Source organism: Streptomyces sp. NPDC003036 (assembly GCF_040611175.1).
Classification (GTDB): Bacteria; Actinomycetota; Actinomycetes; order Streptomycetales; family Streptomycetaceae; genus Streptomyces.
Genome location: NZ_JBEXNO010000024.1, coordinates 1 through 54,943 on the forward strand (window position 1 = coordinate 1; position 54,943 = coordinate 54,943).

At 71.9% G+C, this 54,943-nt stretch carries 65 protein-coding genes (1 of these 65 cut by a window edge); 48 read left to right on the forward strand and 17 right to left on the reverse strand.

Going from position 1 to position 54,943, the window contains the following annotated elements; genetic code table 11:
• Both ABZX67_RS18980 and ABZX67_RS18985 read right to left on the reverse strand, forming a co-directional pair.
• A partial coding sequence (locus tag ABZX67_RS18980) for a hypothetical protein (RefSeq protein ID WP_355361540.1) occupies window positions 1-188 on the reverse strand: 188 nt, incomplete at its 3' end.
• 167 nt (window positions 189-355) lie between these two features.
• Complete coding sequence (locus ABZX67_RS18985; protein ID WP_355361542.1) at window positions 356-931, reverse strand: WHG domain-containing protein; 576 nt, start codon at window positions 929-931, stop codon at window positions 356-358.
• Window positions 932-1,023: 92 nt separating this feature from the next.
• Between ABZX67_RS18985 and ABZX67_RS18990 the strand changes: the two genes are divergently transcribed.
• Window positions 1,024-2,712, forward strand: coding sequence for a bifunctional 3'-5' exonuclease/DNA polymerase (locus tag ABZX67_RS18990; protein ID WP_355361544.1), 1,689 nt, complete (start codon window positions 1,024-1,026; stop codon window positions 2,710-2,712).
• 83 nt (window positions 2,713-2,795) lie between these two features.
• Here ABZX67_RS18990 and ABZX67_RS18995 read toward each other — a convergent pair whose 3' ends face one another.
• The gene (locus ABZX67_RS18995) at window positions 2,796-3,182 is read right to left on the reverse strand and encodes a rodlin (protein ID WP_355361546.1); all 387 of its coding nucleotides are present in this window, start codon (window positions 3,180-3,182) and stop codon (window positions 2,796-2,798) included.
• Window positions 3,183-3,343: 161 nt separating this feature from the next.
• Entirely contained in the window at window positions 3,344-3,730 is a 387-nt protein-coding gene (locus ABZX67_RS19000) for a rodlin (protein WP_355361548.1), read from the reverse strand.
• A 188-nt stretch (window positions 3,731-3,918) separates the two neighbouring features.
• Here ABZX67_RS19000 and ABZX67_RS19005 point away from each other — a divergent pair, with 188 nt between their 5' ends.
• From ABZX67_RS19005 to ABZX67_RS19020, 4 genes are all read left to right on the forward strand, one after another.
• Window positions 3,919-4,287: a DUF6479 family protein gene (locus tag ABZX67_RS19005; protein WP_355361550.1), complete on the forward strand. Its 369-nt coding sequence runs from the start codon at window positions 3,919-3,921 to the stop codon at window positions 4,285-4,287.
• Window positions 4,288-4,371: 84 nt separating this feature from the next.
• Entirely contained in the window at window positions 4,372-5,763 is a 1,392-nt protein-coding gene (locus ABZX67_RS19010; protein WP_355361552.1) for a cytochrome P450, read from the forward strand.
• Between the two features lie 417 nt (window positions 5,764-6,180).
• Window positions 6,181-6,441 (forward strand): chaplin, encoded by a 261-nt coding sequence (locus tag ABZX67_RS19015; RefSeq protein WP_355361554.1) that lies wholly within the window; start codon window positions 6,181-6,183, stop codon window positions 6,439-6,441.
• 239 nt (window positions 6,442-6,680) lie between these two features.
• Window positions 6,681-7,925 carry a glycosyl hydrolase gene (locus ABZX67_RS19020; RefSeq protein ID WP_355361556.1) on the forward strand — a complete coding sequence of 415 codons (1,245 nt, stop codon included), beginning with the start codon at window positions 6,681-6,683 and terminating at the stop codon, window positions 7,923-7,925.
• 6 nt (window positions 7,926-7,931) lie between these two features.
• Here ABZX67_RS19020 and ABZX67_RS19025 read toward each other — a convergent pair whose 3' ends face one another.
• From ABZX67_RS19025 to ABZX67_RS19060, 8 genes are all read right to left on the reverse strand, one after another.
• Window positions 7,932-9,014 carry a GNAT family N-acetyltransferase gene (locus ABZX67_RS19025; protein ID WP_355361557.1) on the reverse strand — a complete coding sequence of 361 codons (1,083 nt, stop codon included), beginning with the start codon at window positions 9,012-9,014 and terminating at the stop codon, window positions 7,932-7,934.
• Window positions 9,011-9,712, reverse strand: a complete 702-nt coding sequence (locus ABZX67_RS19030; RefSeq protein WP_355361558.1) for a lipopolysaccharide biosynthesis protein — start codon at window positions 9,710-9,712, stop codon at window positions 9,011-9,013. The genes ABZX67_RS19025 and ABZX67_RS19030 overlap by 4 nt, the downstream gene beginning before the upstream one ends.
• A gap of 7 nt (window positions 9,713-9,719) precedes the next feature.
• Window positions 9,720-10,841, reverse strand: a complete 1,122-nt coding sequence (locus ABZX67_RS19035; RefSeq protein WP_355361560.1) for a glycosyltransferase — start codon at window positions 10,839-10,841, stop codon at window positions 9,720-9,722.
• Window positions 10,838-11,620, reverse strand: coding sequence for a polysaccharide deacetylase family protein (locus ABZX67_RS19040; RefSeq protein WP_355361562.1), 783 nt, complete (start codon window positions 11,618-11,620; stop codon window positions 10,838-10,840). Before ABZX67_RS19040 ends, ABZX67_RS19035 begins: the two co-directional genes overlap by 4 nt.
• A complete protein-coding gene (locus ABZX67_RS19045; protein WP_355361748.1) occupies window positions 11,529-13,253 on the reverse strand; it encodes a lipid II flippase MurJ in 1,725 nt (574 codons plus the stop codon). Before ABZX67_RS19045 ends, ABZX67_RS19040 begins: the two co-directional genes overlap by 92 nt.
• A 73-nt stretch (window positions 13,254-13,326) precedes the next feature.
• Entirely contained in the window at window positions 13,327-14,616 is a 1,290-nt protein-coding gene (locus tag ABZX67_RS19050; RefSeq protein WP_355361564.1) for an O-antigen ligase family protein, read from the reverse strand.
• Window positions 14,616-16,094, reverse strand: a complete 1,479-nt coding sequence (locus ABZX67_RS19055) for an exopolysaccharide biosynthesis polyprenyl glycosylphosphotransferase (protein WP_355361566.1) — start codon at window positions 16,092-16,094, stop codon at window positions 14,616-14,618. The genes ABZX67_RS19050 and ABZX67_RS19055 overlap by 1 nt, the downstream gene beginning before the upstream one ends.
• The gene (locus tag ABZX67_RS19060) at window positions 16,091-17,308 is read right to left on the reverse strand and encodes a glycosyltransferase (RefSeq protein WP_355361568.1); all 1,218 of its coding nucleotides are present in this window, start codon (window positions 17,306-17,308) and stop codon (window positions 16,091-16,093) included. The genes ABZX67_RS19055 and ABZX67_RS19060 overlap by 4 nt, the downstream gene beginning before the upstream one ends.
• Before the next feature lie 375 nt (window positions 17,309-17,683).
• On the opposite strand from ABZX67_RS19060, the gene ABZX67_RS19065 reads away from it, so the two are divergent.
• From ABZX67_RS19065 to ABZX67_RS19085, 5 genes are all read left to right on the forward strand, one after another.
• On the forward strand, window positions 17,684-17,923 hold the full coding sequence (locus tag ABZX67_RS19065) for a chaplin (protein WP_355361570.1): 240 nt from the start codon (window positions 17,684-17,686) through the stop codon (window positions 17,921-17,923).
• 371 nt (window positions 17,924-18,294) lie between these two features.
• Window positions 18,295-19,020 carry a hypothetical protein gene (locus ABZX67_RS19070; RefSeq protein ID WP_355361572.1) on the forward strand — a complete coding sequence of 242 codons (726 nt, stop codon included), beginning with the start codon at window positions 18,295-18,297 and terminating at the stop codon, window positions 19,018-19,020.
• Between the two features lie 266 nt (window positions 19,021-19,286).
• Window positions 19,287-19,559: a hypothetical protein gene (locus ABZX67_RS19075; RefSeq protein WP_355361574.1), complete on the forward strand. Its 273-nt coding sequence runs from the start codon at window positions 19,287-19,289 to the stop codon at window positions 19,557-19,559.
• Between the two features lie 207 nt (window positions 19,560-19,766).
• The gene (locus ABZX67_RS19080) at window positions 19,767-20,303 is read left to right on the forward strand and encodes a hypothetical protein (RefSeq protein ID WP_355361576.1); all 537 of its coding nucleotides are present in this window, start codon (window positions 19,767-19,769) and stop codon (window positions 20,301-20,303) included.
• Between the two features lie 153 nt (window positions 20,304-20,456).
• Entirely contained in the window at window positions 20,457-20,798 is a 342-nt protein-coding gene (locus ABZX67_RS19085) for a chaplin (RefSeq protein ID WP_355361578.1), read from the forward strand.
• A 133-nt stretch (window positions 20,799-20,931) separates the two neighbouring features.
• Here the strand turns inward: ABZX67_RS19085 and ABZX67_RS19090 are convergent, their stop codons facing one another.
• Together ABZX67_RS19090 and ABZX67_RS19095 are read right to left on the reverse strand one after the other, a co-directional pair.
• The gene (locus ABZX67_RS19090; RefSeq protein ID WP_355361580.1) at window positions 20,932-21,798 is read right to left on the reverse strand and encodes a tyrosinase family protein; all 867 of its coding nucleotides are present in this window, start codon (window positions 21,796-21,798) and stop codon (window positions 20,932-20,934) included.
• Window positions 21,782-22,114, reverse strand: a complete 333-nt coding sequence (locus ABZX67_RS19095) for a tyrosinase family oxidase copper chaperone (protein ID WP_355361582.1) — start codon at window positions 22,112-22,114, stop codon at window positions 21,782-21,784. The genes ABZX67_RS19090 and ABZX67_RS19095 overlap by 17 nt, the downstream gene beginning before the upstream one ends.
• A 148-nt stretch (window positions 22,115-22,262) precedes the next feature.
• On the opposite strand from ABZX67_RS19095, the gene ABZX67_RS19100 reads away from it, so the two are divergent.
• Both ABZX67_RS19100 and ABZX67_RS19105 read left to right on the forward strand, forming a co-directional pair.
• Window positions 22,263-22,769 carry a DUF5949 family protein gene (locus tag ABZX67_RS19100; protein WP_355361584.1) on the forward strand — a complete coding sequence of 169 codons (507 nt, stop codon included), beginning with the start codon at window positions 22,263-22,265 and terminating at the stop codon, window positions 22,767-22,769.
• A gap of 68 nt (window positions 22,770-22,837) precedes the next feature.
• A complete protein-coding gene (locus ABZX67_RS19105) occupies window positions 22,838-23,416 on the forward strand; it encodes a vitamin K epoxide reductase family protein (RefSeq protein ID WP_355361750.1) in 579 nt (192 codons plus the stop codon).
• Between the two features lie 678 nt (window positions 23,417-24,094).
• Here the strand turns inward: ABZX67_RS19105 and ABZX67_RS19110 are convergent.
• Window positions 24,095-24,574 carry a hypothetical protein gene (locus ABZX67_RS19110; RefSeq protein ID WP_355361586.1) on the reverse strand — a complete coding sequence of 160 codons (480 nt, stop codon included), beginning with the start codon at window positions 24,572-24,574 and terminating at the stop codon, window positions 24,095-24,097.
• Window positions 24,575-24,736: 162 nt separating this feature from the next.
• Here ABZX67_RS19110 and ABZX67_RS19115 point away from each other — a divergent pair, with 162 nt between their 5' ends.
• The 8 genes from ABZX67_RS19115 to ABZX67_RS19150 all read left to right on the forward strand — a co-directional run bounded on the left by ABZX67_RS19115 (window position 24,737) and on the right by ABZX67_RS19150 (window position 29,590).
• Entirely contained in the window at window positions 24,737-25,006 is a 270-nt protein-coding gene (locus ABZX67_RS19115; protein WP_355361588.1) for a hypothetical protein, read from the forward strand.
• 53 nt (window positions 25,007-25,059) lie between these two features.
• Window positions 25,060-26,217 carry a DNA cytosine methyltransferase gene (locus ABZX67_RS19120; protein ID WP_355361590.1) on the forward strand — a complete coding sequence of 386 codons (1,158 nt, stop codon included), beginning with the start codon at window positions 25,060-25,062 and terminating at the stop codon, window positions 26,215-26,217.
• 156 nt (window positions 26,218-26,373) lie between these two features.
• Window positions 26,374-27,189, forward strand: coding sequence for a hypothetical protein (locus tag ABZX67_RS19125; RefSeq protein WP_355361592.1), 816 nt, complete (start codon window positions 26,374-26,376; stop codon window positions 27,187-27,189).
• Window positions 27,186-28,007, forward strand: coding sequence for a hypothetical protein (locus ABZX67_RS19130; RefSeq protein WP_355361594.1), 822 nt, complete (start codon window positions 27,186-27,188; stop codon window positions 28,005-28,007). The genes ABZX67_RS19125 and ABZX67_RS19130 overlap by 4 nt, the downstream gene beginning before the upstream one ends.
• On the forward strand, window positions 28,004-28,294 hold the full coding sequence (locus ABZX67_RS19135) for a hypothetical protein (protein ID WP_355361596.1): 291 nt from the start codon (window positions 28,004-28,006) through the stop codon (window positions 28,292-28,294). The genes ABZX67_RS19130 and ABZX67_RS19135 overlap by 4 nt, the downstream gene beginning before the upstream one ends.
• Window positions 28,291-28,476, forward strand: coding sequence for a hypothetical protein (locus tag ABZX67_RS19140; RefSeq protein ID WP_355361598.1), 186 nt, complete (start codon window positions 28,291-28,293; stop codon window positions 28,474-28,476). Before ABZX67_RS19135 ends, ABZX67_RS19140 begins: the two co-directional genes overlap by 4 nt.
• On the forward strand, window positions 28,473-28,814 hold the full coding sequence (locus ABZX67_RS19145; protein WP_355361600.1) for a hypothetical protein: 342 nt from the start codon (window positions 28,473-28,475) through the stop codon (window positions 28,812-28,814). Before ABZX67_RS19140 ends, ABZX67_RS19145 begins: the two co-directional genes overlap by 4 nt.
• 14 nt (window positions 28,815-28,828) lie before the next feature.
• On the forward strand, window positions 28,829-29,590 hold the full coding sequence (locus ABZX67_RS19150; RefSeq protein ID WP_355361602.1) for a hypothetical protein: 762 nt from the start codon (window positions 28,829-28,831) through the stop codon (window positions 29,588-29,590).
• Between the two features lie 9 nt (window positions 29,591-29,599).
• On the opposite strand, the gene ABZX67_RS19155 is transcribed toward ABZX67_RS19150, so the two are convergent.
• Window positions 29,600-29,800 carry a hypothetical protein gene (locus ABZX67_RS19155; RefSeq protein WP_355361604.1) on the reverse strand — a complete coding sequence of 67 codons (201 nt, stop codon included), beginning with the start codon at window positions 29,798-29,800 and terminating at the stop codon, window positions 29,600-29,602.
• 121 nt (window positions 29,801-29,921) lie between these two features.
• On the opposite strand from ABZX67_RS19155, the gene ABZX67_RS19160 reads away from it, so the two are divergent.
• The 6 genes from ABZX67_RS19160 (at window position 29,922) to ABZX67_RS19185 (ending at window position 37,036) form a co-directional block, all read left to right on the forward strand.
• The gene (locus ABZX67_RS19160; protein ID WP_355361606.1) at window positions 29,922-30,623 is read left to right on the forward strand and encodes a hypothetical protein; all 702 of its coding nucleotides are present in this window, start codon (window positions 29,922-29,924) and stop codon (window positions 30,621-30,623) included.
• 138 nt (window positions 30,624-30,761) lie between these two features.
• Window positions 30,762-31,208 (forward strand): helix-turn-helix domain-containing protein, encoded by a 447-nt coding sequence (locus tag ABZX67_RS19165; protein WP_355361608.1) that lies wholly within the window; start codon window positions 30,762-30,764, stop codon window positions 31,206-31,208.
• Window positions 31,205-32,440, forward strand: coding sequence for a PBSX family phage terminase large subunit (locus ABZX67_RS19170; protein WP_355361610.1), 1,236 nt, complete (start codon window positions 31,205-31,207; stop codon window positions 32,438-32,440). Before ABZX67_RS19165 ends, ABZX67_RS19170 begins: the two co-directional genes overlap by 4 nt.
• Window positions 32,441-32,510: 70 nt before the next feature.
• The gene (locus tag ABZX67_RS19175; RefSeq protein WP_355361612.1) at window positions 32,511-32,948 is read left to right on the forward strand and encodes an HNH endonuclease signature motif containing protein; all 438 of its coding nucleotides are present in this window, start codon (window positions 32,511-32,513) and stop codon (window positions 32,946-32,948) included.
• Window positions 32,836-34,413 carry a phage portal protein gene (locus tag ABZX67_RS19180; protein WP_355361752.1) on the forward strand — a complete coding sequence of 526 codons (1,578 nt, stop codon included), beginning with the start codon at window positions 32,836-32,838 and terminating at the stop codon, window positions 34,411-34,413. The genes ABZX67_RS19175 and ABZX67_RS19180 overlap by 113 nt, the downstream gene beginning before the upstream one ends.
• Before the next feature lie 385 nt (window positions 34,414-34,798).
• The gene (locus ABZX67_RS19185; RefSeq protein ID WP_355361614.1) at window positions 34,799-37,036 is read left to right on the forward strand and encodes a phage minor capsid protein; all 2,238 of its coding nucleotides are present in this window, start codon (window positions 34,799-34,801) and stop codon (window positions 37,034-37,036) included.
• 99 nt (window positions 37,037-37,135) lie between these two features.
• On the opposite strand, the gene ABZX67_RS19190 is transcribed toward ABZX67_RS19185, so the two are convergent.
• Complete coding sequence (locus tag ABZX67_RS19190; protein ID WP_355361616.1) at window positions 37,136-37,633, reverse strand: restriction endonuclease; 498 nt, start codon at window positions 37,631-37,633, stop codon at window positions 37,136-37,138.
• A 44-nt stretch (window positions 37,634-37,677) separates the two neighbouring features.
• Between ABZX67_RS19190 and ABZX67_RS19195 the strand changes: the two genes are divergently transcribed.
• The 22 genes from ABZX67_RS19195 to tgmA all read left to right on the forward strand — a co-directional run.
• A complete protein-coding gene (locus ABZX67_RS19195) occupies window positions 37,678-38,364 on the forward strand; it encodes a hypothetical protein (protein WP_355361618.1) in 687 nt (228 codons plus the stop codon).
• Between the two features lie 19 nt (window positions 38,365-38,383).
• Window positions 38,384-39,394: a major capsid protein gene (locus tag ABZX67_RS19200; RefSeq protein WP_355361620.1), complete on the forward strand. Its 1,011-nt coding sequence runs from the start codon at window positions 38,384-38,386 to the stop codon at window positions 39,392-39,394.
• A complete protein-coding gene (locus tag ABZX67_RS19205; protein ID WP_355361622.1) occupies window positions 39,394-39,642 on the forward strand; it encodes a hypothetical protein in 249 nt (82 codons plus the stop codon). Before ABZX67_RS19200 ends, ABZX67_RS19205 begins: the two co-directional genes overlap by 1 nt.
• Window positions 39,643-39,644: 2 nt before the next feature.
• Window positions 39,645-40,043, forward strand: a complete 399-nt coding sequence (locus ABZX67_RS19210) for a hypothetical protein (protein WP_355361624.1) — start codon at window positions 39,645-39,647, stop codon at window positions 40,041-40,043.
• Window positions 40,040-40,357 carry a hypothetical protein gene (locus ABZX67_RS19215; RefSeq protein WP_355361626.1) on the forward strand — a complete coding sequence of 106 codons (318 nt, stop codon included), beginning with the start codon at window positions 40,040-40,042 and terminating at the stop codon, window positions 40,355-40,357. Before ABZX67_RS19210 ends, ABZX67_RS19215 begins: the two co-directional genes overlap by 4 nt.
• The gene (locus tag ABZX67_RS19220; protein WP_355361628.1) at window positions 40,354-40,713 is read left to right on the forward strand and encodes a hypothetical protein; all 360 of its coding nucleotides are present in this window, start codon (window positions 40,354-40,356) and stop codon (window positions 40,711-40,713) included. The genes ABZX67_RS19215 and ABZX67_RS19220 overlap by 4 nt, the downstream gene beginning before the upstream one ends.
• Complete coding sequence (locus tag ABZX67_RS19225; RefSeq protein WP_355361630.1) at window positions 40,703-41,128, forward strand: minor capsid protein; 426 nt, start codon at window positions 40,703-40,705, stop codon at window positions 41,126-41,128. Before ABZX67_RS19220 ends, ABZX67_RS19225 begins: the two co-directional genes overlap by 11 nt.
• A 13-nt stretch (window positions 41,129-41,141) precedes the next feature.
• Window positions 41,142-41,609, forward strand: a complete 468-nt coding sequence (locus ABZX67_RS19230; protein WP_355361632.1) for a hypothetical protein — start codon at window positions 41,142-41,144, stop codon at window positions 41,607-41,609.
• The gene (locus tag ABZX67_RS19235) at window positions 41,606-42,067 is read left to right on the forward strand and encodes a hypothetical protein (RefSeq protein ID WP_355361634.1); all 462 of its coding nucleotides are present in this window, start codon (window positions 41,606-41,608) and stop codon (window positions 42,065-42,067) included. The genes ABZX67_RS19230 and ABZX67_RS19235 overlap by 4 nt, the downstream gene beginning before the upstream one ends.
• A gap of 245 nt (window positions 42,068-42,312) precedes the next feature.
• Window positions 42,313-44,481, forward strand: coding sequence for a hypothetical protein (locus ABZX67_RS19240; RefSeq protein ID WP_355361636.1), 2,169 nt, complete (start codon window positions 42,313-42,315; stop codon window positions 44,479-44,481).
• A gap of 3 nt (window positions 44,482-44,484) precedes the next feature.
• Window positions 44,485-45,390: a hypothetical protein gene (locus ABZX67_RS19245; protein ID WP_355361638.1), complete on the forward strand. Its 906-nt coding sequence runs from the start codon at window positions 44,485-44,487 to the stop codon at window positions 45,388-45,390.
• 88 nt (window positions 45,391-45,478) lie between these two features.
• Complete coding sequence (locus ABZX67_RS19250; RefSeq protein ID WP_355361640.1) at window positions 45,479-46,387, forward strand: hypothetical protein; 909 nt, start codon at window positions 45,479-45,481, stop codon at window positions 46,385-46,387.
• Between the two features lie 15 nt (window positions 46,388-46,402).
• Complete coding sequence (locus ABZX67_RS19255; protein WP_355361641.1) at window positions 46,403-47,500, forward strand: hypothetical protein; 1,098 nt, start codon at window positions 46,403-46,405, stop codon at window positions 47,498-47,500.
• Entirely contained in the window at window positions 47,500-48,363 is an 864-nt protein-coding gene (locus ABZX67_RS19260; protein WP_355361643.1) for a hypothetical protein, read from the forward strand. The genes ABZX67_RS19255 and ABZX67_RS19260 overlap by 1 nt, the downstream gene beginning before the upstream one ends.
• Window positions 48,364-48,399: 36 nt before the next feature.
• A complete protein-coding gene (locus ABZX67_RS19265) occupies window positions 48,400-50,178 on the forward strand; it encodes a hypothetical protein (protein ID WP_355361645.1) in 1,779 nt (592 codons plus the stop codon).
• Window positions 50,179-50,245: 67 nt separating this feature from the next.
• The gene (locus tag ABZX67_RS19270) at window positions 50,246-51,043 is read left to right on the forward strand and encodes a peptidoglycan-binding protein (protein ID WP_355361647.1); all 798 of its coding nucleotides are present in this window, start codon (window positions 50,246-50,248) and stop codon (window positions 51,041-51,043) included.
• Between the two features lie 66 nt (window positions 51,044-51,109).
• A complete protein-coding gene (locus ABZX67_RS19275) occupies window positions 51,110-51,373 on the forward strand; it encodes a hypothetical protein (protein WP_355361649.1) in 264 nt (87 codons plus the stop codon).
• Window positions 51,370-51,624, forward strand: coding sequence for a hypothetical protein (locus tag ABZX67_RS19280; protein ID WP_355361651.1), 255 nt, complete (start codon window positions 51,370-51,372; stop codon window positions 51,622-51,624). Before ABZX67_RS19275 ends, ABZX67_RS19280 begins: the two co-directional genes overlap by 4 nt.
• Window positions 51,625-51,821: 197 nt before the next feature.
• Window positions 51,822-53,051 (forward strand): helix-turn-helix transcriptional regulator, encoded by a 1,230-nt coding sequence (locus ABZX67_RS19285; RefSeq protein WP_355361653.1) that lies wholly within the window; start codon window positions 51,822-51,824, stop codon window positions 53,049-53,051.
• Window positions 53,052-53,106: 55 nt separating this feature from the next.
• Complete coding sequence (locus tag ABZX67_RS19290) at window positions 53,107-53,544, forward strand: hypothetical protein (RefSeq protein WP_355361655.1); 438 nt, start codon at window positions 53,107-53,109, stop codon at window positions 53,542-53,544.
• Between the two features lie 604 nt (window positions 53,545-54,148).
• Window positions 54,149-54,634, forward strand: coding sequence for a hypothetical protein (locus ABZX67_RS19295; protein ID WP_355361657.1), 486 nt, complete (start codon window positions 54,149-54,151; stop codon window positions 54,632-54,634).
• A 109-nt stretch (window positions 54,635-54,743) separates the two neighbouring features.
• Window positions 54,744-54,943, forward strand: the 5' portion of a protein-coding gene (gene tgmA, locus ABZX67_RS19300; protein ID WP_355361659.1) for a putative ATP-grasp-modified RiPP. The gene runs 94 nt beyond the window's last position; the window shows 200 of its 294 coding nt (coding positions 1-200); its start codon is at window positions 54,744-54,746; its stop codon lies beyond the right edge, outside the window.

Genomic DNA, 54,943 nt, shown 5'->3' on the forward strand with positions numbered 1-54,943 from the left:
GTCACGCCGCGGCCGTCGGCCTTCGGGTACTTCTTGACGAAGTCCACCGCGCCGGTCTCGAAGGACGGGTTGTACGGCTCCGCGTCCGCGGCCGGGTCGGCGGCGAGCAGGGACGCGCCGGTGTCGAGCGCCGCGTCGTCCTCGGCGTACAGCGCGGCGGCCAGCGCCTTGTCGACCGCGGTACTCATCGCGGCCGCTCACCGAGCGCCCGGCGCGCCCGGCCGCCCGGCGCCCCGGTCCATCCGCCCCTACGCGACCCCACCGCCATCACCGTGCCTCCTCACCACCGCTTCCCCACCCAGCACCATGGTCGCAGCCGCCACTGACAACCGGCCTCCGGCGGTGTCAGGCCCGGTCAGGCCACCGCCGGCGGCCAGTGGGACAGCACCGCGTCCAGCGCGTCGACCGCACGCCTCCACGACGCGTCGACGTCGCGCGGGTGGGCGAAGCCCGACGCCGCCTCGATGCCGGCCCAGCCGTGGAACGTGCTGCGCAGCAGCCGGACCGCGTCCGTCAGGTCCGGCTCGGTCAGGCCGTAGCCGCTCAGCACGGCGGTCGTGGTCTCGATGGAGCGCAGGTGGCCGGGCGACTCGGCGATCACGGCCGGATCCAGCCGCAGCTGGTACGCCGCGTACCGCCCGGGGTGCTCCAGGGCGAAGGCCCGGTACGCGTCGGCGAAGGCGCGCAGCGCGTCACCGCCGGCGCGGCCCGCGACGGCGGACGTGAGGCGGTCGGCGAACTCGCGGGCGGCGAGGACCGCGACCCGGGTGCGCAGGTCGGCGAGGCTCTTGACGTGCGAGTACAGGCTCGCGTCCTTGACTCCGAAGCTCCGCGCCACGGCCGACACGGTGACCTTCTCCAGGCCCACCTCGTCCGCCAGATCCGCCGCCGCCCGCGTCAGCCGGTCGGCCGTCAGCCCGGCACGCGCCATGAGTCACCCTTCGTCCGTCCCGGAATTCCGCGCCACCTTACCGGCACCCGGGATGGCCGGGATTGTCAGTGCCGGGTGCCAGACTCGCCCGTGTGAACGAACGCTGGCTCGTGGACGGCACCGAGGGCGGCGGGGCGCGGCTCGCCCCCCTCGGGCCCGACGGGCTGCCCGCCGGGCCCGTGCTGACCGAGCCGGACCTCGTCGAGGCGGTGCGCTCCCGCCCGCACGTCGGCCGGTGGGTGTGGCGCTCCACGGCCGCGCTCCACCCCCGGCTGCTGGCCGCCGGCGTCCGGGTGGAGCGGTGTTACGACATCGAGGCCGCCGAGCAGCTGCTGCTCGGGCACGAGGGCCGCCTCGGCGAGCCGCGCTCGGCCGCCGCGGCCTGGGCGCGGCTGCACGGCCTCCCCGTACCGCCCGATCCGCCGCCGAGGGCTGCCGAGCCCGGCTCGCAGACCCCGTTGTTCGAGCCGCGGCCGTCGGCGGTCCCCTTCGAGGCGCTGCTGGAGGTGTACGCGGACCAGGGGCGACGACACGAGGCCGCCGAGCACCCGGGCCGGATGCGGCTGCTGACCGCGGCCGAGTCGGCGGGGATGCTGGTGGCCGCCGAGATGACCCGGGCGGGGCTGCCGTGGCGGGCGGACGTCCACCGGGCGGTGCTGCGTGAGCTCCTGGGCGAGCGGTACGCGGGCGGGGGCGAGCCGCGCCGGCTGGCGGAGCTGGCGGACGAGGTGTCGGCGGCGTTCGGCCGCCGGGTGCGCCCGGACCTGCCCGCCGATGTGGTCAAGGCGTTCGCGGAGGCGGGGATCAAGGTGCGCTCGACGCGCCGCTGGGAGCTCGCCGAGCTCGACCACGCGGCGGTCGTGCCGCTCCTCGCCTACAAGAAGCTGTACCGGATCTGGACGGCCCACGGCTGGGGCTGGCTCCAGGACTGGGTGCACGACGGCCGCTTCCGCCCGGAGTACGTGCCGGGCGGCACGGTCAGCGGCCGCTGGACGACCAATGGCGGCGGGGCGCTCCAGATCCCACGGGTGATCCGCCGCGCGGTCGTGGCCGACGAGGGCTGGCGGCTGGTGGTGGCGGACGCGGACCAGATGGAGCCCCGCGTGCTGGCGGCCATCTCGCGCGACCCGGGCCTGATGGAGGTGGCGGGACACGAGGACGATCTCTACACGCGCCTCTCCGACCGCGCCTTCTCCGGCGACCGGGCGCACGCCAAGCTGGCGCTGCTCGGCGCGATCTACGGGCAGACCAGCGGCGACGGCCTGAAGAACCTGGCGGCGCTGCGCCGCCGCTTCCCCCGGGCGGTGGCGTACGTGGACGACGCGGCGAAGGCGGGCGAGGAGGGCCGGCTGGTGCGGACCTGGCTGGGCCGGACGAGCCCCCGCGCGGCGGGCGCGGCCGAGGCGGACGAGGCGGGCATCCCCCAGGAGGGCGGCACGGAGGAGCCGCTCTCCGACGACGGCTTCACGCCGGGCTACGCGTCGGTGAACGCCCGTGCGCGCGGCCGGTTCACCCGGAACTTCGTGGGGCAGGGCTCCGCCGCCGACTGGGCGCTGCTGATGCTGGCCGCGCTGCGCCGGTCGCTGGCGGACATGCGGGCCGAGCTGGTGTTCTTCCAGCACGACGAGGTGATCGTGCACTGCCCGGCCGAGGAGGCCCCGGCGGTCGCCGAGGCGATCCGCGCGGCCGGGGACGCGGCCGGGCGGATCGCGTTCGGGGAGACACCGGTGCGGTTTCCGTTCACGACGGCGACGGTGGAGTGCTACGCCGACGCCAAGTGAGGCGCAGACGGGGACGGGCCCCGCATCCGTGGATTCGGATGCGGGGCCCGCCCCTGTGGTCACACCGACAGGCTGGGCGCGTCTTAGTCGACGGCGGCGCTGAAGTTCTCGGAGATGACGTTCTCGAGGATGTGCGACAGGGGGGCGTCACCCCTGACCGCCGTGGAGTTCTCCGTGCACTGCTGGTTCTGCTTGTCGCTGAGGATGTCCTGAACACCGATGTTGATCAGGGCCACGATGTTCTGGACGTTCTGGATGGGCACAGCGACGCAGGGCTTGTTGAGCGTCCCCTGAATGAGCCCGATCTGCGGGCTCATGTGGCCACCGGTGACGGTGTTGCCGTACACCTGCTTCGAGAAGTTGCCGTTCTGCGTGTCCACCCCGTGGTCACCCACCGCGGCGGCCATCGGCGCGGAGGCGCCCAGGACGACCGCGGCCATGCCGGCGGTAGCCAGAACCTTCTTGATCATGGTCCATCCTTCTCGTCGAGAGACCCGCTGCTCGGGTCGTCCTGCCGCGCCCACTCGGGGAGGGCGCCGTGCGGTTACTGAAGTCTTCGTGCGTGCGGCCGTGTGTGGCCGCGGAGGGGACCGGCCCGCGCGGACGTCTCGCGGACCGGTGGCCACACGTCTTAGTCGACGGAGGCGGCGCCGTTCTCCGAGAGGACGTTCTCGAGGATGTGCGACAGGGGGGCGTCACCCCTGACCGCCGTGGAGTTCTCCGTGCACTGCTGGTACTGCCTGTCGCTGAGGATGTCCTGAACACCGATGTTGATCAGGGCCACGATGTTCTGGACGTTCTGGATGGGCAGAGCGATGCAGGGCTTGTTGAACGAGCCCTGGATGAGCCCGATCTGCGGGCTCATGTAGCCGCCGGTGTAGGTGTTGCCGTACGACTGGGTGGCGAAGTTGCCGTTCTGCGTGTCCACCCCGTGGTCGCCCACCGCGGCGGCCATCGGCGCGGAGGCGCCCAGGACGGCCGCGGCGACGCCGGCGGTAGCCAGAACCTTCTTGATCATGGTCCATCCTTCTCGTCGAGAGACCCTGTGCTTGGGTCGTTCTGATCAACAGCCCAGAGCGGTTTCAGTTGCGCGTTGTCACTCGAAGAGCTCAATCAGGAAAAGACGGACTCACCGTTTTTACGACCATAGTTTTGTCTTTGTCTGACTCCGCCCCCAGCGGGTACACATGCGGTATGGACGCTCTCATGACGAACAGCATGGAGTTGGCCGAGAGGGACCATCTTGTGGGGATCGGCCCGCTCGTGGCCGGGATCATCCTCGTCGGGTTCCTGATCGGCGCGTTCTGGCTGGGCCGGCGCATCCGGTCGCGGGAGCCCGCCCCGCCGAGGGCCGAGGAACAGCCGCACCGGCCGGCGGACGCGGGCCTGCCGGGCGAGGCCGAGGGCTACCGCAGGCCGGCCGAGCTGTCCGAGCGTGAGGACCGGGTGATGCCGTACGAGCTGAAGCACGAGAACACGGAGCCGGACACGTCGCCGCGGACCGAGGACGACCAGAAGTGGCGCGGCGCGCCGAGCGGCGGCTTCGGCAGCGGCGGCCCCACCACGGGCGGCTGAACCCCGCGCCGACCCATCGCCCGCCCCCGGACCGCCGGGGGCGGGCGATCGTTTCGGGGTGGCCCGCACGGGCACCCGGGGGGCATGCCCAGCACGGACCCCGTCGGCGGCCTCGGTACGGACCTCAAGGCGCGCGCCGCGCACACGCCCGCACGGGTCGGCGGGCGCGACGCCGCACGGGTCGCCGCGCAGATGCTCGCGCCGGCCCTCGCCGCCGGCCTCCCCGCCGGGCGCCGGGCCACGATGGCCCTCGCCGAGCGGTCCGCGGCCGACCGGCGCGCGACCGGGCTCCTCACCGCGCTGCGCGACCGCTACGGCCCCGGCCCGCTGCGCCTCGACCTGGGCGGAAGGCACCTCGCGGTCGTGCTCCACGCCGAGGACGCCCGGCACGTCCTGGACGGCACGCCGGACCCGTACGCCCCGGCCACCCGCGCCGGGGGCGCCGCGACCGCACACTTCCGGCCGCACGGCGTACTCACCTCGCACGGGACGCGGCGCGACGAGCGGCGCCCGTTCAACGAAGGCGTGCTGGAGTACGGGCAGCAGCTGCACAGCCTGGCTCCGCACTTCGTGCGTGCGGTGCGGGAGGAGACCGGGCGGCTGCTCGGCGCGGCCACCGCGGGTGACGGCGAGATCGGCTGGAGCGCGTTCCGGGAGGCGTGGGACCGCACCGCGCGGCGCGTCGTGCTCGGCGACGCCGCCCGTGACGACACCGACCTCACCGCGGCGCTGGGGCGGCTGCGCTCGGCCCGGACGGCCACCGGGCCGGGGGACCGTTTCGCGCGCAGGGTGCGCGACCACCTGGACCACGCGGAGCCGGGCAGCCTCGCCGTGGAGATCGCGCGTGGGGCGGCGAGCGCGGCGGGAGGCGCCGGGGCGGTGGACCCGGTGGGGCAGGTGCCGCACTGGCTGCTCGCCTTCGAGGAGGCCGGCACCGCGGTGTTCCGCACCCTCGCCGTGCTCGCCACGCACGAGCCGCAGACCGGGCAGGTCCGAAACGAACTGGCCGTCACCGACCTCACCGAGCCGCACCTCCTGCCGTACACGCGTGCCTGCGTCCTGGAGTCCGTACGGCTGTGGCCGACCACGCCGTTCCTCGTGCGCGAGTCGGTGCGCGACACCGTCTGGGGCGAGGAAACCCTCCCGGGCGGGACGGAATTCCTGATCTACGCGCCGCTCTTCCACCGGGACGAGGCCCTGCCGTACGCGGACCGCTTCACGCCGGAGATCTGGATGGACGGGACCGCGCAGGACACCGAGGCGCTGATGCCGTTCGGCGCGGGCCCCGGCGAGTGCCCCGGCCAGGACCTGGTGCTGCTGGTCGCCTCGACGACGCTCGCCGCGCTGCTGGAGCGCCACACGTACCTGCCGTACCGCCCCGGCCTGCTGCGGCCCGACCGGCCGCTGCCCCGCACCCTCGACCACTTCGGCCTGCGCTTCGTGGCACTTCCGCACATTTCGCGCGGGTGGCTGTGACATGATGCGAGAGCCTCGCCACGGCTGTGAACGGAAAGGTCCGGCATGGCTTCTCGCTCCGGGAAATGGCAGCGCGTGCCCCTCATTCCACAGAGCAGGCAGGCGACGGGGACCGAACCGTCGCCCGTCTATTCCGCGCTGATGCGCGAATGGAGAGCGCAGGGGCGTGCGGTCCCCGGAGTTCCGGACCACGAATGGCAGGCTCTGGTATCCCGCCCCGTCTGGCCCAGCCGTTGAGCCATTCGCCGGGTGCGCCCTTCCGCGTTCGGGTGAATCAGTGCGGAAATCAGCCTCAATGATGTCTTTCTGCTTTCACTTTCGTTCTGATTTTCGCAGTGGAAGCCGAGCCCCACATCGCGGGCTCGATCGTCACGAAATCCGTGGCATGACTTCCTCCTGCGGAAAGGAAGCCGAACTATGAAGTGCAAGAAGGCTGTGGTGGCCATCGCCGGTCTGGTCATGGCGCTGGGCGCGGCCGCGCCCGCCGCCGCTGACGCCGAGGCCAACGGTGTCGCCGCCAACAGCCCGGGGATCCTCTCGGGCAACGTCGTCCAGGTGCCCATTCACGTGCCGATCAACATCTGCGGCAACACGATCAACATCGTCGGCCTGCTCAACCCGGCCTTCGGGAACGTCTGCATCAACTCCTCGAAGGACGGCTCCGACAAGGAGAAGTGAGCGCGGCGGGCGTGATGTAGCGCCTCTGCCCCGATCGGTCAGCCAGATCCGAAGCCGGTCCCGAACGCTTGATCCGGGGCCGGCTTCGTGCGTCCGCGGGGCTCCGCTGCCCCAAGCGGGCGATGAATTCCACCAACGGTCTACGGAAAGGCGGATCCGCATTCCCGATCGGCCTCTTGGTCATACTTTTGATCCATCCGACGGACGGCCCGGGTGCCGTGCCGCGCGAAGGAGCAGAGATGGCCGATCGGAAAAGACGGAGAACGCGTACGTGGCCGACGGCGCTCGCCGCCGGTCTCCTCGTCTCGGGAGCCTTCGTGACACCCCCGGCCCACGCCGCCGAACCGCCCGCGCCGACGGAACCGCCTCCGGTCACGGCGCCGGTCACGGCACCGGCGCTGGGCGCGTATCTGCACTACGGCCCGCCCGGGATCCGGCGGATGACGGAACTGCAGCAGTGGCTCGGCGGCACCGAACTGCGGGTGGGCCACACCTACCTGCCGGGCGACCTGTGGAGCAACATCGAGGGCCTCCCCGGCTTCCTGCGGCCCTGGGCGGAGTGGCGGCGCGCCCGCGAGGACCGGCTGTTCGTGCTCAACGTCCCCATGCTGCCGCGCAACGAGGACCGCCTTCCGGACCCGGTCGTGCGCCAGATGCTGCGGCTCGGCGCGGCGGGGGCGTTCGACCACCACTTCCGGACGCTCGCCGAGCGGCTCGTACGGCTGGAGGCGCCGGACACCGTCCTCGTCCTGGGGTGGGAGATGAACGGCATCACGTACACGCACCGGTGCGGGCCGGACCCGGAGGCGTGGAAGACGTACTGGCGGCGCATCGTCACCGCCATGCGGGCCGTGCCGGGGCAGCGGTTCCGGTTCGACTTCGCGCCGAGCCGCGGGACGGACGCCGTTCCGTGGACCGAGTGCTATCCCGGGGACGACGTCGTCGACATCGTCGGGATGGATTCCTACGACCAGCCGCCGGGCGAGACCTTCGACGAGATGGTGGAGCAGCCTTACGGGCTGCGCCATCACGTGGAATTCGCCGCGGCCCGCGGAAAGCCGATCTCGTACCCCGAGTGGGGCCTGTTCCGCAACGGCGACAATCCCGAGTACATGCGGCGGATGCTGAACTGGATCGCCGAGCACAAACCGCTCTACCACACCATCACGGACTACTGCCCGCACGGCGTCTGGCAGTGCGACGACAATCCGAAGTCGTCGGAGGTGTTCCGGACGATGCTGTCGCTGCCCCGGCCGCAGCCGAAGCCCGAGGAGACCGAGCCCGGGGGCGGAGGCGGGACCGGGCCCGTACCGGAGCCGGTGGAGCCCAAGCCGGTGCCCGTCGAACCGGGGCCCGTCGAACCGGGGCCCGCCGCGCCCCCGTCGGCCGCCTGCCGGGTCGTGGACCTCGGCCCGTGGGTCCGCAAGTGGATCGGGACCACGCTCTGCGTTCCCGTCGAGTGGTGGCAGCACAGCCGGGCCTGACCCGGCTCAGGCCTCCCCGCGCCGCTCGCGCGCCACGTCCGCGGCCCAGCCGCGGGCGCCCGCGTACGCCGCCCGCAGCAGCAGGGCCGGGGCCATCCGGCGGCGCGCCAGCAGCAGCCGCTGGTTGCGGACGGGCGCCGGGCGCCACTGGCGCTTGTACGGCTCGGTGCCGCGCAGCAGGCTGAGCGTGGCCCGGCCGTTCGCGCTGCACTCCGTCGCGCAGTTGCGCAGCAGCATCGCCGTCACGTCCACCTTGCCGGCGCGCAGGGCCGGATCGGCCCCGTACAGGTAGGCGCCGCACAGCCTCGGCGACATCAGAGTGAGGTCGGCGGCGACCACGTCACCGCCGATGCGGAACTCCGTCACCATGGCGTTGCCCGACTCGACCATGGGCCGCACGGCCCGTTCGAGGTGCTCGGCGAACCGGGCGCTGAGGTGCTCCGCCGTCACCCCGCGCCCCGCCCACTGCCGTTGGTGCAGGTGCAGGAGGCGCTTCAGCGCCTGCGGCACCTCGGCGGCCGGGACGACGCGCTGCTGGACGCCGAGCCTGTCGATCTTGCGCAGCTTGGAGCGGGACCGCTGCGCCCGCGCCGACGGGAGGCGCCCGACCAGTTCGTCGATGGTGAGGGCGGGCAGCTCCAGGCAGATGGAGTCGGGCAGCCTGCGGCGCGGGCCGCGCCAGCACGCGTAGACCCGCTCGGCGGCCGCCCCCGCGCGCACCTCCCGCAGGTCCAGTACGGCGGTACGGGTGAGGTCGCCGAGCGCCCGGGCCAGCTCGGGGACGGCCTGCGCGCACGCGTCGTCGACGAGTACGTCCGAGAAGTCGGTGATGCTTCCGCCCAGGTGGGTCAGCACCGGCACCGGGCCCGGCACCAGCCGCAGCGGCGCCGCCGCGACGAGCCGCCCGTGCCGGCGTACCAGGACGAGACGGAGACGGCCCGGGGTGCCGTACGACACCCACCAGGAGTGCAGCCAGGAGTGTGCCTGGAACGGGGTGGCGGCCTCGCACCGCCGGTACAGGTCCGCCCACTCGCCCGCGAGCCGCCCGAACTCCTCGCCATCCCGGCAGACGGTCGTCTCCCAGCTCATACCGCCTCCGGCCGCGCGCCCGACGGATGCGCCGCCGCGGACGCCGCCGCGGGCGACACCGGGCCGGGCAGGGCCGGACGCCGGTCCGGCGCCACGACGCCGTGGCGCGGCCGGGCCAGCAGCGCCAGCCCGCCCAGCAGGCCGCCCGCGCAGCCGCCGACGAGCGCGGCGAGCGGCGCGGACGGCGACACCGGGCTCGTCGGCCGGGCGGCCCGGGCGAACTGGAGGACCTTCACACCGGTGCTCTTCTCGGTGTGGCCGCCCTTCTGTACGAGGGCCCTCGCCACCGCGTCGGCCAGGGCGGCCGCGGTCGCCGGGTCCGCCGCCCGGCCGGTGAGGGAGATCATCGGGGCGTCGGGCGAGGTCGCCGCCTGCACGCTCGCGCGCAGGGTGCTCGCCGGAACGCCCGCCTCCACCTGCGCGTCGCCGGTGACCGCGACATCGGTGGCGACCCGCCCGTACGCCTGCGCGAGCCCCATCGCCGCGGCCGGGTCGGACCCCTCGGCCGCCACGACGACGACATGGCTGGTCGCCGCGTACTCCGGGGTCTTCAGCAGGCCGTACGCGCCGCCGCAGGCGACCCCGAGCAGCACGGCCACCGCGACGAACCACCGGCGGTGACGCGCCTTCAGGACGGTGCTCCTCAGTCTGGTCAGCCAGCCGATCACCCGGCGTACGACGAGGGAATGAGGGGTCATCGTTCACTCACTTCGCAGTAGTTCGTGACAGCTCGTGATAGAGGGACAGCAACTGCCGCGCGGTGTGCGCGATGTCGTAGCGGTGTACGGCGGCGGACACGGGCAGCCGCCCACCCGGCGGGGTGTCCAGCGCGGCGGCCACCCCGGCGGCCACCTCGGCGACCGACCCGCCGATCCGCCGCGCCCCCGGCGCCTCGCCGGGCGGCAGGCCGTCGAGCGCGGGGCACGCCACGTACCGCACGGGCAGCCCGGCGGCCAGCGCCTCGACGCACGCGAGCCCGAAGGCCTCGTCCGCCGACGCCGACACGAAGACGTCCATCGCCGACAGCAGCTCCGGCAGCCCGCGCGCCACCGCGCCCGCCCACACCACCCGCTCCGCGACCCCGCACGCGACGGCCAGCCGCTCCAGCGCCTCCCGCTGCTCGCCCTCGCCGACCAGCAGCAGCCGGGTGCCGGGCGGCAGGTGGGCCAGCGCGCGGATCAGCGTGTCGAACCGCTTGCCCGGCACCAGGCGGCCCACCCCGCCGACGACGTACGCGTCGGGCGCCAGGCCCAGCCGCCGCCGCGCCGCCCGCCGCGCGCGCGGGTCGAAGGCGAAGCGGGCGGCGTCGATGCCGTTCGGCACGGTCCGGACGCGCGCCGGGTGCACGCCCCACGCGGCCAGGCGCCGGGCGACCGCGTCGGAGACGGCGACAGTCGCCGTGCCGAGCCGCTCACCGGCCAGGTACAGGGCGCGGGCGCCGGCGCCGAGCGGGCGGCCCTCGATCTGGTCCTCGCCCAGCGAGTGCTCGGTGGCGACGACCGTGCGCACCCCGGCCAGCCGGGCGGCGATCCGCCCGTACAGGCACGCCCGGTACAGGTGCGTGTGGACGACGTCGTAACCGCCCTGCCGGACCAGCCGGGTCAGGCGGGGCAGGGCGGTCAGGTCGCGGTTGCCGCGCATGCCGAGGTGCGTGACCGGAAAGCCGTCGGCGCGCAGGGCGTCGGCGACCGGGCCCGGGTTGGTGAGCGTGACGACGCCGCTGGTGGTGGCGTGGCGCATGTGCGGGAGCAGCAGGCGCAGCTGCTGCTCGGCGCCGCCGATGCCGAGGCCCGTGATGACGTGCAGGACTCTGAGCCGTCCGGTCACGGCGCCGACACCGACACCGGAACCGGCGCCAGGTCCACGGCGGCGCGCCGCACCGCGTGCAGGCGGCGCTTGGCGCGCAGGCGCCAGCCGCCGTCCCGCTCGCCGATGTGCACCCGGGGCAGCGCGAGGAGGCCGGCCAGCTCCGCCGGGGGGTCGATGGCGCAGCCGTACGCGTACCCCGCCTCCCGTACGGCCGCCGCCACGCGCGCGTCGAGGTGGCCGTACGGGTAGCAGAAGCCTTCCGGGGCCCTGCCCGTGATCGTACGGAGCAGCTCCCTGCTGCCGGCGACCTCCTCGCGTACGACGGCGTCACGGGCGGACGTCAGCGAGACGTGCCGCAGTCCGTGCGAGGCGACTTCCATCCCGGCGGCGGCGCAGCGGCGGATGCCCGCCTCGGTGAGCAGCGGCTTGCGCGGGCCGCGCGGGTCCCAGTCGTTGTCGCCGCCGAGCCGCCCCGGGAGGACGAAGACGGTGGCCGTGCAGTCGTGGCGGCGCAGGATGGGGACGGCGTGCTCCAGGAAGTCGGCGTACCCGTCGTCGAAGGTCAGGCCGACCAGGCCGCGCGTGTCGCCGTGGCGGGCGGCGTACAGCAGCAGCTGCCGTACGCCGACGCCGCGCAGGCCGCGGTCGCGCAGCCAGCGCAGCTGGCGGTCGAGGCGGGCCGGGGAGACGGTGACCTGGTACGGGTCATCGGTGGTGTCGTCGATGGAGTGGTACATCGCGACCCACGGGCGTGGATTCCAAGGATTCCAGGGAGTCCGGGGTTTCCGAGGGGCCATGAGCGAGCCTCCGTACGGCGGTACGAGTCAGGGAACGGACCAGGGACGGGACCACCGGCGCCCGCAGCAGGCAGGCGGCGGCGAGGAAGACGGCGGTGACGGCGACGAGCGCCAGCGGGGTCGCCAGGAGCGGCGGGCCGGCCGCACACCACCACCCCGCCGCGGTGGCGACGGCGGCGGCGGCGGTGAGCCGGCCGAGGCCCCGTACGAGGAGGGCGGTGTCCAGGGGGATGCTCTGCCTGCGGACGCCGAGCAGGAGCAGGGCGGCGGAGAGCGTGATGCCGAGCGCGTTGCCGGCGGCGATGCCCGCCGCGCCCCAGGGCCCGACGAGCACGAGCCCGGCCGCGGCGGTCACGGCGACGCCGCCGGTCATGACGGCGGCCGGGTACCAGAGGGGCGTTGAGGCGGAGAAGTAGCAGCGGACCAGCGCGCTCACCAGCGTGTGGCCCAGCAGCCCGAGGGCGTACACGCGCATGACGGCGGCGGTCGCGGCGGTGTCCGCGTGGTCGAACGCGCCGCGCTGGAAGAGCAGCTCCACGATCTGCGGGGCGGCGGCGATCACGGTCGCGGCCCCGGCCAGGACGATGACGCCCGCGAGCAGCAGGTCGCGCTCGGCCCGGCGGCGGGCGGTGCCGGTGTCACCGGCCGCCATCGCGCGCGCCACGACGGGGAAGGTGACCGTGGACATCATCAGCGAGAGCACCATCGGCAACTGCGCGACCTTCTGCGCGTAGTTGAGGTGCGAGATCGCCCCGGCGGGCAGCGGCGCGGCGAGGAACCGCTCGACGAGGACCTGCGACTGGCGGGTCACCGCGAAGACGATCACCGGCGCGAGCAGCGCGACGACGAGCCCACCGGCACGCCCGCTTCCGGGGCCCTCCCTGCCGGGGCCCTCCCTCCCGGCACGCCCGCTCCCGGGGCCCTCCCTGCCGGGGCCCTCCCTCCCGGCACGCCCGCTTCCGGGGCGACCGCTCCCGGCACGCCCGCGGCCCGCGCGCTTGCCCCACAACTGCCGCCACAGCGACGGCGCCTGGACCAGCACCATCAGCAGCCCGCCCGCCGCGACACCGCACGCCGCCGCGCGGACCCCCCACCGGGCGCCGAGCAGCACGACCGCCGTGATGATGCCGGTGTTGTACGCGACGTTGATCGCGGCCGGCGGCAGGAACCGCCCGTGGGCGCGCAGGGCCGCGCTGCAGTACCCGGCCAGCGTGAAGGTGAGCACGCACGTGGCGGTGAGCCGCGTGCAGTCGACGGCGAGCCGCTGCTGCGGCAGCCCGGGAGCCAGGACGGGTACGAGCCAGGGCGCCGCCAGCACCGTGAGCCCGGCGGCCACGCCCATGCCGAGGACCGCCTTCGGCAGCGTGGCCCTGACCAGCGCCCGTACCGGATCGGTGTCCTGCCCGAGGGTGCGCCGGGCCAGGGCGCCGCTGAACGCCGGGACCAGGATGAGGGCCATCGCGTCCTCGATGAGCAGCGTGGCGGCGAACTCCGGCACGGTCCACGCGACGAGGAACGCGTCCGTGTCCGTACCGGCCCCGAAGGTGTGCGCCAGCAGCTGGTCCCTGATCAGCCCGAACACCGCGCCCGCCGCCGTCAGCACGGCCGTGAACAGCGCCGCGCGGGCGAGCAGGCGGTTCGACGGCCGCCACGGGCCGGGATCCGGTGCCTCGGCGGTGGCCGGCGCGACGAGCCGTGCCGTGTCGTCAGCCACGCGCGGCCACCGTCCCCCCGGCCATCAGGCCGGGCCCCAGCGCCCACCGGGCGGCGAGCCCCAGCACCACCGCCGTCAGGACCGTCGAGGGTCCGCCGATGTCCGCGTACGCGAAGTCGACGAGCTGCCAGACCAGCAGCCCGGCCGCGATCAGCCGGCAGTCGAAGGCTCCCGCGGGCGGGCTCCTCCGCAGCGCGCACACCAGCAGCGCCAGCCAGCTGCCCACCAGGGTCAGCACCCCCAGCAGCCCCTGCTCGGCGAGGACCAGCAGGTACATGTTGTGCGGCGACAGCAGCGGCTGCCGGGTGAAGGCGTGGCCCGCGCCCGCGGTGTCGCTGCCCGACGAGAGGGCGAGCGAGGCGTGGCCGTCGCGGTAGTGCGGGAAGCCCTTCAGCCCGACCCCCGTGACGGGTTCGTCGCGCCACATCGAGCCCGCCGCCGCCCACAGCGCGTACCGGTCGGTGACGGACTGGTCCGGCGCGGCCGCGACCCGCGAGATACTCGTCACCCGCTCCTCCAGCATCCGCGACCCGACGCCGCACCCCGCGACCAGGACCACGCCCAGCGCGGCCGCCGCGAGCCCGGTCCGTACGGCCCTGCGTACGCCGGAGAGGGCGAGTTGCAGCCCGCAGGCCACCACCGTCGCGATCCACGCGCCCCGGCTGAACGACACGGCGAGCGGCGGCAGCAGCAGCCCGCAGCACACCCCCGCGGCGGCCCGCGCCCGCCGGTCCGGCGCCCCGAGCGCGATGCCGAGCGCGGCGACCAGCCCGTACGCGACGACCGTCGCCATGCCCATCACGTCCGTGGGCCCGAAGGTCCCCACCGCCCGTACGTCCTCGCCCTGGTACGAGGCGCCGGTGCCGGTCGCGTACTGGACGACGCCGACCGCGCCCTCCACGAGCGCGAGCCCGATCAGCGCCCAGCCGACCCGCGCGAAGTCCCGCCGGTCCCGTACAAGCAGCACCACGGCCGCCGGTACGAGCACGAAGACCTGGAGGTAGCGGACGACCCCGGGCAGCGCGCCGACCGGGTCGTGGGCCGTGACCGCCGCCGCGCAGACGCCCACCGCGGGCAGCCCGAGGACGACGGCCGCGACCCGGTCCAGCGGCCGCGCCCGGGCGCGTACCACCCGGACGAGGCAGAAGGCGACGAGCACGGCGGACGCCAGGTCCGCGGGCGTGCCCGAGCCGCCGCCCCCGTCCTCGCCGGGTGGAACGGCGAGCAGCACGACGACGGCGAGCAGCGGCACGAGCGGTGCCCAGGAAGCGGGTACCGGCATCAGCTGCCCGCCGGGCGGATCAGGGAGGCCGCCGTGCGCAGCAGGATGCACACGTCCTGCCAGAGGGACCAGTGGTCGATGTAGTGGTTGTCGAAGCGGCACCGGTCCTCGATGGAGGTGTCCCCGCGCAGCCCGTGCACCTGGGCGAGACCGGTCAGCCCGACGGGCATCCGGTGGCGTGCCGCGTAGCCGGGGTGGGCGCGGCTGAACTCGGCGACGAAGTACGGCCGCTCGGGGCGCGGGCCCACCAGGCTCATGTCACCGCGCAGCACGTTCCACAGCTGCGGCAGCTCGTCGAGCGAGGTCCGGCGCAGGAAGGCGCCGACGGCGCTCATCCGCTCGTCGTCGGCGACGCTCCAGCGGGTGGCGGCCTCCAGCTCGTCGACCGGGCGCAGGGTGCGGAACTTCAGCAGCGTGAACAGCCGGCCGTTCTGGCCGACCCGCTCCTGGCGGAAGAGGACACCGGGTCCGTCCGAGGCCCGGATCGCGGCGGCGCACAGCAGCAGGAGCGGCGCGAGCAGCAGGAGCAGGGGCGCGGCGAGGGCGATGTCGAGGATCCGCTTGGCCGGTGGCGTACGGCGGTGGGCCGGCACGCCGAGGTCGAGGCGGCGGCAGGAAAAGCCCCACAGGTGCCGGCTCATGGCGGCGCCGCTCCGGGTGCCGCTGCCACGGCCTGCGCCGACGAGCCAGCCGGCGCAGCCGTACCGGCCGAAGAGGGCGACGAGCTCGGCTGCCGGGACCGTGCCGTTCGAGCCGTCCGCGCCGTCCGCGCCGGTGAAGACCGCGTCGCCGACACCGTTCTGGATGACGGCCCGGTGGATCTCCTCGGTGGTCGTCAGCACCGGCAGCGGCGGCTCCTCCCCGCCCGGCCCGGGCCGCGGCCCGACGGCGACGACGCCGACCGGCCGGATCCCGTACTCCGGGTGCCGGGCCAGCGTGCCCGCGAGGCGCTGCGCGGCCGCGGCGGGCCCGACGACGAGCGCGGAGCGCGGATGGGCGCGCGCGGCGCGCCGCCGCCGCCGGTGGAGGACGGCGCGGCAGCCGGTCACCACCGCCAGGTGCAGGGCGTACGCCGACGTCAGCGCCACCGGGCCGAAGGCGCGGTGCGGCGCCTGCGCGGCGACCAGGGCGGCGGCCGCGCACCACGCGACGGCGGCGCGCCCGGCGAGGGCGGGCAGTTCGTCGAGTACGGAAGGGGCGAAGGCGGCGGGCCGGTACAGCCCGGCGTGCGCGTTGAGCGCCGCCACGCCGACGGTGAGCTGCATCAGGAGGGCGGAGTCGCGCTGCTCGGCGGTGAGCAGCAGGGCGGCCAGCAGGACCGCGACGCAGTCCACGGCGACCAGCGACGCCGTGAACGACGGCGGCGCGGCCCGGACGCGCCGGGGCGGCCCGCCGGTGGAGACCTGGTCGGCCGCCGCCCGGGGCGGCCCGACGGTGACGTGCGCGGCGGAACGGGCGCTCTCCGTCTCCGCGGTCACCGGGCGACCGGCTCTCGGAGCACGGGCGGGCACCGCCTCGCGGTCACCTCGTCGTACACGTCCGCGAGGGCCGCGCCGACCCGGCGTACGTCGAAGCCGTCGCGTACGTGGTGCTGGGCCCGGCGGCCCAGGGTTCTGCGCAGGAGCGGCCGCTGGAGGAGCCGGATCAGGGCGGCGGCCAGCGCGGCGGGGTCGTCCGGCGGGACGAGGCAGTGGAGCTCCTGGCCGGGCGGCAGGCTCTCGCGGGCGCCGTCGACGTCGGTGAGGAGGACGGGGCGCCCGCTCGCCATGGCCTCCAGCGGCGCGAGGGCCATGCCCTCCCAGCGGGACGGCAGGACGACGAGGTCGGCGGCGCGGTACCAGGGCGCCGGGTCGTCGACGGCCCCGGCGAAGGTGACCCCGGGCGGCGCGGCGGCGCGCAGCGCGGGACCGGCCGGGCCGTCGCCGACGAGGGCGAGGTGGGCGCGGGGGATGTGTTCGACCACCGTCCGCCAGGCCTGGAGCAGGGCGTCCTGGCCCTTCTGCCTGCACAGCCGCCCCACGCACACGACGAGCGGTGACGCCAGGACGGGCGGCGGCACGGTCACCCGCCGCGGGCCGCCGTCTCGCACGCCGCCACCTGGGCTGAATCGATCCTCCGGGTCGGCGGCATCGGCGCACCGAGGTGTACCGGCGCCGCCGGCGAAGCGCGCCACGTCGACGCCGTTGCGGACCACGCACCACGACGCCCGGACCCCGGCCCGTTCGCCTCGCTCCCGCTCCGCCTCGCTCACGCAGACGACGCGATCGGTCCAGCGGGCGGCCGCCCAGCGCTCCCAGTGCCGGGCGAGCGCACCCGTCAGGCCGCCGACCGCCTCGAAGGACCAGGCGTGCGGCTGGTGGACGGTGGGCACGCGGCCGCGTACGGCGAGCCGGGCCGCGAGCCCCGCCTTGGCGCTGTGCGCGTGCACCAGGTCCGGGCGTACGCGCTCGACGATCTCGGCGACGCGGCGGCACTCGGCGGGCAGCCGCCACCCCGGGTCCCGGCCCGCGCGCCAGGGGTGCACCTCGCCGCCCGCGGCGCGTACCGCTGCCGCCAGCGGGCCGTCGGGCGGACACGCCACGGCCACCCGCATTCCGCGTGCCACTTGTGCGCCGACCACGTCGGTGACCACCCGGGCCACGCCGCCGTCGCCGGGTTGGACAACATGCAGTGCGGTGAAAGGAAGACGCACGCGTGACCCTTTCTACGAAGCCTTTTGATAATCGGGTGGCAGTGAGGGGGTCGGCGCTGTCGAAGCGCGCGCGAATTCACAAAATCGGCGAGCTGATCCGCTGCACCACGTAAGAGCGCGCCGAATGTGGATGATCCGGGAAGGAATCGAGCAAGAACGTTATAACTCAACAACCGGACAGACGAAGGATGTGAAACACGGTCACCACAACGTCCTTGTTTTCAGCCGCTCTTCACCGCGCGTGGCGCGCCGCGTCACCCGCGTGCCGGTCCGACGGTTCACCCGTTCGGTAGCGCAACCGGGGAAATGCTGGGGCGTTGGTGATGTAGCCGGGCACGTCGACCCGCAGCATCATCGAACTAGGAGCTCTTCACCATGTCCCGTATCGCGAAGGCCGCCGTCCTGACCTCCGCCATCGCCGCGTCCGTGGCCGGCACCGCCGGTGTCGCGTCCGCCGACGCCAAGGCGGATGGCGCGGCCGTGGGTTCCCCCGGTGTCATCTCCGGCAACCTGATCCAGGTCCCGATCCACATCCCGATCAACCTCTGCGGCAACACCATCGACATCATCGGTGTGCTGAACCCCGCCTTCGGCAACGTCTGCATCAACGACTGACCGAAAACCGCGACCGCGTTCGTCGTCAGCCGTCAGCCGTCAGCCGTCAGCCGTCAGCCGTCAGCCGCAGCGACGCTTCCACGCAGTCGACGCGCCCACGCGTCACGCATCCGGTGCGCCGCCCCTTCCGGGGCGGCGCACCGTGCCGTTTCCGGCCCCGCGCACCCCCCTCTTCGAGGGCCTCTTCCCCCTATCGGCGGCGCTCCCGTCGATTCCCCACGCGGCCCTTCCATCGGCGTTTCCCCAGGTCAAGTCCGCCGTTTCACCCACGGAGCGCAGTCACCGTCCGTAACGGATGCGATTGCGAACCGCGTTGCCTCGACACACGGTGATGTCACGTTCCCGACGCATCCTCACCGGAAGGACAACACATGCGTCTCCTGACATCCCGCCGTACGGCGGCCTCGGTCATCTGCGCCGCCCTCACCCTCGGTACGGCCGGGGCCGCCTCCGCCCACTCCGACTCCGCCGCCGGCGCCCCGCTGCCGCAGGCGCCCACGCTGCTCAAGCAGGTCCAGCCGGTCGACCACACGGGCGACCTCGTCGTCCCGGTGGCCGAGCTGCTCAACGCCGTGGTCAAGGCGGACAACGGCAAGCTGAGCACCACCGTCGCCTCGAAGTACAACGCGGACATCGACGCCGTCATCGAGGCCATCAAGAAGGCGAACGCGGCGGAGGCACCGGCCTCCCCGAGCCAGCCGAACCAGCCCGGCCAGCCCAGCCGGCCGAACCAGCCCGGCCAGCCGAGCCAGCCCAACCAGCCGGGTCAGCCGAGCTCCCCGAACGCGCCGGCGAACCCGAACGCGCCCGCCCAGCCGGCCGCGCCGAACGCCCCGGTCGACGAGACGACCGCCGACGACACGCAGATCGACCTGGCCGTGGACGCCATGGACCAGGCGCTCGCCGACATCGACAAGCGCGTCGACGAGCTGATCAAGGCCTCGACCGAGGGCCAGACGGCCGCCGTCTCGAACCAGGTCCAGTCGACCCTGAAGGCCGTCGCCGACTTCCTCGCGGCGACCGCCAAGAACATGCAGGGCACCCCCGCGACCAACCTGCCGGCGCCCAACGACATGACGCAGACGCCGGCGGTCTGACGCGGCGCTGCACCCGATGAACCCTGTTGGCCCAGATACGCTGAGCCAACAGGGTTCTCCTGTTGTTTTCCTCTTGCCCTTTGATCCGAGAATCGGACCAATCCTCATCGTTCGGGTGCAGTGTCGAGAATTCCTTCCTTCCGGAGTTTCCGCCGCGCGGAGGGCTCGTTACAGAGAACAGGGCGCCACACTGCGGGAACGCCAAGTGACCTGCGCGAGGCGCGAGTTGTCGTGAACAGACGCCATTCAGGAAGGACTCACCACCCATGAAGCCCACGAAGGTTGCCGCCGTCGTCGCCGGTTCCGTGATGGCTCTGGGCGCCGCCGCCCCGGCCTTCGCCGCCGACAGCCTCACCCCCACCAGCCTGAACGGCGCGGTCGACACGCTGGGCAAGCGGGGCCTGACCGAGGCCGTGCCCAGCGACGCGGTGAGCAAGGCGGCCGACAGCAACCTCGTCGGCAAGGTGACCGACACCGCCGGCGACCTCAAGCCGAAGGCCAAGCCGCTGCTCGGTGGACTGCCGCTGGGCGCCAAGTAAGCGTCACACACGGCACCGTACGGGGGCCGGGGCGGGAACGACGTCGTTCCGGTCCCGGCCCCGCCGTATGTCCGGCGCCGAAATCCGCGTCCGTTCACGCCGTGGTTGTCGTTGCTGCAACCAGGCGAATTCTGACGCGTTTATCGGCGCGTGCTCGTTCATTCAGTCAGCAACGTACTCACAAGCCCGGGAAGGCGTACGCAGCACATGAACCCGAAAACTCAGGTCGGCGTGGGAATGGTCGTCACTGCACTGGCCTCGGCCGCGTCGGCAGCCCTGGCGACTCCCGCGGCCGCCGCGCCGGCGGCCCCCGTGGACGTACCGCTCCAGCCGCTCGGCATGGTGCTCCCCATGGCGCCTCCGACCGTGAGCACCGGCGTACCGATCCCCATGCCCGGCGCACCCATGGGGCCGACCGCGGCCGCCCACGGCCGGGTCCAGCCGCTGCACCTGCCGCAGGTGCCGTTCACGGGCACGCTGCCGGAGACCCTGATCACCGCCTCCCTCCCGGAGCTCATTGAGGACCAGCCGGTGACAAGGGCGCTGCTCTCGGCGCCCGCCTCCGACCTGCACACCACGACCCCAGGCGCGAAGGTCGAGGCCCCGCTCACCCTGCCGCGCCCGGAGTCGCTGGGGCTGCCGGGGGTCGAGCTGCCGCAGGTCGGCGTGTTGCCGCCGGCCGTGACGGGGATCCTGGAGTCGCACCTCGGCCTGACCGGCGCCGACCCCGAGTCCGAGAGCTGACGTCGTAACCGAACGCGTCCGAAAGAGGGATATTGGGCGCGTTATGAGCTCTTCATGCGGATCCAGCCGTTACCTCCCTAAAACAGCAAACGTTGTAAGAGAAGTGACGACCGCGGGCCCGCGGTCGGTTTTCCCCTGTACGAGGAGTTTGTGATGTCTCGCATCGCGAAGGCTGCCGTCATCATCGTCGGCACGGGCGCTGTCGCCCTGAGCGGAGCCGGTGTGGCCGTCGCCGCCGCGGAGGCCGATGCGGCCGCCGTGAACAGCCCCGGCGTCATCTCCGGCAACATCATCCAGGTGCCGATCCACGTGCCGATCAACCTCTGCGGCAACACGATCAACCTCGTGGGCCTCCTGAACCCGGCCTTCGGCAACGTCTGCATCAACAAGGACGGCGACAAGAAGAAGTCCGAGAGCGACTACGACAACGGCAAGGGCCACGACGACTACAACAACGGCGACAACGGCTACGGCGGCAACAGCCACATGGGCTGACCCGCGCCCGCGCCCGACCGCGCCCGAGCCGCGCTCCGCTCCACCGAGCTCCACCCCGTCAAGGTCCCCTGGCCCCCACCGGCCGGGGGACCTTCGGCTGTCTCCCCCCTTGTCCGTACCGCTATCCGTACCGCTATCCGTACCGATAGATACGTCGGTGATCGGCGAGCTCGGCGGGCGTGACGTTCCACGGGGGCATCCGCTCGTCCCGTGCGACCACGCGCCGGTGCTGGTCCGAGCCGCGCGGAGGCGGGGTGTCGGGCAGGTAACCGGCCCTCGGGTTCTCGGACTGCCAGCGCGACCAGAGCAGGTCGACGAAGGCGTGGTGCAGCCAGAAGACCGGGTCGTTGACGGAGGCGCCGCCGAGCATGAGCCCGCCGACCCACCGGTGGACGCGGTTGTGGTTGCGCCACCGCCCGTTGCCGCGCTCCCGCGTCCAGCCCTCCAGCTTGTTGCGGAAACCCGTACGGCTCGTGGAGTTCCACGGGTACGAGTCGTAGACGGTCTCGTCCATCGCGTCTGCCAGCTCGCGCCGGGTGGGCAGGGCGACGGGGTCGGCCGGATTGCCGAAGTTCCGCGTCAGGAACCGGTTCTCGGTGACCCCGACCTTGATGGTCCAGTCTCCCTTGGCGTACGCGAATGGGCCCGTCATCACCTGCAAATCGCGCCGGCGCCCGTTGCCGCCCATGAAGTCCTCGCTCCAGAGCGAGGAGGCGGGGGTGTTGTCCCGCGTCCAGTCCCAGTACGGGACGGTCACCTTCGGGTCGACCTCCCGCAGCGCTCGCTCGAACTCCAGCAGGTACTGCCGGTGCCAGGGCAGGAAGGACGGCGCCATGTGCGCGACCCGCAGCCTCTTGTCGCCGTCCGAGCGGTAGTACTCGACGTGCGTACGGACGAAATCGTCATACCGGCCGGCGCGCTTCAGCTCCAGCACGGCGGCGACGAACCGCTTGCGCTCGGCGCCGGTGAGATCGCGCTGGTCCTTACGCGTGTACGCCATGGGCAGCGCCTCCTTCGGCCAGCCGCGCGGGGCCCAGCTCGTCCACCGCCGCACGGGTGGCGGCGAGCGGTGTGGGGTACGACCGGTAGTGGTCGACCGGGCTGAGATAGCCGCCGTCCGCGCAGCGCATCAGATGCAGTCGGCGCCCGTCGACACGGACGTCGAGCTCGCCCCCGTACATCCGCCGCCCCTGGATGCGCCGTCCCTTGTACGTCTCGTCGAAGAGCGCGGCGCGGGAGAGGGCGGCGCCGGTGACCGCCGCGACGGTGAGCGCGAACAGCGTGCGCAGCGGGATGCGGCGTCTCATGACGACCATCGACGGCCTCCTTACCGGCGGACTTTCACCGGGCACAACGACAGGGCGCGAAAACCGTTCCGGAGAGTGAAATGAGCCCCGGTGCCATCGGCCGAACGGGTGGAAACGCGCCGGAGCACTCATGACAACACCACTAATATCCGGCGGCATGACCTCTTCCACCGTCGAATCGCCGGGCCGGCAGCGTTCCCTTCTGGGAACCCTCGCCGCCATCGCCTGGACCAGCGACCCCACCGCCGAATCCGAGACACCGCGCATGCCGTTCCTCATGGTGTACTCGCTCGGGGACGGCGCCGCAGGCCCCGAGGCCGGCGGGGAGGCGATGCGGGCCGAGCTGGAGAAGCTGGGCCTGTCGATCGGCGATCGCCTGACCGATCTGGGCCGCGCACCGCAGATCCCGGTCTCGGTGCTGGTGGAGGCGCAGCGGGCCGTCCTCGAGCTGCCGTTCATGAAGGCGCATTACCCCGTCCCGCCGGAGTGGGAGAAGGACGCCCACGAGACCGGCACGGTCTACCTGATCATCGCGACCCGCCCCTGGCCGGAAGCCGTTGGGGGCCAGGAGGTCAGCCCGGACCAGCTGCGCGCCTTCGTCTCCGACGAGCTGCTCCACTCCAGCGCCCACTGCCTGCTGCCGGTCCGCAGGGTACGGGTCTGACCGCCCTCGCCACCATGACAACGACAACCACGAAGGACACGGTGTCGCACGCCCGGTCCACCCCCACCATGAGCACGGGGGCGGGCCGGGCGTTCGCATGGATGCTGGTGACCACGGGCGCGGCGGGGCTCCTCGCGGCCTGGGTGATCACCCTGGACAAGTTCAAGCTGCTGGAGGACCCGAACTTCCAGCCCGGCTGCAGCCTGAACCCGGTCGTCTCCTGCGGCAACATCATGAAGAGCGCCCAGGCCGCCGTCTTCGGCTTCCCCAACCCCCTGCTCGGCCTGGTCGCCTACGCCATGGTGACCGCCATCGGCACCGCCCTCCTCGCCGGCGCCCGCTACCGCCGCTGGTACTGGCTCGGCCTGAACGCGGGCACGCTCTTCGGCGTCGGCTTCTGCATGTGGCTGATGTACCAGTCCCTGTACGAGATCCACGCCCTGTGCCTGTGGTGCTCCCTGGCCTGGACCGCCACGATCGTCATGTTCTGGTACGTGACCTCCCACACCATCCGCAACGGCCTCCTGCCCGCGCCCCGCGCCCTGCGCGGCTTCCTCGACGAGTTCACCTGGGTGCTCCCCGTCCTGCACATCGGGATCATCGGGATGCTGATCCTGACCCGCTGGTGGGACTTCTGGACGAGCTGACATTCGCTGACACACGCAACGAGAAAGCCCGGCTCGGATGAGATCCGAGCCGGGCTTTCGGCTGAGCCGCCTTCGGGATTCGAACCCGAGACCTACGCATTACGAGCTCAAGATCATTCATGATGGGGGGTTCTAGTCGGTACCGGCGAGTATCAGAACGTGCAGGTCAGAGGGCTTCATCGCATGTTCGAGTGTCAGCCGGTGCCGACCCTTCCGAAGCCGTCCGGCATCACGTCGGCACCACCCAGCAGGCCCGATGCCCCTCGGCCAGCGGTCTCGGCTGGGGGCACTCGGAGAGCCGACGTGATGCCCCCAGAGACACGGAGAAGGGGCCGTGCGGCGCGTGCCGCACGGCCCCTTTGCTACGCCCGGATGCTTGCTCAGGACTTGGGCTCGCCGCTCTCGGTGCCTCGGTCCTGTTCGCCGGCGCTGGGGGGCAGGGCGTTCAGGACAGCCTCAAGGGCTATGGCGCCGGTATCAGTGATGTGCCGGTCGTCGAGCAGGATGTCGCGCCTCTTGGCAGTGGCGCGGCCTGCTGCGGGTGCTGAGTCGTCGAGTCGGGTACGGCGGACGCGGTACAAGATGCCCCCCTCGTGGCATGGCCGGGTGCCTCACTCGAACATATGCCCGAGGCAAGGCCATCTCACATTACCCCGCATATCACCGCAGGTCACGCGCTTACGACGCTGGGTCAGACTCACCCACCACCCGGATGGTTGCGTCTTCAAGATCAAGTTTCTTGAGCGCCTCCCTGACCAACGTCAACTCTTCGGGGCGTGTTCCGGGCTTGTACGCCACCACGACCGACACCTCGGGAGTGGACATGCCGAGGATGTCGTCGGCGGTCAGTCCGACCCACTCGGCCGCCGCCGCGCGGCGCACCTCGGAGAGGTCTCGGCCGGTCGCCGCCGCGATGGCGCCGACGATCCACCTGTCGCGCCGATAGCTCTCGCCGTTGGCGATCTTGTGGAGCGTCGTGTGCTGGAGCTTCTTACCCGTTTCGGGGTCGACTGCCCGCTCGGCCACGCTTCGCAGGGTCGCGCCCTTGACCGCGAGCACCTCGCGAACCATGTCAGTGAAGGGCGTCAGGCTTTCGCCGCCTGTGGGGGACACGGGTGTCTCATCTCCGTTCTTGTCGCAGAACGCGAACAGGCTCATCTAAGCAGCCATTGCCCCGAACTGCCCAGTCCGGAACTGCGTTGACGTGCTGATTCACCCCTGCTTACGTTGTTCTTGTTCGAGAACAGCAACAGACGAACAGCCCATATCGGCTGCTCGTTGGCAGACGCTGTTCGTGTTCAGCAACACATGGGGGATCTTGTGAGCGTTGAGTTTGTGGAGGCTCCGCCGCGCAGCCGGAACACCAAGCACGCGCTGATCGCGATGGAGCTCGCCGAGCGTCCGGGGCAGTGGGGGATCGTGCAGCGGCTCGCCTCGATCGCCCGAGCGTCGTCCGCCGCGCAGGCGATCCGAAGTGGTCGACTGTCCGCCTACCCCGCCGGCGAGTTCGAGGCCGTCGCCCGCTCGGTGGTCGAGCAGGGACGCGTCGAACACCGGGTCTACGCCCGATACGTGGGTGCCAAGAAGTGACGGCCGCCGGTCCCCGGATCGGCAGTCTGTGCTCGGGGTACGGCGGTCTCGACATGGCCGTGCGCGAGGTGTTCGGCGGATCGGTGGTCTGGCACTGCGAGATCGACGAGAGCGCCGCGGCCATCCTCGCGCACCACTGGCCCGAGGTTCCCAACCTCGGCGACCTGGCCGCCGTCGACTTCACGGACGTCGAGCCCGTCGACATCGTCGCCGTCGGCTTCCCGTGCACCGACGTCTCGCTCGCCGGACGGATGGCGGGCATCGCGCCCGGAACCCGCTCCGGTCTGTGGCTGCACGTCGCCCGAGCAATCCAAGTCCTACGCCCCCGATTGGTGGTGATCGAAAATGTCCCGGGTCTCCTCTCGACGCAAGCCCATAGCGACGTGGAACCGTGCCCGTGGTGTCTGGGAGACGGAAGCGGTCAGCCTCCTTTGCGAGCACTCGGCGCCGTACTCGGCGACTTGGCCCGCCTCGGGTTCGATGCGACTTGGGCGTGCGTACGCGCTTCGGAGATCGGCGCTCCGCACATCCGACAGCGGGTGTTCATCCTCGCGGTGCCTGCCTACGCCGAGGGCGAGGGACTACCGGGGGCGCGGGTTCTCCGATGGGCTCGCCAACGTGGTGATGGATCGGCTCTTGCCGACGCCGGCAGCGGCGGACGGCGAGCGGGGTCCGGACTACGCGAGAGCCAGTCGACCGGCCTCGGGGGGCGACGACTTGGTGACGAGCGTCGCGCGGATGCTGCCGACGCCGAGGGCGAGCGACGGTTCGAAGGGCAGCCCGAACCAGCGGTATCGGAACGGGTTGACCCTGGCGAGCACGGCCGCGCGGATGCTGCCGACCCCGAGGGCGAGCGACACGGGCACGCCGGGGCGTCGTCCGGGCGAGGGGTTCCGCCCGCCCCTGTCGGCGGTGGTGCTGCCGATGGTGAGCGACTCGACCCCGTCGAGTGGGGCGACTTCCGAGGCTCCATCGAGCAGTGGGAGGAACTCACCCGCCCCGCTCCCCGGCCAACTGACGATCACGGGCGACTGAACCCGGCGTTCGTCGAGTGGCTCATGGGGTTGGACGAGCACCACGTGACCGGCGTACCGGGCCTGTCCCGTTCGGCGCAGCTTCGCGCCCTCGGGAACGGCGTCGTACCCGCTCAGGCGGTCGCCGCGCTGCACCTGCTGCTCGATCGGCTCGACGAACAGGGGGTCGCCGCATGATCTGCGATTTCTGGGACGGCGCCGCCGGGGCCTACTGCCGCGCGATCGGAACCCGCCGCTACATCGTCGGCAACCGGTGCCCGCTCCACACACCCGCCGCCCTCGCCGGGCGGCCCGAACCGCCCGGCGACCCGAATCCCTTAAGGAGACGTTCCGTTGAGCCTCGCCGCGACGGATTGGGTATGGACCCGGTCCCGCGCCCGAGGCGCCGCTCGTCTGGTCCTGCTCGCGATAGCTGACCGCGCCGGCGCCGACGGCGTCGCCTACGCCGGTACGGCCGCGCTGATCCAGCGGACGCGCCACGCCCGTTCCACCGTCCGGCAGGCGGTCGACGCCCTGCTCGCCTCGGATGAGCTCGCCATCGTCGAGGGCAGGACCGGACCCAAGGGCGAGACGGTCTATCGTCTGCCGCTCCTCGATGAGCAGGGGGCCGGGGATCGGTCCGGACCGGATTTCGGCCCGGGTCGGGAATCGGCCCCCGGGGGGCCGGTGAGCGGCCCCGGGGAGGGCCGGACATCGGCCCCGGGGGGATCGGATACCGGCCCGGGGGAGGGCCGAGGACCGGCCCCCGGGGGGCCGGATATCGGCCCCCAGAACGTACCTACTTACTCACCACCACAACAGCAGCAGCCGCGCGCGAGCTCGGCCGCGCTGATTCCCGAACTGCGCCCGCTCGACGACGCCCTCGCCCAAGCCTCGATCACCGTCCGGTGGTCTCTTTCGCTCGGTGAACAGCGCGACGTCTACCGGTTGATGCAGCAGCACGGCGTCGAGGCCCTGGTCGGCCTCGCCGCCCGCCGCACCGTCCCGGGCGAGGCCCCGAAAGCGGCCCGCTACTGGCTCAAGGTCTGGTCCGACCTCGACCGACCGTCGGCCTCGCCGCCGCGGCCGCCGTCGTCGACCGCCGCCTACGCCGACAACCTTGCCGCCGGCCTCGCCCTGCTCCACGCACAGAAGGAGAGCACCCCATGAACGAGCAGCAGATCGCCGCCCTGTTGGCGTTCGCCGGAACGCTCGACTCGCGGGTGCGCCGTGCCCTCGCCGACCCGCAGCAGTCCGCCCGCACCATCGCGGAGTGGACGGCCGCCGTCGCCGACGTCCCGGCCACCATGCCGGACGTGGCATGGGACGCCGCCCGTGCGACCCGCCGCTACTACGAGCAGCGCAACGGCGACCGTTCCGCGCAGTTCCGCCCGATCGAGCCGCACGACCTGCTCGCCGCATGGGGGCCGCACCGGGCCGAGCTCATGAACCGGCACACCGACCCGGTGCCCTCGGCGGACCCGGATGATCCGGCGGCGTGGCGGGCCGAGCTGCTCGGCACCCGGGCGGCGGTCGCGACCGGGCACGCCGCGCCCGCGCAGTACCGAGCCGAGATCGACCATGGCGGGCAGAAACGTCTCGCCGCGCTCATGTCCGGTGTCGGGAAGGGGCCGCGCCGCTACATGCCCGATCACGTCGCGGCCGATCTGCGTCCGTTTCGGAAGGCTCGCGCCCACCGCGAGCAGCTCGTCGCCGAGGGCGTGCCGGACCCGCTCTCGGTGGGGTGCCCCTACTGCCTCGCCGCCGTCGACGAGCAGTGCCGTTCGAGCTTCCGCAACCGAGGCAAGGGGCGACGCCCCTTGAACGGCGTCCACCCCTCGCGCGTCGAGGCCGTGGTCGCCGAACTCGGCGGCGGCGAAGCGGCCGACGACGAGCAGGTGCGCCTCGCTCGGATCATGTGCCAACCGCCGGCACCTCGACGAGACGCTCGCGCCCGGCACACCAGCGGCGGGGGCGAGGCCCGATGATCCCGCTCGCCGCCCGAGCCGTGATCGCCGCCCAACTGACCGACGAGCTCGACGTACCGCCGCACCTCGCGACCGTGTTCGTCGCCTCGCTCGCCGATCGGCTCGCCATCGAGGGATGGCACATGACCGACGAACTCGGTCGCGTGCGGGATGCCGGTATTCACCTGCACCACGAACACCACCGCGCGCGACCGGTCGCGCCTCGCGCGCGGGAGGCCCCGCGCGCTCGGCGCTCCCTCGCTCGGCTGCTGCGCCGTTCCCGAACGACCGAAGAGAGAACCCCATGAGCCCGGCCCTGCTCGCCCTCGCCGCTGTGCTCGCCCTCGCGCTCGGCGCGTCCCTGGCCTACGCGGTCCGGATCGACGACCGCCTCGACCGCGAGCTGCGCCGCATCGACCGCACCCCCTGCTCGACCACCTGCACCACCTGCTCGACGACGCGCCGAGCCGAGAACGGAGAGACCGAATGAACCACAGCACCCGAACCCGGTCGCGGCGCGGCCGGACCCTCGCCCGCGAGGCGGTCCGCGAGCAGCGGCGCGAGGCGCTGCTCGTGCTGCTCGCCCGAGCCGACCGAGGCGCTCTCACCCGAGAGGACGCGCGGCAACTCCGCGACCTGGCCGCGGCCGAGGTCGCCGAGTGCGACGCGTTCCGCCGGTCGGCGGGCGGGCAGCAGTCGGCGGCCCTCAAGCTGCGCCACCGCATCGAGGCGGCCGAGCAGGCGATGCGGGAGATCGAGGCCGAGCGCGACCAGTACGCCGCCGAGGTCGAGGCGCTGCGCGCGGCGGCCGGGAAGGGGGACCGATGAGTTACGCACAGGCTGTGAACGAAACCGTGCGCGCGCTGCGCACGATCCGGGGACAGTGGGCGGCGCTGCTGCTCGCGATCGAGACGCCGCCGGCGGATCACTGGCCACCGAGGCAGCTCGCGCACACCATGCGCGAGGGCGACGACGAGCAGCTCGTCGAGGACCGGGCCCCGCTCGTGCTGCGCGAGCACCCCGCCCCGCTCAACCTCGCCGCGCTCGACGCCGGGCGGGCGGTCGAGCGGCTCGTGTTCGACCTCGCCGACACCCTCGCCGCAGCCGTCCAGCGCACCGAGCCGGGCGACCCCCGAGCTTGGGTGTGCACGGACCCGAGCGCACCGGACAGCCACCGTGCGGCGGGCAGCAGGCGGCACGGGCTGCACTGGGCGTGCGTGTGGGTCGAGGGTCGAGTGCTCGATGAGGACACCGCGCCCGAGCGCGAGCTCGACGGGGCCCTCGCTCCCCCGCCGTTCGAGGTGCTGCCGCTCTACCTGCTGCACGAAGCGCGGCGTACCGCGCGGATCGCCGAGGCCCGGGTGCTGCGCGCCCTCGGCCTCGACCGGCGCGAGACTCCCCTACCCGAGCCGTGCCCATGGTGCGAGGGCGAGCTCACCCTGCACAGTGCCCCCGACGGGCCGCCGAGCGTGACCTGCTCGGGCGGACGGACATGCACGGCGCCCGTCCCCCTCGACAGCAGGGAACGGGCGCGGGTGTGGGAGTGGGACGACCTCCCCGAGCTGATCGCCGCGCTCGGGGTCGACATCCCCGCCGCAGCGTGACCGGGCGGGTCAGTCCTCGCTCGGGACGTCCGCCGGCCCGGGTGCCGGCGGACGCTCGGGCAGCTCGGCACCCGGGCGGCGCAGGTACCACGCCAAGAGCTCTTTGATCGCGGCCGAGCGGTCGCCCCCGGGCGCGCGTGACTTGAGGTCCGCCCAATCGGCGTCGTCGATGCGCACGGACCGGTGCTGTGTCTTGGGCTGATTGGCCATGGCCCGAACTCTAGCCGGGTGTACGTACACCGATCCAGCGGAACCACTTGAGGTGTACGTACACCCCATGCTTAGGTGTACGTACACCCCGAGGCAAAGCCGGACGAGAGGGCAACCACCCATGCTTTTCAACGAGATCGAGAACGACGAGCGCGTGATCGCGACCACCCCGCGCGGCGAGACGTACGGCACGGCGCTTGCGACGGTCCCCGCCGACCGCAGCCCCTCGGGCCGCGACGTCGTGCTCGTGGCGTTCGACAAGGGCGGGAAGTGGCGCAGTCTCGACGCCGCGAGCCTGTCGCCGCTCGCCCCCGAGCAGGACCCGCGCGACCCCGGGGCCGCACCGCGCATGTGGCGTCGTGACATGGGTTGGCTGTTCTGGCGCGGCGGGCGCGCCTACCTCGCGTACCACCTGATCGACGCGTGGCGCGTGATCGAGTGGCACGACGACGCCGACGCCGACGCATGGCTCGTCACCCGAGACCAGCGGACCCGCCGAGATGCCGTCGCCGACGCGATCGAGAAGATCGACGCCCGCAACGCGATGCAGTGGCACACCCGCGCCATGCCGTCACTGCTCGGCGGCGAGCTCCCCGAGGGGCTCAACGGGGAAGGGTGGGAGGTCTGGCCCGTCCCCGGTCCGGTGGTCCGCCATGAGGTCGCCTACTACGGCGACTTGGTCGGCGCGGTCGAGCTGCACCCCGAGGGGTGGACGGTCATCGAGTACAACGCCGACCGCGAGGCGTTCGAGGTCTCGCACGGGGTGCCGCACATCGAGCGGGCCGCCATGCTCGTGCACGCGTCGCTGCCGTTCGCCGAGTGATCGATAAGGGTTGCGCCGTTATCCGTTCGTGACCTAGAGTCGGGAGCGCCTCCGGCGTGCCCGGAAACAATCCGCTGATCTTCGCCCCGCCACCATCCCCCCGGTGGCGGGGCGTTCGCGTGCCCGGGAGGTGATCCCGTGGCCGACCCGATCACCGACGCCGACCGCGAGGCGGTCCGCCGCCTGCACGCCGAGGGCAAGTCCCGTAACGCCATCGCCCGGGAGACCGGACGCAGCGCCGCCACCGTCTCGAAGATCGCCGCCGACCTCGGCCTCGCGTTCAGCGGCGGGGCGCGCGTCGCCGCCGCCACCGAGGCACGGCGCGCCGACGCTTCCGCCCGACGCGAGCAGCTCGCCGACGACGCCCTCGACGGGGCCCTCGCTCAGGTCGAGCGGGTCGGCGCGGCCGACTCAGCACGCGATGCCCGCGATTACGCCACCGCCGCCCGCGCACTGACCGAGGTGCACGCCAAGGTCGCCGAGCTCGCCCGCACGAGCGGCACCGGGAGCACCGGGGGCTCGATGCTCGACCGTCTCGCCGACGCCCTGCTCGGGCCGACGGGAGACGACGCCGACGGGGGGTGATCCCCTCGCCGCCGCCCCTGTCCGACAAGCAAGTTCGCTCGATCCGCGAGGCGACCGCCCGCATCTGCTGTTGGCACGGCAGCGTGCGGTCGGGGAAGACGATCGCGAGTTTGCTCGCCTTCCTGCTCGCCGTCCGGCGGGCGCCGGCGTCCGGGCTCATCCTGATCTGTGGGCGCAGTCTCCAGACGATCGAGAGGAACGTTCTCGAACCCCTCGCCGATCCCGAGCTGTTCGGGCCGGTCGCCGCCGAGGTGCGCCACACCCGGGGCGCGACGACGGCGGTCATCCTCGGTCGCGTCGTCCACCTCGTGGGCGCGAGCGACGCTCGGGCCGAGGGCCGGCTGCGAGGTCTGACCGCCTCGCTCGCCTACTGCGACGAGATCACCCTCATGCCCGAGGGCTTCTTTACGCAGTTGCTCGCGAGGCTCAGCGTCCCCGGGGCGCGGCTGCTCGGGACCACGAACCCGGACTCGCCGAGACACTGGTTCAAGGTCAATTACCTTGACCGGCAGAGCGAGCTCGACCTCGCGTCATGGCACTTCCGCCTCGCCGACAACCCGAGCTTGAGCCCGGCGTACGTCGCCGCGCTGTCCGCCGAATACTCCGGACTCTGGCGCCGGCGGATGATCGACGGCGCATGGGTGATCGCCGAGGGTGCGGTATTCGACATGTACGACGAGCAGCGGCACGTCGTGACCGAACTCCCGCCGATGCGCCGATATTGGACGGGCGTCGACTACGGCACGGTGAACCCGTTCGCCGCCTTGACCCTCGGGCTCGGCGACGACGGGCGCCTGTACGTCACGAGCGAGTGGCGGCACGACTCCCGCGCCGCACACCGCCAGTTGACCGACGCGCAGTACAGCCGCGCCGTCCGCGAGTGGCTCGACGAGCTCGACATCGAACCCGAGTGGACGTTCGTCGACCCCTCGGCGTCGTCCTTCTCCACGCAGTTGTGGGCGGACGGACACCCCGGGGTGACGAAGGCCAAGAACGACGTGATCGACGGAATCCGCTCGGTCGCGTCCGCGCTCGACGCCGGTCTGCTGCTCATCCATGAGTCGTGCGAGGGGCTGCTCGCCGAGCTTCCCGAATACGTGTGGTCGGACGAAGCAGCCGCGCGCGGCGAGGACCGGCCGGTGAAGCTCAACGATCACTCGGTCGACGCCTTGAGGTACGTCGTCCACAGCACCGCGCACGAGTGGCGCGGCCTGCTCACGACCGCCGCCTGAACCTCTCCCCCTTCCCTGCCCGAGGTCGCCTCGCCGCGCCCCGGGCCCGAGCAGTCGAGGGGGTGATCGCGTGCCCCCTTCTCTGACCGACCGGTTCCTCGCGAAGATCGTCGACGGCCCCCTCGGCTGCTGGGACTGGACCGGGCACGTCAAGCCCAACGGATACGGACAGGTCAAGGTCGGCGGGCGACCGCAGTACGCGCACCGGGTCGCCTACACCCTCACGCGCGGACCGATACCCGACGGACTCGTGATCGACCACCTGTGCCGCCGCCGGCACTGCGTGAACCCCGACCACCTCGACGTGGTCACCACCCGCACCAACATCCTGCGGGGCGTGTCCCCCGCCGCCCGCCGTGCCCGACAGACGCACTGCGCCCGAGGCCATGAGTTCGATCACGCGACGACCTACGTCGCCCCGAACGGCACCCGGCACTGCCGACGGTGCGCAGCGCTGCGCGCCCGGACGAGACGACGGCGGGAGGTGCACCGTGCCCCTGCCCGATAACGGCGTCGCGTGGCCGCCGCCGCAGCTCGCCAAGCACTACGCCGAGATCAAGGTCGACGATGCTTGGTACTCCGGTGATCACGCCAAGCTGACCGCCGTCTACCGGGACGGCCCCGCACGGCGCGACGGCCGCCGTCGACTGTGGGGGCGCGACCGGCAGCCGCGGCCCAACGTCCGCGATCAGCGGCTGCACATCCCGCTCGCCGGCGACATCGCGAGCGCCTCGGCCGACCTCTTGTTCGCCGAGCCGCCCGAGCTCACCGTGACCGACGCGGGCACTCAGGACCGGCTCGACGAGCTCGCCGAGTCCGACGGCATCGCGAACACGCTGCTCGAAGCGGCCGAGGTCGCCGCCGCCCTCGGCTCGGTGTACCTGCGGGTCACGTGGGATCGCTCGCTTGCCGACCGGCCCCTGCTGACCAGCGTCCACCCCGACGCCGCCGTACCGGAATTCCGGTGGGGCCGCCTGTCGGCCGTGACGTTCTGGCGCGAGCTCACCTCGACCTCGGCCACCGTGTGGCGGCATCTCGAACGCCACGAGCCGGGCCGCATCCTGCACGCGCTCTACGAAGGGTCGGCCGACAACCTCGGCGTACGGGTTCCGCTGACCGAGCACGTCGAGGTCGCCGACCTGGCCGTCTCCCTCGGCCCGGAAGGTGACGCGATCGAGACCGGTATCGAGCAGCTCACCGCCGCCTATTGCCCGAACATCAGGCCGAACAGGAAGAACCGTGGCTCGGTGTTCGGACGCTCGGACTTCGCCGTACCGATCTATGACCTGTTCGACGCACTGGATACGACATGGACATCGTGGATTCGTGATCTGCGGCTCGCCCGCGCCCGGCTGCTGGTGCCCGATGGCTACTTGCGCGACCACGGCCCGGGACAGGGCGCGTCGTTCGACGACGACCGCGAGATCTTCCAGCTCCTGAACGTCCCGCCCACCGAGCAGGGCGGGAATCAGATCACCCTCTCGCAGTTCGCGATCAGGGTCGACGAGCACGAGCGAACCTCGACCGCGATCACCCGGCAGGCAGTGCAGAGCGCCGGCTACTCGGTCGCCACGTTCGGACTCGGCGACCAGGGCGCGGCCGTGACCGCGACCGAGATCCGGGCACGCGAGCGCCGGTCCATGACCACGCGCGGCAAGAAAGTCCGCTACTGGTCACCGCCGGTCGCCGACATGCTGCACGTGATGCTGCTGCTCGACCGGCAGTTCTTCACCCCCCGACTGGTGCCCGAGCGGCCGACGGTCGCGTTCGGCGACTCGATCAGTGAGGACGCGTCCTCGCTCGCCCAGACGCTCACCCTGTTGCAGCAGGCACAGGCGGTATCGGTGCTGACCAAGGTTCGGATGCTGCACCCCGAATGGGATTCGGTCGCCGTACAGGAAGAGGTCGAACGCATCCTCGTCGAATCCGGCGTCGCCGTCCCCGACCCCATGCAGGCGGGCACTCTGGTGTAGCTACTGGGCCCGAAAGATTACGCAAAGGAGTCGTTCTGCTCGTGCCCGAATTTGCGGCTCGGGGTGCCACATGGCTACGGACAGAAGCACCGTGACCAGGGCGAAGAAGGAAGTAGAAACGGCTGCGATCTGCGCATCAATTCCCATGCAACGGAGAGTACAAGAAGCGCGGAATTCACTAATTTACCCCCATGCGGTCGCGGCATAAAGTTATATGTGTCAACCCTGCGGGAAACCGCTGATCAAGCGCACCGAGTGCGCATTTTGGGCCACCCCCCGGCCGAAATTAGCTGTGGCGTAGTTCACACGGCGACCCTAGTTGCGATCTGCTTGTTTCGTTTCATAAAGGGATATTCCGGGGGGTGCCGTGCCCATTCACCCCGCCATGGCCGAGGATCTCTCGGCCACCGTCCGCGACCTGTACGCGGACGCCGAGCAGCGGCTGCTCGCGCTCGTCGCGCGGCAACTCGCCGACGGATTCGAGGCCCCGGGGTGGGCGGTCGCGAAGCTGGCGGCGATTCAGCCGCTGCGGCGGGCGGCGGCGAGCGTCGTCGACGTCCTCGCGTCGGCGATGCAGCTTGAGGTGTTCTCGGCCGTGACCGAGGCGTACGACATCGGAGCGCGGGCAGGACTCGTCGAGCTCGGCGCTCTCTCCGACGCCGACGCCCGCCGGGCCGCCGACGGCACCCCGAACACTCGGGCGGTCGACCGGATCGCCGCCGAAACGGTCGAGCTCGTCACCGCGACCCATCGGGGCATCCTGCGCGGCGTGCTCGATGCCTTCCGGCAGGTCATCGCCGCCGTGGTCGCGACGCCGCTGCTCGGGATCGACACTCGCCGGCAGGCCGCGCAACGGGCGATGCAGCAGTTCGCCGACCGTGGGCTGACGTCGTTCGTCGACAAGAGCGGCCGGTCGTGGCAGATGACGAGCTACGCGGAGATGGCCGTACGGACGGCCGTTGGCCGTGCTGCGGTCGAGGCGCACGGTGACCGGCTGCGCGCCGCCGGTATCACTCTGGTGATCGTTTCCAACGCCCCTCATAACTGCCCGCTGTGTGCGCCGTTCGAGGGGAAGGTGCTCGCGCTCGACGGTCCCGGCGGTGCTCGGACGATCGAGGTCGAGCACGCCATCGATGACGACCGCACCGTGCGGGTGCATGTCGCCGGATCGCTCGACGAAGCGCGGCGCCAGGGGTTGCAGCATCCCAACTGCCGTCACTCGACGAGCGCGTTCCTGCCCGGGGTGACCCGCGTCCCGGGCGAGCAGTCCGAGGACCCCGACGGGTACGCCGCCTCACAGCGGCAGCGCGCGATCGAGCGCGCCATCAGGAAGTGGAAGAACCGGGCCGCGGCGGCGATGACGCCCGAGGCCAAACGCGCGGCCGAGGCGCGGGTGCGGCAGTGGCAGGGTCGGATGCGCGAGCACCTCTCGCAGCACCCCGAGCTCATCCGCCGGCGCGAGCGCGAGCAGCCCGGGGCGGGCAACCTCCCGAGCAGCGCGACCGCGCCGCCGGGCGATACGGTCCAAGCCGCTCGCGTGCGGGCAGGTGACGACCGCACTCTGCCCGAGCTGACCGACGAGCAGCTCGGCGCGGCGATGCGCCCCGGGGTGCTCGACGAGCGCGACCTCGACCGCATCCGGGCCGAGGGCGACCGCCGCGACCTCGCGGAGCTGCTCGACCGCATCCGCCCCGGCGGGCGCATGGTCGACAACCTCGCCGAGTTCAGCGACGACGAGCTCGCCCGGGTTGCGCCCCACCTCGACGACGAGCAGATGCTGCGCGTGATGGCCGAGGCCGACCGGCGCGACATCGACGCCGCCATGCCCGAGATCCGCCCGGATCTGGTCGGCATGTCCGAGCGCGACCTCGCCGCCCGCGCCCGCAACGTCCCCGAGGACGGTCCGGCGATCGGGGCCGAGGTCCACCGCCGCCGCGCCCTGGCCGAGCTGTTCCCCGGCGGGCAGCTCGCCGCCGACCTGTCCGGGCTCGGCGACGAGCTGCTCGTGTGGGGCATCCGTTACGCGAGGCCCGAGGACGCCGCGCGGATCGCGGCCGAGATCGACCGCCGGCACCCGCCCGCGCCTCCCCCACCGCCCGTCGGGGCGACGGTCGCCGACACTCTCGCGGCGCGCGACGCCCTCGACGCCGCCATGCATCCGATCCGCCTCGACGACCCGCCGCCTGCCGACCCCGACGAGTGGGGTCCGTACGGCGCCGACGTCGAGCGCGGCCCGGACGGCACCGAGGACATGTCCGCCGTCGAACGGTGGGCGTACGAGCTTGAGCTCGCCGAGCGCGCCGCGCGCGAGGCGTACAGCCGCGACGAGATCCGCGAGATGTACCAAGAGCACATCTACGTGCAGTGGCTCGCCGCCGAGGACTACACGCGCGGAAACCTGCTCAACCGCAAGGCGCGGGCCGCCGACGTCGACCCCCGGTCACTGTTCAGCGGCCCCTCGCACGTGGCCTACGCCCGCGCGAGCGAGGACCTCATCAGGTTCTGGGAAGAGGTCTCACCCCGGATCACCCTCGCCGAGTTCACCGAGCAGGTGACCGGCGTCCGCACCGGCGCAGGCGAGACCGCCCGCCATGCCCGCGAGGACCAACGCCGCAAGTTCTAGGGGGTGATCGCTTGGGCTTCCGCGAGGATGCCCTACGGGCTCGGCAGGCCGGTCTCGCCGCCGCCCGAGCCGGGCACCCGCCGACCGTCTCCCCCCGCTTCAACGACCCTCGGCTGCGCGCCGCTTGGGTGGGCGGCTACGTCGCCGCCGAAATTCCGGAAGTTCCTCGGACAAGTCCTCGAACCAGTCCTCGAACGTCTCCTCGGGCTGTGCCACCTGAAATTGGTACGCGCTGACTCGCGGCTGCGTCGTGTTCTCCAGACGCCGTACCGCAGCCTCGGTGAGCCCCTCGGAGCAGATCAAGACGCCCTTGTGCGCCCCCACATCTACGAGTTTCGAGATGAACTCTTCGACCGTCCCGAGTCCCACCGGGCGGGCGTAGTCCTTGCACTCCCACACGATCAGGATCGTTTCCCCCGCCAGCCTGCCGCGCACAAGCACGTCGATCTGCCGAGGGCGACCGCTCAAGAGGCCGGGCAGATGCTGGTCGTGTTCGACAGTCACGCCCGGGTCTAGCTGCCTGACGTACTCGGCGACCGCCTTCTCGTACACCCGCCATTTGGGGTCCGTCGCCGCGTGATCAGCAGACCTTGTCATGCCCCGACCTTAGACACCCTCACTGACAACAGGGAGAGCCCACCATGTCCGGACGCGTCCTTGATGACGTTCTTCCGCTGCATCCACGTACCGGCGACCGCGCCCTCGGTTACCGCCGGGACGGCCGCCCGATCTGGCCCATCAAGGGCGGCTCGGGAGAGGGCGGCGACCCCGCCGCCCCGCCGTCCGGTGACCCGAACCCTGCCCCCGGCGCGCCGCCGGCCGCCGATCCGGCCGCCGAGCAGCAGCTCGCCGAAGCGACGACCCGCGCCGAGCAGGCCGCGGCCGAGCGCGACGAACTGCGCGCGGCTCTCGACGCCGTGACGCGAGCGCTCAACCCGAACGGTGGCGAGAGCGAGCAGGACCCCGCCGCCCTGGCCGCCGCCGTCGCCGAGCGCGACCGGCTGCTCTCCGAGCACGCCGCCGAGCTGCGGACCGCCCGGGTCGAGCTCGCCGTCGCCCGGGTCGCCGCCGACGAAGGAGCGCGTGGCGACCGGCTGCTCAACTCGCGCTCCTTCCTCACCTCGGTCGCCGACCTCGACCCGCTCGACAGCGGGTTCGCCGACAAGCTCACCTCCGCGATCAAGGCGGCCGTGGACGCCGACCCCGACCTCTATCGCGCCAACGCGACCCCGCCCCGAGGGGGCGGCGAGTTCAACGGCCCGCCCGCCGGCGAGCGACGCGCGACCACCCTGCACGACGCCGTCGCCGCCCGCATGAGCAGCGGCTGACCCTCCAAGGAGAAACGTTTTGCCTACCTCTCTCGCCGAGGCCCGGAACAACGCTCAAGACGATGTCGATCTCAACGTGATCGACGAGTTCCGCAAGTCCTCGGACATCCTCGACCGGATGACGTTCGACAACACCGTGAGCCCGACCGGTGGCGGCGACACCCTGACCTACGGATACCGGCGCCTGATCACACAGGCGACCGCCGAGTTCCGAGAGCTCAACACGGAATACGCCCCGGGCGAGGTCACGACGCAGCGCTACGACGTCGACCTCGTGCCGCTCGGCGGTAGCTTCCGAGTCGACCGGGTGATCTCCCGCATCGGTGCGACGGCGTCCGGCGCGGTCGCACTGAACATGAGCCAGAAGATCAAGGCGAGCCGCGCGAAGTTCGCGGACGCCGTGATCAACGGTGACCGATCCACGGACTCGAAGGGGTTCGACGGGCTCTCGCGCATCCTCACCGGTACCGACACCGAGTACCTGCCGCTCGCGAACGGGGTCGCGTCCGGTTACCTCGACTGGACGGCGATCAACGACAAGGCCGCCGCCCTGGCCGCGCAGCGCCACATCGACAACTGGCTCGCCACCATGGACGAGATGCCGGATGTGATCTACGGCAACCGAAAGACGCTGAGTCTCTTCAAGTCCATCGCCGCGTGGACCGACCAGCTCGACAAGGGCACCGACGCATTCGGCCGCCCGGTCAACATGTACAACGGCATCCCCCTTATCGACCTCAAGAGCAAGGCAGGCTCGAACGCCGACGTCATCGGGCTCGTCACCCGCGACCCCGACGGCGCCGGAACGGGCGGGAACGTGTCTGGCCTCGGTGACCTGTTCGCAATCAGGTACGGGCTCGACGGTTTCCACGGTGCCTCGGTCGCGTCCGTTCCCCTGGTGCAGACATGGCTGCCCGACTTCAACAGCGCCGGTGCCGTCAAGCTCGGCGAGGTCGAGATGGGGCCGCTCGCCCCCGTGCTCAAGGCGACCCGCGCCGCGGCCGTGCTGCGCAACATCAAGAGCGCGTGATGCCCATGAACGTGCGCATCACCGCCCCGATCAGCGACTACACCGGCGACGGGCCCGGCGGTCTCCACTTCATCGACGGCACCGCCACCACGGACGACGTGGCGATCATCGGCTACTGCCAGGGAGCCGGGTACACCGTCGAGCCGCTCGACGACGAACCGCCGGGCGAGAACCCCACCACCGAGCCGGACGGCCCGCCAGACGACAAGTCGGCGGGCCGTTCCGGTTCCCGCCGCGCGAGGGGGTGACCTTGGCCCGACAGCCCTACACCACTCCCGAGCAGCTCGCCGCATGGCTCGGTACCCCCGCCCCGCCCGAAGCCGACCGGCTGATCGCGCGGGCCGGCGAGGACATCGACTCGGCGCTGCTCACCGCGATCTACCCCGTCGACGACGACGGCGACCCGACCGACCCGACGATCGCCGTCGCCCTCGGGTCGGCGGTCTGCGCACAGGTCGAGTTCTGGCTCGCCGCCGGCGACGACGGCACGGGCGCCTCGGGCAAGTGGGACTCGGTCTCGATCGGGCCCGTGTCCCTGTCCGGCCGCGCCGCCTCGACATCCGGCGCGTCCGGCGTCGAGCTCGCCCCACGGGCCGTGCGCGCGCTGCGCCGCGCTGGACTGACGCCCGGGGAGGTACAGCAGTGGTGACCCGCGTTCCGCCGTCCCTGCTCCGCCACCGGGTCGGCGTCGAGCCGTACGTCGGCGACTCGGCGTACGGGCCGACGTACGGGCCGAAGGTCGAACACCCCGCGCTCGTCGGCGAGGCGGTCCGCACCGTGCGCGCCGCCGACGGCCGCGACGCGATCAGCACCGCGCAGATCATCGCCGCCCCCGGCATGGACTGCCCGCCCGGCTCGCGCGTCACCCTGCCCGGCGGGCGGATCACGACCGCTATCAGCACCGCCTCGCACACCGCCCCGGGCCTACCGGTCCCCGCCTCCACGGAGGTGATGTGCGAATGAGCCGGCAGCGATCCCGCCTCCGACTCAACGGCGACGCAGTGCTGCGCGGCACCCGCGCGGGCGCACTGCGGGGACTGCTGCTCGGCGCCGAGCACGTCCTCGCCGAGTCCCGCAAGCTCGTCCCGATCAACGAGGCGACCCTCGAACGGTCCGGAACCGTGTCTGTCGACGGGCAGGAACTGACGGCCGCCGTCTCGTACGACACCCCGTACGCCGTGCGGCAGCACGAGGAACTCGGCTACCGGCACGCCCCCGGGCGGTCGGCGAAGTACCTCGAGCGCCCGATGCAGAGCGAGGCGGCGACGGTCGCCGCGCTGATCGCCGCGCAGCTTCGGCGGTCACTCCGTGGCCGCTGATCTGCTCAACGCGGTCGCCCGCTACCTCGACGAGCAGGGCCTGCTCGTCTACGACCCGACCGGCACGAGCGGCGACTGCTTCATCGAGACCCTTCCGCCCGAGCCCGCCGAGGCGGTCGGGCTGTGGCTGTACGACGCCGGGCCGCAGGACACGCGCAACGCCTACGACACCCGGGCGCTACAGGTCCGCGTGCGCGGCACGGCCGACCCGCGCGTCTCGCGCCGCCGCTGTGAGGCGATCTACGGCGCGTTGCACGGGCTCGCCGGCGTCGAGCTGCCGGGCGGCGTGTGGCTCATCCTCGCCGCCGCCCGCTCCACCCCGGCCCCCATGGGCACCGACGCGACCGGCCGTCACGAGCACGTGCTGAACCTCGCCGTCGACGTCGCCAACCCCACCACACACCGCACCGAGTAAGGAGGTACCGCCATTGGGCCGCCCCATCGACGCCCGAGGCTGGATCTTCGAGGTTCGCGACGAGGTAGCCGCCACCGAGACGTGGCTGCGCATCGGGAACCTGACGAGCTGGAACCGCAACGAGTCGGAGAACGAGGAGACCGCCGACACCACCACGAACGACAGTGAGGGCTATTACGAGCAGGACGTGATGCAGCGCGGCGCGACGATCGAGGTCGAAGGGCTGTACGCGCAGGTCACGACCGGCACGCCCGACCCCGGGCAGGCGTACATCGACAACGAATGGACCTACCGACTCGGCGCCGACTCCCGGGGCCGTATCCGGTGGCGTCACAAGTCGCAGAACGTATGGGTTCTGTGGGATGCAACCGTGACCCCGGGCGAGCAGTCCGGCGGCACGAACGATAAGACCAGTTGGGGCGCCACGTTCACTCGGTGCGGCAAGCCGACGACGGCGGCGGTCGCGGGAGGTACGACGTGACCGAGAACCCCCGCGACCTGGCCGCCGAGCAGCAGGGCGACGTCGCCGACTTCGACGCCTTTTTCTCCGAGCAGGCCGAGCAGCGCACGGGCGTACCGCTCAAGCTGTACGGCCGCGAGTACACGCTGCCGACGAGCCTCCCTCTGCTGTTCACGCTCCAGATGGAACGGCTCAAGGACTCGGCCGACCCCGACGACATCCGCAAGATGCTTGCGTCACTGTTCGGACCGGACGCGCTCGACGCGTGGGCCGAGCACGGCATGACCGACCGGCAGCTCGGCGTCGTCCTCGTGTGGTCGACCGCGAACTGTCGCACCCCCGGCTCGGTGACGATGGCCGAGGCCGCGCGCCTGTACGACGAGCGCGAGAACGGCTCGGCGGGAAAAGCCCCGGGGAACCGGGCAGAGCGCCGGACCAAGAGCAAGGGGAAGAAGCCGGCGAGCTCTGGCAGGCGGTAGTCGCGCACTGGGCTGCGGTCGAGTCCGACCTCGCCCGCGAGTACCACCTCGGCGCCGAGCAGCTCGCGCGCCTGTCGACCCGGCGGTTCCTTGTCCTGCTCGGTGGACTGCCCGCCGAGTCGGCGTTCGGCCGCCTGTGGCAGCGCACGCCCCGCACCGTGACCGACCCATCAGAGATCGCACGACTCACCGGAGTGCCGATGGATCACTGAACAACTGAATAGCGCCGAGGGGGTGATCGCCCCTTGGCCCTCACGATCGGTGAGCTCACAGGCTTCATCGACCTCGACGATTCCGGCGCGCAGCGCGGCGTCGAGGCCACCGAGGCGGCGCTGCGCGAGTTGCAGCGCGGCACCGACGGGCGGCTGCGCGACATGCGCGGCCGGTTCGTCGCCGAGGCCGCCGAGATGGGCGCCTCGCTCGGCGAGGGCGTCGGCGACAGCGCCGATGAGGCATCCGGGCGGCTCGCGCTGCTCGGCAAGGCGGTTGCCGGGATCGGCGTCGGACTGCCCGCCGTCGCGGCCGTCGGCGTCGCGGTCGGCGGACTCGCCGCCGCGGCGGCGTCGGCGCAAGCTGCGGTCAAGGCGTTCACGCTCGCCGCCGGACCGCAACTCGAACAGGTCACCGGAGCGTACGAGCTCTACACCGCAGCGCAAGAGGCCGCGGCCAAGGGCGGCGAGGAAGCCGCCGCCGCACAGAAGGCGTACAGAGACGCCCTCGCCGAGATGCCGCCGGCGACGCGCGAGACCGCGCGGTCGTTCATCGGCCTCAAAGAGGACGTCAAGCAGTGGTCGGACTCGCTGAGTTCCACCACGATGCCCGTTTTCACCAAGGGCATCGAGCTGCTGCGCGACTTGCTGCCGACCCTGACCCCGTTCGTCAAGGGCGCGGCAGCCGCGTTCAGCGGGTTCCTCGACGAGGTGCGCGCCGGGGTCGAGTCGGCGCCGTTCAAGCGGTTCGCCGCCGACATGGGCGAGTCCGCCGGGCCGAACCTCGCGAACTTCCTCGACGTTCTCAAGAACATCGCGGTCGGGTTCGCCGGCATCCTCTCGGCGTTCATGCCGGTCTCGACCGGCATGTCGGGCGGGCTCGCCGACCTGACGGCCCGGTTCGCCGCGTTCGGGCAGGGACTGCGCGACTCCTCCGGGTTCGAGGCGTTCCTCGACTTCGCGCGCACCGGGGCGCAGACCCTCGGCAACCTCGGCGGCGCCGTCGCGAACCTGCTCGTCGCCCTCGCCCCGCTGCTCGGCACAACCGCACTGCTGATCAACGCGTTCGCGCAGGTGATCAGCGCAGTGCCGACCCCGGTCCTGTCCGCTCTGGCGATCGTGATCGCCACGGTGACGATCGCGGTCAAAGCGTGGACGCTGTGGCAGACGCTCAGCTCAACCGCCACGCGCGCGTGGGCGGCGACGCAGGCCGCTTGGAACGCCGTCATGGCGGCGAACCCGATCCTGCTGGTGGTCGGGTTGATCGCGCTGCTCGTCGCCGGCGTCGTCCTCGCCTACCAGAAAAGCGAAACGTTCCGGCAGATCGTCCAGGCTGCTTGGTCCGGCATCCAAGCAGCGGCCTCGGCCGCCTGGGAGCTACTAAAGGCGGCGTTCGACGGGATCGTGTCCGCCGCCGGGTGGGTGATCGATTTCGTCAAGGCCAACTGGCCGATGCTGCTCGCGATCCTGACCGGGCCCATCGGGATCGCGGTCGGCCTGATCGTCAAATACTGGGACAAGATCAAGTCCGGCTTCTCCGCAGCCTGGGATGCCGTGCGCAACCTCGGTGCGTCCGCCATCTCATGGGTGGCCGGGCTCCCCGGCCGCATCGTCGGCGCCCTGGCGAGTCTCGCCTCGAAACTGTGGAACACCGCGACGGCCGCGTTCCGCCGCTTCCGCGACGGACAGATTCAGCTCGCGCTCGCCGCCGTCGACTGGCTGCGCGGACTGCCCGGCCGCATCACGTCCGCCCTCGGCTCCCTCGGCTCCCTCCTGCTCGACAAGGGCAAGGACATCGTTCGGGGCTTGTGGAACGGCATCAAGTCCATGGGCTCTTGGATCAAAAGCAAGGTCATGGGCTGGGCCAAGGACATGATCCCCGGCCCCATCGCGCGTGCGCTGGGCATCGCGTCCCCGTCCAAGGTCATGGCTCGCGACGTCGGCCGCTGGATTCCCGCCGGTCTCGTGCGAGGCATCGAGGGCGGGCAGAGCGCGGTCGACCGCACCATGCGCCGACTCGTCACCCCGCCCGCCGTCCCCGCCATGGCACAACCCGCCGTCGGCGCGTACGGGGCCGCGGCACAGGGATTCGGCTCGAACATCGCCGGCGGCGCCTCGGTCCACATCGAGCACTGGCACGGCGGCGAGCAGACACCCGAGCAGAACGCGACCGCGCTCGCTTGGCACATGAAGGCAAGGGGGTGATCAGTGGCCCCCGGCGACAAGGTCACCCGTCCCGGACACGTCCAGTTCGGCGACGAGCTGCTGCTCGGCCCCGACACCCCTTATCGGTGGCGCTCCCTGTCCGGGTGGGAGGAACTGCCCGCGCTCGACTCGGGCAGCGTCAACCGCGCCGATGGGCACGGCAGTTACCCCGGTCGGCTGCTCGCGCAAGCGCGCACGGTCACTCTCGACGACGTGATCGTGCGCGCCCCGAGCGGCACCATCGGTGCCGTGGTCCGCGCGCTGAACGCCGCGACCGCCTTGAACGACGCCGAGCAGCCGCTCGTGATCTGGCTCGACGAGCGCGGCCCCCTGCTCTCCTTCGCTCGGGTGGTACGCCGTGCGATCCCCGTCGGCAACGGCTACCGGCTCGGCACCATCACCGGCGCTGCCCTCCAATGGGAAGCGAGCGATCCGCGCCGACACAGCTTGATCGAGCAGCAGGCGACTACGAGCCTGCCCTCTCCCGAGCCGGGCCTCGACTGGAACAGCAACCCCGGCCCCGAGGGGCTGACCTACCCGCTCATGTTCGGCAACCCGGGCAGCACCGGAACCCTGCTCGCGGTGAACGACGGCGACGCCCCGAGCCACCCGCTCGTGGCCATTCGTGGCCCGGTCTCCCGACCGTCCTTGACCAACCTCCGCACCGGCGAGGTGATCGAGTACGACATCGACCTCGCAGCCGACGACGAGCTGTTCGTCGACACCCGCGACGGCACGGTGACGCTCAATCGGACCGCGTCCCGTCTCTACACCGCGACCGCCCGCAGCATGCCCGAGCAGCTTTTCGCCCTGGCCCCGGGCATGACGTCGCTCGTCTTCCGCTCTGCCCCCGGCTCCACCGACCCTCGCGCCTCGGCATCCATCCGGTGGCGCTCCGCCTACTGGTAAGGAGGACCCCGCCTTGACCGTACGCGCCGGATGGCTACTTCCGAACGGGCAGACCCGCGAGGACACGCGCCTAGTGCCTCTCGGCACCATGGCGCCTGAGACCGCGATGACCACCCGCGACGGCGTGATCGCCGGCGGGAGCGCGCTGAACGCGACCGGCGTCGGGACCATGCAGATTCAGATCGCCGTCGGCCGCGCCCTGGTGCAGGGCACCGAAGCACAGGGCGCCTACCCGGTCGCCGTGACCGCTCCCGAGACCCTCACCGTCGCCGACGGCAACGCACAGAACCCGCGCATCGACGTCGTGGTGCTGCGCGTCTACGACTCGCTGTACGGCACCGACGGCCAGACCCTCGCGCGGGTCGAGATCGTTGAAGGGCAGCCCAACGCGTCGCCGACGCCGCCCCCTCTGCCCTCGGCCGCGCTCCGCCTGTGGGAGATCACCGTTCCCGCCGGGGTGTCCGCCGGAACCGGTGGCATCCAATGGTCGAGCGCGCTCGCCGACCGGCGCCGCTACACGTCCGCGTACGGCGGGATCATCCCCCGGGGATGGGGGCTCAGCTTCGCCGGCGCTTACCCGGGGCAGTACCGGGACAACGGCAACGGGTTGGACCGGTGGGACGGCTCGGCGTGGCAGACCCTCGACCCCGTCATCGGGTGGACGCCCGTCACCCTCGCCACCGGCTACACCAACAACGGCAACGCCCAGGGGAGCGTCCGGTACCGGCGGATCACGGTCGGCGGCGTGCCGCACCTGCAACTGCGTGGCGGCGTCTCGTGGACGACGTCCGGCTCGCCGCCGAACAGCGGGAACCTGCTCGCCTCGGTGTTGCCGGCGAACTGTCGACCGGCGTCCCTCACGTCACTGCCCATCGCCGCCGGCGGCGTCGACATCAAACTCGACGCCCAGACAGGCGGGCAGCTTCGGCTCATCGGCAGTACCGGGCTGACCACGTGGGCGGCGCTCAGCGGTGTGCAATACCCGCTCGACGCGTGAGGGGGTGATCACGTGATGGCCCCGACGTACCGTGTCGTGCTGTGCGATCTACGCACCGACCAGGTGCTCGACGTCCTGCCGGTCACCGACGTCTCTCTCGACGACTACATAGGCAAGATCGGCAGCGCGTCGGCGACCATCCCTCTGCCGAACCGGGCGGTCGCCGCTCGGGCCCGCGCCGCTGTCGAGCCGGGCCGTACGGCACTGTGGGTCGAGCGCGGCTCGGAAATCTGGTGGGGCGGCGTGCTGTGGACCGCGAACCTGACCAGCAGCACGCGCGGGTTTCTCGGCCTACAGGTGCAGGCGGGCGGATGGGCGTCGTACCTCGATCACCGCGTGATCCTCCACACGCTACAAGCGGTGCAGGTTGACCAGTACGACATCGTGCGAGGGCTGATCGACTACGCCGCCAGCCTGCCCGGTGGCGACATCGGTATCGAGTACGACGCCGAGCAGCTCTCAGGCGTGAAGCGCGACCGCACGTTTCGCCGTTACGACGTGCCGCGCATCCGCGAGGTGATCGACCAACTCGGCGCGGTAGAAGGCGGGTTCGAGTGGCGCATCATGTCGTACCGCGACGGCAGCGGCCGGCGGGTCAAGCGCTTGCAGCTCGGCGCCCCGATCCGTACCGGTGCGAGCGAGGTCGTCCTCGACCACCCGGGACCGATCCTCGCCTATGGGTGGCCGGTCGACGCGACCGTGCAGGCCAACACATGGCAGAGCCGCGGCGCATCGGACAACGCGAACCAGACGAAAGAGTCCCTGCCCCTGATGAGCGCGCCACTGGTCGATACCGACCAGCTCGCCGCCGGGTGGCCCCGCCTCGACGGCACCTCGGACTACTCCACCGTGACCGAGCAGCCCACGCTCGACGCGCACGCGCGCGCCGACCTGGCCGCCGCCCTGCTCCCGCAGACGATCCCCGAGGTAACCGTCGCGCTCGACCGCACGCCGTTGTCGCCCGCCCTGCTCGGCGCCACCGTCCGCGTGCGCATCCGTGACCTGTGGTGGGCCGAGGGGCTCGATCAGCGGTATCGCGTGGTCGGACTCGCGATCTCCCCACCTCTTCGCGGGCGACCCGAAACCGCCAAACTGTCTTTGGAGGCCGCCTAGTGGCAGCGATCCCTCAAGATCTCCTCGACCGCATCCGAGCCCTTGAGCGCGAGGTGCGCACCCTCACCGGCCGGGCCAACATCCGTCCCGCCCTGAACGAGATCACGAACGGCCCCGTCAAGATCGCCGAGGGTGGTTCCCTGGAAGTCTCCGCCCCGGACGGCACCCCGATTTTCCAAGTGGGCGCGCTCTGGGATGGCGCCTACGGCGTCAAGATCCAGCGATCCGACGGCACCCTCGCATTCAACGTGGGTGGCTCAGGCGAGGGCTCCAACATGGTCCGTACGTTCTCCCGTGCGGGCGCCGTGATTCTCATGGATGACTACTACTCCCCCGAGTTCCTCGGTCGTCCGTGGATGCCGATCCAGCTTTTCCCGACCAAGCAGCAGGGCACCGAGGGCACGACCTACCAGTACGCATGGGTCGGCGGCGCCCCCGCGCACAATGCCGTCGCCGTCATCAATCTGTCGAGCATCGCCAGTACCGGCGGCGGTCAGGTCCGAATCAACATGATCCCCCGGGGCGGCGGCGAGGTAGCGGTCGCCGAGTACGACATCCCCGCCAACACGTGGGTGAACAAGACCATCGAGCAGCCACTCAACGGCGTCGGGTTTCAGGACTGGGTCGGCTGGAACATTCAGCACCGAGTCAAGTCCGCCGGCAGTGGCATCGAGACCAGAGTGTTCCGTGCCTACACCCGGAATACCTTCACTGCGGACGAAGCGCCCGACCCGCCGCCGGCGAATGCCGCAGCCGAGGCGCAGCGGTTCCTCGGCGTCCCCGCCATGCCACCCGCCGAGGCAGCCACCGAGTCACCCCGACCTGCCCCCGCCGAGCAGGGGCTGCACACCATCGACGACTAAGGAGGGCGCCCCCTGCTGCCCGCATCCATTCCCACCGTGACCGTGCGCGGTCGCTTCCTGGCCCCGAACGGCGTCCCGCTGTCCGGGGCGATCGTCTTTCGCGCACCGGCGCAGCTCACCTTTCCGCAGGCCGACGTCATCCTCGGCGGCCCCGTGACCGTGCAGCTCGACGCACAAGGCAGTTTCGAGGTGACCCTGCCCGCCACCGACGCCCCCGACATGGACCCGTCCGGGTGGGCGTACATCGTGACCGAGCAGCTCGCGGGAATCCCCGTGGGCCGCTCGTACAACGTGCTGTTGCCCCGGGCGCAGCCCGAGGTCGACCTCGCCGACATCGCCCCGACCGACCCCGCGAAACCGAACTACGTCGGCGTACCGGGACCGACCGGCCCGCAGGGGCCGACCGGTGCGCCCGGCTCGCTGATCTACAGCGGCACCGCCGCGCCCGGCGCCGCCGTCGGCGTCGACGGCGACCTCTACGTGCGGTACGAGACGACCGTGTTCCTCGGGGTCACCTCAATGACCGTCTCGACATGGCAGAAGACGGCCGGCGCGTGGACGCAACTCGGCGGCGATGTCCGGGGCGCGGCGATCTACGTCAACAACACGACGACGCCCTCGACGAGCACCAAGCCCGGCGACCTGCTGATCAGAACGGACTCGGGCGACATGTGGCAGCGCAGCGCCTCGGGGTGGGGAAGCCCGATCGGGAACATCCGGGGTCCGAAGGGAGACAAGGGCGACCCCGGGGCAACCGGTGCCACGGGACCGGCGGGCGTCGTCCAGTCGGTCAACGGCAAGAGCGCGGCGGCGGTCGTGCTGAACGCCGTCGACGTAGGGGCCGTCGCCACGAGCGCCGCCGGGGCGGCTGGGGGCATCGCCACGCTCGGGGCCGACGGGAAGGTGCCCGCCGCTCAGCTCCCGCCGATGTCGGGCGGCGGCGCGGTCGACTCGGTCAACGGCAAGACCGGCGCGGTCACTCTCACCGCCGCCGACGTCGGCGCGCTCGACCTGGCCGCGGCCGACGCACGGTACGTACAGCCGTCGGGCATCCCCGTGACCTCGGTCGCGGGCAAGACCGGAGCCGTCACCCTCGCCGCCGCCGACGTCGGTGCCGAGGCCGCCGGAACCGCCGTCCTGCTCACCGGCAACCAGACCGTGGCCGGGGCCAAGACGTTCAGCAGCGTGCCGTCGAGCTCGGCCGCCCCCACCGCCGACAACCACCTCGCCCGCAAGTCCTACGTGGACGCAAGCGGGGGTGAGTTCAGACCGAGCGACCTCGGCCTGATCACGTGGGCGTTCGACCCCGCCCTCGGACACTCCGCCCCGCTCTACCCCGGGTCGGGGCCGATCCGGGTCACCGCCGTCTATCTCCGGTCAGCGGCATCCGTGACCAAGATCGCGTGGCACTTCGGCGGGTACGCCGGCGGTCTCGCCACCGGCTCGTGGGCCGCGCTCTACAACGCGTCGGGGGCACGGGTCGCGCAGACCGCCGACCTGTCGACCGCCGCGGCCGAGCCCGCCGAGGTCCACAACGCGGGCGGCGCGACCGTCTCGGTTCCCCTGACCGCCGCCTACTCCGCCGCAGCCGGTCTCTATTACGTCGCGTGGCGATTCCAGTACAACACCTCGACCGGCGACGGCCCGATGATGCTCGTCGCCGAGAGCTCGTTCGGCTCGCCGCCGAACGTCTTTGGACTGACTCCCGTCCGGCGATTCGGTTCGTACGCGACCGGCGGCGCGACCGCCCCCGCCTCGCTCACCCTCGCCTCGATGGAGAACGGCTCCAACAGGTTCTGGACGGCTCTCGCGTAACCCGTCCGACCCACATCTCGACGCCCCGCGCCCAATGGCCGGGGCTTTTCTATGCCCGGAGGGCCCTTTGAAGCTCATCACCCGCGCCCAGTGGGGTGCCCGCCCGTCCCGCTACCGGCTGACCCACATCAGCGGCACCAAGGGCGTGAAGATCCACTATGAGGGCACGCACGTGCCCGCCTCGCTCGGCCGCCCGGACGCGCACGACCAGTGCGCCCCGCGCGTGCGCGCGATACAGGCGAGCCACCTCGCCAACGACGAAGAGGATTACAGCGACATCGCGTACAACGCGCTTGTCTGCCCGCACGGCGCAGTGTTCGAGGGCCGCGGCGCGCACCGCAAGACCGGCGCCAACGGCACGGCCGCGCTTAACGCCGGGCACTACGCGGTGTGTGCGCTGCTCGGCAGCTCGGGACTGACCGAGCCGACCGACGCGCAGCTCTCCGGACTCCGCGACGCCGTCGAGTGGCTGCGAAGCGACGGCGACGCCGGCGACGAGATCAAGGGGCACCGCGACGGGCACCCGACCGCCTGCCCCGGCGGCCCGCTGTACGCATGGGTGCAGCGTGGCGCCCCGCGCCCCGGGGGCGGGGGCGGCACCGATACGCCCGTCCCGAGGTACGAGCCGTTCCCGGGCGTCGACTGGTTCAAGCGCAACCCGCGGTCGCCCATCGTCACGGCCATGGGTCGCCGACTCGTCGCCGTCGGCTGCTCCGCCTACCGCGAGGGCCCCGGGCCACAGTGGACCGAGGCGGACCGCCGCTCGTACGCCCGGTGGCAGCAGCGCCTCGGATACCGGGGCGCCGACGCGGACGGGTGGCCCGGCCGCAAGAGCTGGAACGCCCTCAAGGTCCCCAAGGTCTGACCACTACCCACCGTCCCGTCCGCGCTTCGCGGGCGGGGCGTCCCGTTTTTCAAGAGAGGAACCCCCATGACCGACGCTTCCCGCCGGACGCTGCGCACCATCGTGCAGACCGCGCTCGCCCTGGCCGTCCTGCTGCCCTCCATCGTCGACGCGTCCGGCATTCCCGCCACCCTGCCGTGGGTCGCCGCGGCGCTCGCCGTCGCCGGCGGTACCGCCCGTGTGATGGCGCTCCCTGGCGTGCAGACCCTGCTTCCGGCGTGGCTGCGCACCGCTCCCGACCGCGACGACGAGCTGCTCGCCCTCGATCGTGGCCCGGAAGGGCGCCCGTGACCGACCCGACCCCGGGCGACGTCGCCCTCGAACTGGAGCGGCTGCGAGCGACCGTCGAGACTGGGTTCGCCAAGGTCGACGGATCTCTCGCTCTGCTCGTGCAGCGGTCCGACCAGACCGACGCCCGTCTCGCCGATCACGAACAGCGCCTCGACGCCCTCGAAAAGAACCGGTGGCCGCTGCCGAGCATCCTCGCCGTGGTCGCCGTGATCGGCCTCGCTCTCACCGTGTGGCAGACCGCCACCCGCTGAGCACCCGCGCCCCCTGTACCGGCCGAGGTCGGTACAGGGGGCGCTGTCGTCGTTTCTGAGCACTTCCTGACCTGTAGCCCTCCACACTCACCGTGCCCGCTCTGTACCGTCGTGGGTATGAGCCCGACGGATGGAGCACGGATGCCGCGCCGACCGCTTGCAAGCCGCCGGCCCCTCACGGCAAGGGGGGCGCGTTGATGTTGGAGGAAGCCGAGGAAATCGGCCGCCGTGCCCGACGTGCCCGGCTCCGTCTTGGGATGCCGCAAGCTGACCTCGCCGCCGCTCTGGGGAAGTCTCAGGGGTGGGTGTCGAAGATGGAACGCGGGCATATCGAGCTCGATCGCGTCGGCCTGCTCAACCAAGTCGCCGCAGAGCTGCACGTACACCCCAATGACCTAATCGGTCGTCCGTACAACAGCTCTCCGGACGAGAACCAATGGCAGGTGGCTGCGTCATCCATCCTGCGCGAGCTGCGCCGCTACGACCTCGCCCCGGTGTTCGAGGGAACCCCTCGCCCATCCGGGCAACTCTGGCAGGAGACAACACGCTTGCATCGTCTGCGGGACGCTGCCGCGAACGTGGCGATCATGCAGGTTCTGCCGGACCTGTTCCGGGAAGCCCGCGCCCTGGCCGAAGTCTCAACCGGCCACGAGCGCGAGGAAGCGTTTGCGATCTACGCCGTGTGTTGCAAGTTCGCACACACCGCCGCGCACGCCCTTGGGCACCCTGAGCTTGTCGCCATGTCTTGCGAACGGGCGGCGTGGTCGGCCCGGCTTTCCGGTGACTCCGTCATGCCCGCCGTGGCGGACTGGATGCGCGTATGGGACATGTGGGCGACCGCAGATTGGGCGGACGCCATCGCTCTATCGGATCGAGCCATCGCCACCGTTCAACAGGGGTTCGATCAAGGTGAGCCGCTCGCCATGCGCGCGTGGGGATCACTGCAACTGCGAGCCGCCGTCTCCGCAGCGCGGGGTAATCGCACGGCGGAGGCAGAGGAACGGGTCAGTCTCGCCAGAATGGCCGCCGAACGGTTGAGCGGGTACGTCGGACCCCCGATCTACGACCGGCACTCGCTCACGTTCTCACCCGGCAACGTCCAGATCCATGCAATCAGCGTCGCTCTTGAAATGGGCGAGCAGCGCAAGGCCCTGGCCATAAGTCGGCGTACGTCGCGTGACTTGGTCGCCGCGCTCCCCAACTCCCGTCAGGGCCACCACCACATGGACCTTGCTCGTGCATGGCTGTGGGATGGGAACCGCGACAAGGCGTTGCAAGAACTAGAGACCGCCGAACGCATCGCCCCGCAGCTCATCCGGAACCATCCCATCGCCCGGTCAACGCTGCGCAGCATCGTCTACGCCGAACGAGCAGCCACCCGCGAGAAGCTGCGTCGCATGTCAGACCGCTTCCACCTCGACGGATGAGGGTGATATTCCTCCGGTTCATATTCGGCCCCTAGCCCCCTCCTAGCTTCGGAGCATGGCCGAACAGACCTCGAAGCAACTCCCCGGACGTAGCGTCGAGTTGAGCACCGGCGACTCGTTTCAGCCTCGACTCGGCGATCTCGCCCTCGACCTTGCCAGGGATGGGCAGATCGGCGTCGTGGTCGACTTACCGAGCGACAACGCGAAGTCATACCATCTGCGGCTGCCCGGGGGCGGGGGTGACTGGCGCGCGAAAGCCGACGGAACCACCCTGCGCCCCGTCGCCGTGCCGATCACCCACGTCACGCCCCAACGGCGAGACGCGATCTATGACCACCGCGCGCAGCAGGCTGCCCTACCGGTCACGATCCACCATGCCGACGGGGGCACTTCCGAGTCGCTGCTCGTCCTCAGTCCGGCGGAAGTCGAGATGTGTCATCTCCAACTCGACAAGATCATCGAGCAGCGAGAGGCCCGGGGGCTCGAGGCATGACGGCGGCCACCATGGCGCACCGCCCGCCGATCCCTCCCCGCCCGCTGGTTCACGCTCCCACCGTCTTTGGCTGTGAAATGAGCGCCCATGACCTCGCTGGCTCGCGCGAGATCATCCTCGCGTACTACCGGGCCACGTCCCCTCGCCTCGCCGCGCGGTGGATGCGCGCCGGGGCGCAGCGTCTCGCCCGGCTGCTCGCCCCGGACCCGTCCGCCCCGTACATGCAGCCGGCGGTGTTGGTCCCTGCCGATCCTCACAGCCCGAGACCCGACGGTGAACTGCTCGCGTGGGCCTACAGCGACGAGCAGTACGAGCACGCTCTGCGGGCCCTCGCCTGTGGTGTCGGTTACCTGATCAACGTCAGGGACTCCGACGCCCGGTACTGCGTGCGCGCTTACCCGCTGCGAGCTGTCAGGTCACCCCGATCCCCTGCCCCCGCCGGACGTCGCTCTCAAGCCCCGGCGGGGGCGGGACGGCACCGAGCGGCCCGGAAGTGGCCGTTTACCTCCTAGCCCCCGCCCCCGCGTCGATAACGGCTCCCCCCGGGCGCGGGGGCGGTGCGCCACCTGTCCAGAACCACCACCCGACCAAAGGGAAGTAAGTCATGGAGCAGTCCGAGGGCGCGTGCCTCGACGTTCCTCCGGGCCCCGGCTTTGTCGCCACCGTTGCGGCGGAGACACGAACCCGCAGCATCGACGGCTTCGACCTGGCCCAACTGCTCATCACCCACCCCGGGCCGCGCCGCGCGAACGAGACGACCGACACCGTCGAGGACGGTATGCGACGCCTCGCAACCGCGTTGCACCTTGGTTCCGGTGATGAAGCGCCACCCGTGATTGGCGCGCGACTCGTGATTCGCCGAGGGCGCGCCACTCTGGACTACGGCCACGACCGGTATGTGATGACGATCCCCTCGCCATCACATGACTGGTTGGAACTGGTGGGGCATGGCGGCCTGTGCCGTATCTGCCTTGTGACTGCTCCTCTCCCGCTCACCGCCAACGCGGAAGCGACCGAGGCCCATCTGCGCGCGAGCCTCGCACGTGGCCAAGTGATGTGGGGGACGACGTTTGCCCGCCGGCGGCCGTAAGGACTGGCCGCGCACAGACTCCCGCCCCCGCCGGACGCTCGTTCACTCCGCCGGCGGGGGCGGGGCGCCATCGCAAGACACCACCCACTCCCAGAGCGGAAGGACCGCGATGTTCAACTACGCCGACCGATTCCCCACCGGCACCCCGTTGCCGCAAGGCCACCTCACCCCGGCCCCGTGGGGCCTGCGCCGCATGGCTGAGTACCCGGCCACCGACGTGCGCGAGCACACCCGCGTCGAGCTCGACCCGGTCACCCAGACCGGCCGCTACCTCAACGCCGCCGGCGTCCCGGTCATGTCCCCTGGACA

Bases quoted from the DNA above. Each gene is read 5' to 3' on its own strand.
- ABZX67_RS19030 (WP_355361558.1), bottom strand. From the start codon at position 9,712: ATGACCCCTCATTCCCTCGTCGTACGCCGGGTGATCGGCTGGCTGACC.
- ABZX67_RS19255 (WP_355361641.1), top strand. From the start codon at position 46,403: ATGGCCCCGACGTACCGTGTCGTGCTGTGCGATCTACGCACCGACCAG.
- ABZX67_RS19295 (WP_355361657.1), top strand. From the start codon at position 54,149: ATGGAGCAGTCCGAGGGCGCGTGCCTCGACGTTCCTCCGGGCCCCGGC.
- ABZX67_RS19205 (WP_355361622.1), top strand. From the start codon at position 39,394: ATGCCCATGAACGTGCGCATCACCGCCCCGATCAGCGACTACACCGGC.
- ABZX67_RS19185 (WP_355361614.1), top strand. From the start codon at position 34,799: ATGGCCGAGGATCTCTCGGCCACCGTCCGCGACCTGTACGCGGACGCC.
- ABZX67_RS19275 (WP_355361649.1), top strand. From the start codon at position 51,110: ATGACCGACGCTTCCCGCCGGACGCTGCGCACCATCGTGCAGACCGCG.
- ABZX67_RS18985 (WP_355361542.1), bottom strand. From the start codon at position 931: ATGGCGCGTGCCGGGCTGACGGCCGACCGGCTGACGCGGGCGGCGGCG.
- ABZX67_RS19080 (WP_355361576.1), top strand. From the start codon at position 19,767: ATGAACCCGAAAACTCAGGTCGGCGTGGGAATGGTCGTCACTGCACTG.
- ABZX67_RS19075 (WP_355361574.1), top strand. From the start codon at position 19,287: ATGAAGCCCACGAAGGTTGCCGCCGTCGTCGCCGGTTCCGTGATGGCT.
- ABZX67_RS19100 (WP_355361584.1), top strand. From the start codon at position 22,263: ATGACCTCTTCCACCGTCGAATCGCCGGGCCGGCAGCGTTCCCTTCTG.
- ABZX67_RS19130 (WP_355361594.1), top strand. From the start codon at position 27,186: ATGAACGAGCAGCAGATCGCCGCCCTGTTGGCGTTCGCCGGAACGCTC.
- ABZX67_RS19160 (WP_355361606.1), top strand. From the start codon at position 29,922: ATGCTTTTCAACGAGATCGAGAACGACGAGCGCGTGATCGCGACCACC.
- ABZX67_RS19025 (WP_355361557.1), bottom strand. From the start codon at position 9,014: ATGAGCTGGGAGACGACCGTCTGCCGGGATGGCGAGGAGTTCGGGCGG.
- ABZX67_RS19070 (WP_355361572.1), top strand. From the start codon at position 18,295: ATGCGTCTCCTGACATCCCGCCGTACGGCGGCCTCGGTCATCTGCGCC.
- ABZX67_RS19140 (WP_355361598.1), top strand. From the start codon at position 28,291: ATGAGCCCGGCCCTGCTCGCCCTCGCCGCTGTGCTCGCCCTCGCGCTC.
- ABZX67_RS19020 (WP_355361556.1), top strand. From the start codon at position 6,681: ATGGCCGATCGGAAAAGACGGAGAACGCGTACGTGGCCGACGGCGCTC.
- ABZX67_RS19285 (WP_355361653.1), top strand. From the start codon at position 51,822: ATGTTGGAGGAAGCCGAGGAAATCGGCCGCCGTGCCCGACGTGCCCGG.
- ABZX67_RS19050 (WP_355361564.1), bottom strand. From the start codon at position 14,616: ATGCCGGTACCCGCTTCCTGGGCACCGCTCGTGCCGCTGCTCGCCGTC.
- ABZX67_RS18995 (WP_355361546.1), bottom strand. From the start codon at position 3,182: ATGATCAAGAAGGTTCTGGCTACCGCCGGCATGGCCGCGGTCGTCCTG.
- ABZX67_RS19155 (WP_355361604.1), bottom strand. From the start codon at position 29,800: ATGGCCAATCAGCCCAAGACACAGCACCGGTCCGTGCGCATCGACGAC.
- ABZX67_RS19250 (WP_355361640.1), top strand. From the start codon at position 45,479: ATGGCGCCTGAGACCGCGATGACCACCCGCGACGGCGTGATCGCCGGC.
- ABZX67_RS19220 (WP_355361628.1), top strand. From the start codon at position 40,354: ATGAGCCGGCAGCGATCCCGCCTCCGACTCAACGGCGACGCAGTGCTG.
- ABZX67_RS19290 (WP_355361655.1), top strand. From the start codon at position 53,107: ATGGCCGAACAGACCTCGAAGCAACTCCCCGGACGTAGCGTCGAGTTG.
- ABZX67_RS19095 (WP_355361582.1), bottom strand. From the start codon at position 22,114: ATGGTCGTCATGAGACGCCGCATCCCGCTGCGCACGCTGTTCGCGCTC.
- ABZX67_RS19190 (WP_355361616.1), bottom strand. From the start codon at position 37,633: ATGACAAGGTCTGCTGATCACGCGGCGACGGACCCCAAATGGCGGGTG.
- ABZX67_RS19195 (WP_355361618.1), top strand. From the start codon at position 37,678: ATGTCCGGACGCGTCCTTGATGACGTTCTTCCGCTGCATCCACGTACC.
- ABZX67_RS19145 (WP_355361600.1), top strand. From the start codon at position 28,473: ATGAACCACAGCACCCGAACCCGGTCGCGGCGCGGCCGGACCCTCGCC.
- ABZX67_RS19015 (WP_355361554.1), top strand. From the start codon at position 6,181: ATGAAGTGCAAGAAGGCTGTGGTGGCCATCGCCGGTCTGGTCATGGCG.
- ABZX67_RS19120 (WP_355361590.1), top strand. From the start codon at position 25,060: ATGGCCGTGCGCGAGGTGTTCGGCGGATCGGTGGTCTGGCACTGCGAG.
- ABZX67_RS19010 (WP_355361552.1), top strand. From the start codon at position 4,372: ATGCCCAGCACGGACCCCGTCGGCGGCCTCGGTACGGACCTCAAGGCG.
- ABZX67_RS19110 (WP_355361586.1), bottom strand. From the start codon at position 24,574: ATGAGCCTGTTCGCGTTCTGCGACAAGAACGGAGATGAGACACCCGTG.
- ABZX67_RS19085 (WP_355361578.1), top strand. From the start codon at position 20,457: ATGTCTCGCATCGCGAAGGCTGCCGTCATCATCGTCGGCACGGGCGCT.
- ABZX67_RS19135 (WP_355361596.1), top strand. From the start codon at position 28,004: ATGATCCCGCTCGCCGCCCGAGCCGTGATCGCCGCCCAACTGACCGAC.
- ABZX67_RS19000 (WP_355361548.1), bottom strand. From the start codon at position 3,730: ATGATCAAGAAGGTTCTGGCTACCGCCGGCGTCGCCGCGGCCGTCCTG.
- ABZX67_RS19040 (WP_355361562.1), bottom strand. From the start codon at position 11,620: ATGGCCCCTCGGAAACCCCGGACTCCCTGGAATCCTTGGAATCCACGC.
- ABZX67_RS19005 (WP_355361550.1), top strand. From the start codon at position 3,919: ATGACGAACAGCATGGAGTTGGCCGAGAGGGACCATCTTGTGGGGATC.
- ABZX67_RS19105 (WP_355361750.1), top strand. From the start codon at position 22,838: ATGAGCACGGGGGCGGGCCGGGCGTTCGCATGGATGCTGGTGACCACG.
- ABZX67_RS19090 (WP_355361580.1), bottom strand. From the start codon at position 21,798: ATGGCGTACACGCGTAAGGACCAGCGCGATCTCACCGGCGCCGAGCGC.
- ABZX67_RS19065 (WP_355361570.1), top strand. From the start codon at position 17,684: ATGTCCCGTATCGCGAAGGCCGCCGTCCTGACCTCCGCCATCGCCGCG.